Source organism: Amycolatopsis sp. NPDC003731, assembly GCF_053586895.1.
Genome location: NZ_JBSFNC010000002.1, coordinates 1 through 57671, shown reverse-complemented (window position 1 = coordinate 57671; position 57671 = coordinate 1). Strand labels below are relative to the sequence as shown.

Here is a 57671-nt window from a genome sequence, read left to right as displayed (position 1 = left end):
CGGGACCCCGCGTGCAGTTCGTCAGGTAGCCGTTTTCGAAGGCTCCCGGCTGGTGGAAGCCCGGGTTGACGTCGCGCAGGTGCGGGTGGCGGTCGTGGACGTAGGCCGCACGCTCGGACGGCGTCGTCCCGCCGGCGTGGATGGCGGGTTCGGCGGGCGGGTTGGTGGCGCGGGCCAGCCGCGAGTAGTCGTGCACCGACACCGGGGGCGGCGGCGGTGCCGCGGGAGCGTCCTGGACGTCGTGGACCGACTGGTGCTCCGGCTGCGGCGTGACGTGCTCCGGCTCGCCGAGGCCGCCGAGCCGTTCCATGATCGCGGCCTGCTTGCGGCGCTGGAACTCGGCCGCGTTGTGGTCGTTCTCGGCGCGGCGCTCGGCCATCTTCTCGCGCGCCGCCTCGGGTTCGAGGTAGCGCGGGTGGCCGGGCCCGATCTCCTCGGCCACGATGACCCACTTGCGGCGGCCGTCCGGCCCGATCTCCAGCCGCTTCTCGTGCACCAGGAGCTGCGTCCCGGGCGGCGACAGCGATTCGCGCTCGCCCGGGTTCTCGGCGAGCTTCGAGATGTCGCGCAGGTTGTCCGACCGGACGTGCAGCTCGATGTCGTCGCCGAACTTCGACGTCGAGAACTCGTCGGTCTTGATCGACGCGCTGGAGAACGCGGGCTCGACGATCACCGAGCCCGGCTCGTACGGCTTGGCGACCATGTCCGCGAGATGCGGATCGCCGCCGACGTCGTAGGCGCGGATGGTCTCGCCGGACTCGGGCGCGATCTGGTTGAGGCCGTCCATGATCGCGCGCGTGTTCTGCTGCGCGAGGTCGAAGCCGGGGTGGCCGGGCCCGCGGCGCAGGGCCTCGTTGACGTCGTAGGCGTACTCGCCGCGGGTGTAGCCGTGCAGCGCGACGGCACCCTCGTCGGTGACCGGCAGCCCGGCGGCGTCCCGGCGGGCCAGCGCGCGGTCGTGGACCTGCTGGTAGATGTCCTCGTCGCCGACCGCCCGGCGGATGCTGTCGTGGTCGGCCGGGGTGCCGCGGTGCTCGCGGTCGAAGAGGTAGCCCTCGTCGTGCACGACGCGTTCGGACGGCGGGTTGAGCCGGTCGCTGATCGGCGCGCTTTCGACGACGTGGTGCGGCGGAGCGTCCGCGCCGCCGAGCGGCAGGGTATGGATCCCGGTGGCGTCGTGCGGCAGTTCGGCGAGCCGCCCGGTGACGGGATCGGCGAAGAGCACCCCGTGCTCGGTGTGCACGCCGGCGATGAGCCGCGACTCCCCGTTCGGCAGCTCGAAGGCCACGGCAGTCCGCGCGCCGACGGGACGTTCGCCGAGGTCACGGGCGACGTCGTCGAAGCTGCCGCGGCTGTCCCACGGTCCGCCGAGCTGTTCGCCCAGGCCCTGCTGCCGAGCCGGCCCGGCCACGACGTCCTCGCCGTTCATCCGCCGGTCGAAAGCGGCCATCGATTCGGCGGCGTTGGTCCGGTAACCGTTCTCGAGGCCGTCCGGGCTGTAGTGGTTGCGGGTGTTGACCGCACCGAGCTCGGGAACGGCGTCCCGCACGAGGCGAGCGTGCTGCTGCGGTGTCTCGACGGACCCGGCGTGCAGCACGGGCTGACCGCCCGGAGTGAGCGGTTCGGCGAGCTGCGCCCACCCCCCTTCCGGCTTCCCGGTGGCCGGCGGCCGCCGTTCGGGCAGCGGCTCGGCACCCGGGGGGTCGAAGGCGTTGAGCTTGCTGGCCAGATCACCGCTCGGTTTGTATTCGGGGTGCTCGGCGTAGAACTGCTCGAGCTCTTCGTCGGCTTCGCGCTGCCGGCGTGCTTCGTCGGCGCGTTCCTCGGCCCGGCGCTGCTCGATGGCCTCGCGGGCATCGGCCTCACCGAGGTGTCCCGGCTCCCCGGGCGCGACCTCTTCGGCGTGCACGATGTAGTGCGGCTCGCCGGGCTGACGCGGGTTGGCGTTGGGGTGCCCGGGGCCTTCTTCGATGCCGGTGATCTTGAACTGCGTCCCGGCCTTGAAGAGGACTTCGTGCTCGTCCTTGATGCTGGCCAGGTCCTCGACGTCCCGCCCGGTCTTGGACTGGATCCGCATCTCGACTTCGCCGGGGAACTTGCTGCGCGGGTGCTGCGCGTCGACCTTCGAGGAGCTGAGGAACGACGGTTCGGTGATGTGCGCACCGTCGTGGAACCGGGCGAGGAAGGCTTGCAGCCGCGAGAGATCGCCCTTGAAGTCGACCCGCCGCGAAACGACCCCTTCGTGCGGCGGAAGCTCGTTCAGCCCGGAGACCAGCGCGGCGGCCTGCGGGGCGAGGTGCGGAAGCTCGGGCCCGCCCATCCGGAGGGCGTGGTTGAGCGGGCCGACCATCTCGTACCGGGTGTAGGCGTGCACGGCAACGGCCCCGGCATCGGACATGCCGGGATGGGCGAGGTCCCGCTTGGCGAGCGCCTCCCGCCGGACCTGTTCGTGCCGCCACTCGCCATCGACCCGGCTGTGGTGCGCGGAGTCCATGAAGGTGTCCTCGATCCGCCTGATTCCGGCGGGATCGTCGGTGTGGAATCGAGGATCGGTGAGATAGGGCTCGTCCAGGCCGTAGTCGTGAGCTGCGGACGGTTCTTGGCCGGAGGTCACCGGCTCGGCGCCCTCGGCGGTGGCTTGCTCGGTGGGCCGCTCGTGAGCTCCTGCGTCCTGTGGTTCGCCTGCGTGGTCCTGCCCGGGCGCGTGCGGTTCGTCGGAGGCCTGCTCTGCCGACCGCTCGTGCCCGGCGGCAGTGTCGTCGATCGGCCGTTCTTGGGCGGTCGTGCCGTGCTCGGCCGTGGACGAGCTTTCGTCGGCGGGTCGTTCGTCCCCGGCCGTCCGCTGTTCGGCGGCCGGTGCCCGTTCGTCGGCGCGCTCCTGCCCGGGTGCGTGCTGGTCCGTCCGCTCGTCGGCGGGCTGCTCGGCGGGGCGTTCCCGGGCAGGCTCGCGCTCGGCCGTGGGCGAGCTTCCGTCCGCGGGCCGACCGTCAGCGGGCGTCCGCTGGTCGCCAGGCGTGCCGGGCTGCGTCTGCTCGGCGGGCGCAGGCGTACGCGAATCCGGCCGTTCGGCGACCGGCCTCTCCCGCACCGGCGACTGCTCGCCCACCGGCTGCGGCGTGTGCTCGGCCGGCCGCGGCTGCTCCCCCGTCCGCGGCGGTTCGAACGGCCCCCGAGGCGGCGCCAGGTGCTCCGGCGGCGGCCCGAACCGAGGAGGCGGAACCTGAGGCGGCCCAGCAGGCCGAACCGGCCCCAGCCGAGGATCATGCGGCGGCCGTCCCGGCGGCGGCGGCATCGGCGGCCGCCCACCCGGGTGCGGCCCGGGCCCCTGCGGACCCCGAGGCTGATGCGGATACCCAGCCGGCCGCTGCCCACCCTGAGGCGGCACCCGCCGCGGATCCTGAGGAGGCACCCCACCCTGCGGCCCCTGCCCGCCCCCATGAATCGGACGCCCCCCAGCCGGCAAGGAAGGCGGCCCACCCTGAGAACCAGGCGAACCCGAATGCGGCGGCAAACCGCCCTGCCCCCCATGAAGCGGCGACCCACCGCCTTGACCCGCCGGCCCACCAAGCGGCGATTGCCCGCCGCGCTGACCCCCGTGCGGCGGCTGTGCACCGGGCTGACCCACCGGCCCGCCGAGCGTCGGCTGCCCACCAGGGTGCGCCCCATGAATTGGCTGCGCACCGGGCTGAGTCGCCCGCCCACCAAGCGGCTGCCCACCGGGCTGTGCCCCCTGAAGTGGCTGTGCACCGGGTTGAGTCGCCGGCCCGCCGGGCAACGGCTGCCCACCAGGCTGTGCCCCGTGCGGCGGCTGTGCACCGGGCTGACTCGCCGGCCCCCCGACCGGCGATTGCCCACCAGGCTGCCCACCGTGCGGCGGCTGACCGCCCGGCTGCCTCCCGTGCTGCGGCTGTCCACCGGGGTGAGCCGGCGGCGCGCCGTGCCGAGGTGCCTGCCCGTTGAACGGGGGTTGCCCACCCGGCTGCGTACCGTGGAGCGGCTGAGCGCCGGATGGCATCGGCGGCCCACCGTGCCGGAGCGGGGCACCCGCCTGTGCCCCGTGCCGCGGTTGAGCGGTCTGCCCGCCGTGCGGCGGTTGCCCGCCCGGCTGCGTACCGTGCTGGGGCTGGCCACCCGGTTGCGGGCCGTGCGGCGGCTGGCCGCCCGGCTGCCCACCGTGCTGCGGCTGGCCACCGAGTTGCGGCCGGCCGCCTTGCGGGGGCTGGCCCCCTGGGCGATACCCACTCGGCGGCTGGCCGCCCTGCAGCATCCGGCGGGGGTCCGGCGGCGGAACCCGTCGCGGTTGGTCGCCGGCCGGCGTCCCGGATGGCCGGGGACCAGGGCCGCCCACTCCGCCGCCGTTCGGCAACCCGCCCGGCGGTGGGGGCGTGAAACCGGCCGGTGGGGGTGCCTGCTGCGGCGACGGTCCGTTCGGGAACGACCCCCCATCCGCCGCGAACGGCTGGCTCGGGCCGCCGGTGAAGCCGGCCGCTCCGACGTTGTCCTGGGGACGTCCGCCGCTCTGGCGGCCCGGCTCCGGGGCGAAGCCCGGCTGGGCCATTCCGTAGCCGCCCTGGGGTGACGTGCCTGCCGGCGATGGGTGGCTCGGGGCCGGTGCCTCGCGGTGATCCGGCTGCTGGTCCACGCTCGGCCGGGACGCCTCCGGTGCGCGGTGCTCGGCGACCGGCGGCGACGCGGCCGGCTGACTCTCCGCGCGCTGCGGCGGGTCGGGCTCCCGCCGGACCTCCGGCTCGGCCGCCGTCCGCGCTTCCGGCGACGACGGCGGTGCCTCACGCCGAGGTTCGTCGACGCGTGGTTCCGATGCCGTCTCGTGGCGTGGTTGCTCGCGTTCCGCGGGGGATTCCGAGGAACTTTCGTGGCGAGGTTCTTCACCTCGCGACTCCGGCGCGGATGCCGCCTCGTGGCGTGGTTGCTCGCTGCGCGTCTCGGGTTCGGCAGAGGCTTCCCGACGCGTTTCCGGCGCCGAGGAAGCATCCTGCCGAGGCTCCTCACCTCGCGACTCCGGCTCGGAGGCGCTCTCACGACGCGACTCAGGCTCCGACGAAGACTCGCCCCGAGACTCAGACTCCGAACCCGACCGAGACTCAGGCTCCGAACCTGACCGAGACTCCGACCCACCGGCCCCACCCGAGTCCCCATCCGCGTCCGCCCGCGGAATGTTCGCCTCGTGAACCGAGTGCAGCTGCTCCTTCGCGCCCCCGACGGCGCCCCCGACAGCCCCGCTCGAAGCGCCCATCAGCAGCTGCTCGGGCGTCAACGACCCCAGATCCCCGGTCACCGCCGCCTGGCCGACGGTCTGCGCCACGCCCTCGACCGCGCCCCGCGCCCCGGCCCGCATGGCCGCGTCCGCGACCTGGCCGCCCGCGCTGTGCGAAAGCCCCTCCGTCGCCCCGCGGCCGATCGATCCCGATGCCGCTCCCACGACGCCGCCGACCGCTCCCGAGATCGCCGCGTCCGACGTCTTCGACCAGTCCCAGTCCTTGCGGTCACCCTTCGCCATCTGCAGGCCCTGGATGCCCGCGTCCATGCCGAGGTTGATCGCCTCGTTCTTGAGGATCTCCATCCCGATCTTCTTGAGACCCTGCTTGAGCAGCTTCTCCAGCAGCTCCTTCGCGACCTGCTTGAACCCCTGCTGCGCCAGCTTCTCGAGCAGCTGCCGGAACAGCATCTGCACGGTCATCCGGGTCGCGATCTGGGCCGGCGCGATCCCCGCCGTCGAGCCGCCGAACGTCACCGCCGCCGCCGCGATCATCGCCGCGATCTGGGCCGCCAGGACGATCAGGGAAATGATGATCATGTACTTCGTGTATTCGACGTCCAACGCCGTCTGGTCACACGAATCGCCCAGGGCCTTCGCCGCGTCGGCCAGCTGCTTGAAGTAGGCCTCGTCGCCCTCGACGAACTTCTTCCACTGCTCCGCGAACGCGTCGGCGCCGTCACCCGTCCAGTTGTCGCGGATGCCGGACGCCGCCTGGTTGCCCGTCTCGGACACCGGCCCGATCGCCGACGACGCCGTGTGCCAAGCGTCCCGCAGCGCGCGCAGCTTCGTCTCGTCGCCTTCGGGCCAGCTCTCCCCGACGACGATCGGCAGCAGCCACTTGACCGCGTCGGGCATCTCCATACCCACGCGTCATTGCCCCTTGCCGAGCTGGGACGTCACGTCTTCGTCGGCCCCCGAAAGGGCCTTCATCGACTTGGCGACGTTCTGCTGCATCCCCCGCAAGCCCGCGACGAGGTTGGTGAAGCCTTCGACGGCGCCCTGCGCGCCCGGCACGTAGTCCTTGGCGAACTCCTTGCCGGACTCGTCGCCGCCCCAGCATTCGCCCTGCGCGGCGAGCGCGGACTGCAGCGCCTTCGCCGCGTTGTCGAGCGCGTCGGCCGCCGTCACCAGGCCGTTCGACGCGCGGACGACCGCGTCCGGCTCCGCGGTGAACCCGGAACCCCCGTCCGGCATCAGTCGCCCCTCGTCATCCAGGACGACGGTGGCTCCTCGTCGTCGTCACGCGGGGGGCGGACGCGCTTGGGAGCGGGTTTCGCGGCCGGCATCGGCGGCGCCTGCTCGTTGCGCAGGATCGAGCCGCCGTCTTCGAACGACTCGGGCCGCGGGGCGGGCGGCGGTTCCTCGTCCAGGAAGTCCGGGATCGGCGGCACCAGCCCGGCCAGCGAAGGCGCACCCTCGACCAGGTCGGACAGGTCGGGCAGCCCCTCGGTGATCGGCGCCATCAGGTCCGCGATCTTCTGCTTGACCTGCAACGATCCCTGCCGCACCAGCGACTGGACGGTGTTCGCGAGCTGCGCGGGCGTCGTGCGCTCGAAGGTGTTCGGGGCGAATTCGAGTTTCGCGAGGCTGCCGCCGGCGTCGATGGTGGCGCGGACCAGCCCGTCGGGGGAACTCACCTGGGCGGTGGTTTCGGCGGCCGCGGCCTGGGCGTCGCGCAGCTGCGCGGTCTGCCGCTCGAAGTTCTCCAGGAGGGTGTCCATCCGGTCCTTCATCGCGGCATTGCGTGCTTCGAGCTGCGCACGGTCGTCGCCCGCGGTGGTCACAGGTGCCCCCGGTGTCCCTCGAACCTACTAATGACTTGCCGTCACCCTAATGCCAATGGAGCAGTCCTCGTGACCGGTTCGGGTGTTTGCGTCAGCGAATCGCACGCCGCCGGGCGAGCGTGTACCCCGCTCCGCCGACGAGGTAGCAGACCGTCGCGGCGATGAGCAGGCCCGGCGAACGGCCGTCGTCCGGCACCACCAGTGCGCCCAGGGAAACCGCCGCGACCTGGGTGATGTTGAACAGCGTGTCGTACAGCGCGAACACCCGGCCGCGGGCTTCGTCCGCGACGTCGAGCTGGATCGACGAATCGACGCAGAGCTTGAGCACCTGCCCCGCGCCGGTGATCACGAACGACGCGGCCAGCGCGAGCGGCAGCAGCATCGGCAGGCCCAGCGCGGACTGGGCGATCGCCGCCAGCAGCAGCGACCCGAGCACCGCGCGCAGCCGCCCGAACCGGCGGATGAGCCGCGCGGTCAGCAGCCCGGCCAGCAGCAGCCCGGCTCCGGCGAGCACCGCCATCTGCCCGAGCCCGGGCAGGCCGGCGCGGAAGACGCCGTGGTCGGTGAAGTAATTGCGCATCAGCAGCACGGTGACCAGCAGCGACACCCCGAACGACGCCCGGTGCGCGAACAGCGCGATGAACCCGGCGGTGACACTGGGCGCGCGCCACGCGTGCCGGGCACCGTCCGCCAGGCCGCGCGCGACGGCGAGCACCGGGTTCGTCGGCTCGTCGACCACCGTCGGGCCGAGCACGCCGCGGGCGAAGCCACGCGCGATCAGCGCCGAGACCAGCGTGCCGAGCACCGCGAACGCCGTGGTCTCCGCCGAGCCGACGTCGTTGCTGCCGAACAGCGCCCGCAAGCCGATCGCGCAGCCGCCGCCGATGACGGCGACCACCGAACCGAGGGTCGTCGCGAAGGCGTTCGCCGTCACGACACTCTCTTCTTCCACCACGTGCGGCAGGGAGGCCGAAAGCCCCGAACCGATGAAGCGGGAGATGCCTTCCGCGGCCAGGGCCAGCGAAAACAGGCCCAATCCGCCGAAGCCGAATCCGACGGCGGCGGACGCGCAGACGATCGCCAGCCCGCGCAGGAGGTTCGCGAAGATCAGGACTTTCCGCCGGTCCCAGCGGTCCAGCAGCGCGCCGGCGAACGGGCCGACGACCGAGTACGGCAGCAGCAGCGCGGCGAACCCGCCCGCGATGGCCAGCGGGTCGGCGGCACGCTCGGGGTTGAAGAGGACAGCGCCCGCGAGGCCGGCGCGGAAGACGCCGTCGCCCCAGCTCGCGGCGAAGCGGGTGAAGAGCAGACGCCGGAAGTCCGGGTCCTTGAGCAGCTCCCGAGGGCCTCTTCGCGCGGTCGCCGTCCGGGCGCTGATCGTCACGGAGTCAAGGTTAAGGCCCGGTCGTGGGACGCAGGTCAAGAGATCTGGGTGGCCGGCACACTGAGGTCGCCTCTCGGCGGCTATGCGCAGTGTGGCTCCAGCCGGACGGTATTCCACAAAGGCGGTTCTTCAGTGAGCCCGGGGGACACGGAGTGCGCCGGCCACATGTTTCAAACGGGGCTCGTGGGGCGATTGTTCCCGAGCCGAAGTAATTCGCCGGGCCAAGGGTGGGATCATGGGTCGCGTGCCAGCGGACGCCGAGGTTGAACCGGGAACGCTCCTGGTCGCCGCCCCCACCATGGTCGACCCCAACTTCCGCCGGACCGTGGTGTTCGTCATCGACCACCGCGAAGAGGGCACGCTCGGCGTGGTCCTGAACCGGCCGAGCGACGTCGCGGTGCACGACGTGCTGCCGAACTGGGGCGGGCACGTCGCCGAGCCGCAGGCCGTGTTCGTCGGCGGTCCGGTCGAGAAGAAAACGGCGTTGTGCCTGGCCGCGCTGCGCACCGGCGAGACAGCGGCGAGCGTGCCGGGCGTGATCGCGGTCCGCGGCCCGGTCGCGCTGGTCGACCTGGACACCGACCCCGAGGCGCTGGTGCCGAAGGTCCGCGGCGTGCGCGTCTTCGCCGGGTACGCGGGCTGGGACTCGGGGCAGCTGGCCGGCGAGATCGAGCGCGACGACTGGGTCATCGTGCCCGCGTTGCCGAGCGACATCCTGGCCTCGCCGGACGGCGACCTGTGGAGCCAGGTCCTGCGCCGTCAGGGCATCCCGCTCGCGCTGCTGGCCACCCACCCGGGCGACCTCCAGCGGAATTAGGCGTCGTCCTTCTTGAAGACCCCGCAGCCGCCGGCGCCGCACGCGCAGCCGCTGCAGCCGGCCGGCGCCGCCGGCGCCGGGGCGGGCACGGTCAGCGCGGCCCGGTTGCCGAGCACGCCACCGCCCATGACCAGCACGAGCATCGCGAGCACGCCCGCGAGCGCGGCGGAGACCAGGCCACCGGTCGTCGGCATGGCCAGCCCGGCCAGCCCGGTGAGCACGGCGATCGCGCCCCCGGCCATGGTCGGCAAGCCCGCGACGCGGTTGGCCAGCTTGAACGCCTCTTCGCTGCGCAGCGCCGCTTCCGTGCGCACCCCGGTGCCGCCCTCGCGCGTCAAGCGCTCGCGGAACCCGAGGAACCCACCAAAACCGACGAGCAGACCCAGCACGACCGGAACCAGCGCGATAGCGAACACGGGGTCAAGGATAAGCGTGACGTCCCGGCAACCTGCCGGATACCCTGATCGACTGTGCTACAGGCCATGTCACCGCGTGTACTGCCGACCGTCCTGACCGCTGCCCTGATCGGGGGAATCCTCGCCGCGACCCCGGCGAGCGCCACCCAGAGTCACCAGCGGCCGATCCGGCTGCTCGGCGAAAAGATCGTCCCCAACGCCCTGCGGTTCCAGGGCACCACGGTCGGCGGCCTGTCCAGCATCGACTACGACCCCCGGACCGGCGGCTACGCGCTGATCTGCGACGACCGGTCGGCGATCAACCCCGCCCGCTTCTACACGGCGACGTTCCCGGTCACCGCCCACGGCGTCGGCGACGTCACCCTCACCGGCACGAAGCCGCTGCTGCGCCCGGACGGCACGCCGTACCCGCCGCTCGCGCAGAACGACCCGGCGAAGCCGCAGAACGAGCAGACGATCGACCCCGAAGAGCTGCGCGTCGACCCGTGGACCGGCGACTACTACTGGTCGCAGGAGGGCGAGCGGACGGCGACGACGCTGATCGACCCGTCGATCCGCGAGGCGCGCCGGGACGGCGAATACGTCCGCGACCTGCCGATTCCCGCCAACGAGAAGATGACGCCGACGGCCGGGCCGCGGCAGAACCTCGTCCTCGAGGGCATCACCTTCACCGGCTTCGGCGCGCTCCTGGCCAGCGAGGTCGAGGGCCCGCTCCTGCAGGACGGTCCCGAGCCGACGACGACCACCGGCGCGCTGTCGCGGATCACCCTGCAGTCGCGGTTCGGCCCGGTGCTGGCGCAGTACGCGTACCCGCAGGAGCCGATTTTCGCGTCACCGGTGCCCGCCGGCGCGTTCGCCACCACCGGCGTCTCGTCCATGCTGGCCGTCGACCAGGCCGACCCGACGAAGTTCCTGATGATGGAGCGCTCGTTCGTCACCGGTGTCGGCAACAAAGTGCGCGTCTACGAGATCGACACGAGCGGGGCGACGAACGTCCTGGATGTGAAGTCGCTGGCCGACGCCAAGCACGTCAAGCCGGTCAAGAAGCGGTTCCTCTTCGACGCCGCCGGCCTCGGCCTGTCCACTGTGGACAACCTGGAGGGGATGACCTGGGGGCCGAAGCTGCCGAACGGCGAGCGCAGCTTGATCTTGGTCAGCGACAACAACTTCTCCGCGACCCAGGTCACCCAGTTCGTCGCACTGGCGGTCCCCTCGGAACGGCTTTGACCAGCAAGTTACGATGAAGGTATGAACACGGCTCGGCTGCTCCTTAGCCTGCCGCGCTGACCGGGCCCGGCCCGGCCGGCGCGGCGACCCCTCATGCCCTGGTGGCTGAGGGGTCGAGTTGTTTCTGGAGTAGCTCGATACGCGAAGGAAGACGGCGATGACCGAGACAACAGGGACCGACGTCCCGGCGCACCGGTATACGGCCGCGCTGGCGGGTCAGATCGAGCAGCGGTGGCAGGACCACTGGGCCGACCAGGGCACCTTCCACGCGCCCAACCCCGTCGGGCCGCTCGCCGTCGAGGGGCAGCCGGTGCCCAGCGACAAGCTGTTCGTCCAGGACATGTTCCCGTACCCGTCGGGCTCCGGCCTGCACGTCGGGCACCCGCTGGGCTTCATCAGCACCGACGTCTTCGCCCGGTACCACCGGATGATCGGGCGGAACGTGCTGCACACGATGGGCTTCGACGCGTTCGGCCTGCCGGCCGAGCAGTACGCGGTCCAGACCGGGCAGCACCCGCGCAAGACGACCGAGGAGAACATCCGGACCTACCTGCGCCAGATCCGGCGCCTGGGCCTGGGCCACGACGAACGCCGTCGCATCTCCACGATCGACCCCGAGTACTACCGCTGGACGCAGTGGATCTTCCTGCAGATCTTCAACTCCTGGTACGACCCGGAGGCGGGCAAGGCGCGCCCGGTCGCCGAGCTGGAGGCCGCCTTCGCCGACGGCACCCGGCCGACGCCGGACGGCCGTGACTGGGCGGCGCTGAGCGCGTCCGAGCGGAAGAAGGTGATCGACGACCACCGGCTGGTGTACATCTCCGAAGCGCCGGTCAACTGGTGCCCGGGCCTGGGCACGGTCCTGTCGAACGAAGAGGTCACCGCCGACGGCCGCAGCGAGCGCGGCAACTTCCCGGTCTTCCGCCGCAACCTGCGGCAGTGGATGATGCGGATCACCGCGTACGCCGACCGCCTGGTCGACGACCTGGACCTGCTGGACTGGCCGGAGAAGGTCAAGTCCATGCAGCGGAACTGGATCGGCCGCTCGCACGGCGCGCGCGTCACGTTCAAGACCGGCGAAGACGCGATCGAGGTCTTCACGACCCGGCCGGACACCCTGTTCGGCGCCACCTACATGGTGCTGGCGCCGGAGCACCCGCTGGTCGACAAGCTGACGGCCGCCGCTTGGCCGGAGGGCGTCGACGAGCGCTGGACCGGTGGCGCGGCGACGCCCGCCGAGGCCATCAAGGAGTACCGCGTCGCCGCGTCGCGGAAGTCCGAGCTGGACCGGCAGGAGAACAAGGAGAAGACCGGCGTCTTCACCGGCGCGTACGCGACGAACCCGGTCAACGACAAGCAGATCCCGATCTTCGTCGCCGACTACGTGCTGATGGGCTACGGCACCGGCGCGATCATGGCCGTCCCCGGCCAGGACGTCCGCGACTGGGAGTTCGCCGAGAAGTTCGGGCTGGACATCATCCGGACCGTGCAGCCGTCGGAAGGCTTCGACGGCAAGGCGTACACGGGCGACGGTCCGGCGATCAACTCCGGCTTCCTGGACGGCATGGACGTCGCCGAGGCCAAGAAGACGATCATCGACTGGCTGTCGGAGAAGGGCGCCGGCACCGGGACCGTGCAGTACAAGCTGCGCGACTGGCTGTTCTCGCGCCAGCGGTACTGGGGCGAGCCGTTCCCGGTCGTCTACGACTCCGATGGGGAAGTGCACGCCGTTCCCGAGTCGATGCTGCCGATCGAGCTGCCCGAGGTCGCCGACTACTCGCCGGTGACGTTCGACCCCGAGGACCGCGACTCGACGCCGTCGTCGCCGCTGGCGCGCGCGACGGACTGGGTCGAGGTCGAGCTGGACCTGGGCGACGGCGTCAAGAAGTACCGCCGCGACATCAACACGATGCCGAACTGGGCGGGTTCCTGCTGGTACCAGCTGCGCTACCTGGACCCGACGAACACCGAGACGTTCTGCGCGCCGGAAAACGAGCAGTACTGGATGGGCCCGCGGCCCGGCGAGTACGGCGCGGACGACACCGGCGGCGTCGACCTGTACGTCGGCGGCGTCGAGCACGCGGTGCTGCACCTGCTGTACTCGCGGTTCTGGCACAAGGTGCTGTTCGACCTGGGGCACGTGACGTCCAAGGAGCCGTACCGGAAGCTGTTCAACCAGGGCTACATCGAGGCGTACGCGTACACCGACTCGCGCGGTGTCTACGTCCCGGCCGAGCAGGTCGAGGAGCGCGACGGGAAGTACTTCTTCGAGAGCGAAGAGGTCACCCAGGAGTACGGCAAGATGGGCAAGAGCCTGAAGAACGTCGTCACGCCGGACGAGATGGCCGAGAACTACGGCGCCGACACCTTCCGGTTCTACGAGATGGCGATGGGCCCGCTGGCCATGTCCCGCCCCTGGGCGACGAAGGACGTCGTCGGCGCACACCGGTTCCTGCAGCGGCTGTGGCGCCTGGTCGTCGACGAGGCGACCGGCGAGCTGCGAGTGTCCACTGAGGACGCTTCGGAGGCCGACCGCAAGGTGCTGCACAAGACCATCGCCGGCGTCCGCGAGGACTACGCGGAGATGCGGTTCAACACGGCCGGCGCGAAGCTGATCGAGCTGAACAACCACGTCACGAAGGTGTACGGCGCGGCCGCGTCGACGCCGCGCGAGCTGGCCGAGCCGCTGGTGCTGATGCTGGCGCCGCTGGCCCCGCACCTGGCCGAGGAGCTGTGGCACCGGCTGGGCCACGCGGATTCGCTGGTGCAGGGCCCGTTCCCGGTGGTGGACGAGAAGTACCTGGTCGAGGACTCGGTCGAGTACCCGATCCAGGTCAACGGCAAGGTCCGCTCCCGGGTGACGGTGCCGGCTTCGGCGTCGCAGGACGAGGTCCAGGCGGCGGCGCTGGCGGACGAGAAGGTCGCGGCGATGGTCGGCGACGGCTCGCCGCGCAAGGTCATCGTGGTACCGGGCCGGCTGGTCAACATCGTCCTGTAGCGCGCTGTCCGAAAGCTGCCGGTGCTTTGCCCCGGTTCTCGATTTGATTGAGCTGTCAACGAAAACGGCTCGACCAAAGGAGAACCGGGGATGACCCTCGACGGCAAGGTGGCGCTGGTGACGGGCGGCAGCCGCGGCATCGGCGCGGCCACGGCACTGCGGCTCGCCGAGGACGGCGCGGACATCGCGCTGACGTACCAGCACAACGGCGCTCGGGCGGCCGAGGTGGTCGAGCAGATCAAGCACCTCGGCCGCCGCGCGCTGGCGATCCAGGCGGATTCGGCGGACGCGACCGCGGTGTCGGCCGCCGTTTCCGCTGCGGTGGCCGAGTTCGGCCGGCTCGACGTCCTGGTGAACAACGCGGGCGTCGGCTTCGTCGGCGCGTTCGGCGAAACCTCGCTGGACGACGTCGACCGCGTGCTGGCGGTGAACGTCCGCGGCGTGTTCGCGACCACCCAGGCCGCGGCCGGCGTCCTGGCCGACGGCGGCCGCGTGATCACGATCGGCAGTTGCGTCACGGACCGCGTACCCGGCCCGGGCATGGCGCTGTACGCGACGAGCAAGGCGGCGATGGTCGGCCTGACCAAGGCGCTGGCCCGCGAGCTGGGCCCGCGCGGCATCACGGTCAACCTGGTCCACCCGGGCCCGACGGACACGGACATGAACCCGGCCGACGGCCCGTACGCGGCGGACCAGCGGGCGCTGACGGCGTTCGACCGCTACGGCTCGCCGTCGGAGGTGGCTTCGGCGGTGTCCTACCTGGCTTCACCCGGCGCCGAGTACGTGACGGCGGCGGTGCTGTCGGTGGACGGCGGCCACGCGGCCTAACCGGAGTAGAGCCCGATTTCCCGCGCCAGGTCGGCGAGCATCGATTCGAACAGGACGTCCGGTTTGGACATCGGGATCGGGTAGTTGCCGAAGACCTCGAGCGTGACGTGCCCGTAGAGCCGGGCCCAGAACTGGATCATCAGGTACGTCACGCCGAGGTCGATCTTTTCGACGGGCACCCCCTGATCGGACTCGACGAGCACGGTGATCAGCGACTCCTGGAAGGTCTTCAGGTCGTCCCGCAGCTCATCGGGCACCCCGCTGGCCGACGGCAGCACGATGTCGTGCCGCGCCAGCACCCGCCCGGCGGCGGCGAGGAAGATCCGCCCGAACGGCTCGTCGACCCGGCTCAGCGCACTCCCCGACGTCGACCCGATCCCCCCGGTCGGCGACGCGAAGACGAGCGTGAATTCCTTCGTGTGGGTGAGCGCCCACCGCCGGAAGCCCTTGCAGATGGCGAACAGCTGCAGCACGCCGTCGTCCGGCAGCTCGGCGATCTCCTCGGCGAGGTCGTCGGCCAGGTCGGCGCAGACGTCCAGCCGCAGGTTCTCGACCAGGTCGTCCCGCGACTCGTAGTACCGGTAGAGCGCGGGCGCGGTGATCCCCAGCTCCCGCGCGATGGCGCGCAGCGTGACCGCCTCCGGCCCCTGCTCGACGAGCAGTTTCCGGGCGGTCCGCCGGATGTCCTGTTCGGTAGCCGCACGCGCGCGACCCCTCCGAGTGGGGTGGCTCATCCGAACAGTCTAGGTGCTTAGTACGACAGATTTTGCATTAACGCGTTCTCGGGGGTAACGAAAGGTGCAGCTCAGGCGCGCGCCTTGAGGTTGGTCAGCACCGTGTCGGCCACGCCCCGCCCGAGCTGGCAGGCGTCTTTCCCGGCCTGGACCGCCGAGTCGCCGATGCTCAGCGAAACCGAGTAGGTGAGGTCGTCCGCGACACCGACGACGATCACGCAGGCCCGGTTGTCGGTCGTTCCGGCGTCCACGTAACCGATCGCCGGATGACCCTGGATCGGCTCCAGGTCGTCCACCCAGCGTTTGGCCTTCGGCTTCACGTTCTTGTACGGAAGGCTCAGGCCTTGACCGGACTTGGTGTCGTAGCCGACCAGAATCCCGGCGGAGGAACCCGAGGCGCTGGACCAGTCGCAGGTGGGGCCCAGTTCGGTGTCGCTCGCTTTCGGGGTTTTCGTTTGCCCGAGGTAGCCCGTGAGTTGTTCGGCCGTCAGTGCCGAGTCGCAAGGATTGCCGTCCAGCACGGCCGCCGGGAGCGGGTTGGCGACCTTCGGTGCCCCGCTGTTCGGCAGCTCCGCGCTGCCGGTCGAGCCGTTGCTGGTCGGCGCGGGGCTCGCCGTGCCGTTCGTCGGGGTCTTTCCCGTGCACGACGTCAGCAAAGCCGCACCCACGACAACTGCGGTGGCGGTCAGGAGAACATGACGGCTCATTCGAGCGACCCCTTGATCGTCTTGGTCGAGTCTGCTGCTTGCTGATCCGCGGCCTCGGTGATCCCGAGGGCTTGCTGCAACCTCCGGATCAGCTCCGTGAGGTAGTTGAACTGGTAGTGCAGGTGGCCCTCGTAATAGGCGCCCGCTTCGTTGATCCCGTTCGGCCCGTTCACCGCCGCTTGGCTGACTGGTTCTTCCGCCGGCGGTGTCGCCGCCATCAAGTAGCGTGCCGATCGCAACTGCTCGGAGAGCGCGTCACGTTGAGTCTTGGCTTTTTCGAGCATCGCGCGCATCTCGGCCGAGCTCATCGCGAACCCCTGCCCACCGGCCGGCGCCGCGCTCGGCAGGTCCGTCGCCCAGAAGCCGATCCCGCTGAAGATCGAGCCCGTCATCGTCCTCCCCCTAACCCGTTCAGGGTCGCGTACAGCACCTCGGCCAGCGCATCCCGGGTCCCCGGCTGGAAGCTGACCATCCGCTCACGCCCCGGGTACACGTACGTCAGCACCCGGCCCGTGCCGGCCACGTCGACCGCGGTGATCGGTGCGCTGCGAGCACCGCTGCGCACGGCGTAGCACTGGTGCACCCCCGTGCGCCGCGCCGCCATCAGCCGGCGTGCCCACGGCAACGGGTCGCGCCCGCGGTCGGCGGTCGGGTCGTCGAGGTCGTACGACTCCTCCACCGCGCGGCCCGAGAACCGCGCCTCCGGGATCGACACCGCCGAGATCCGCGCCGGTGGTACCGGGGGCAGCACGTCGACCAGCGATTCCGCGAGCCGCGACGGCTCCACGACGTCGATCCGGACCGTCTCGTCCTTCCGGATCAGCCGCAGCGCGTCCGGCCCGGAGACGGAGACGAGCACCGTGCCCGATTCGTCCGCTTCGATGTCGCCCAGCCACGCCGTGAACTGGTGGACGCCCTTCGCCAGGACGCGCAGGACGTCCCGGAACTCCCGCGTCAGCGTGCCGCCGGCCGCGAGCCGGAGCGAGGTCAGGACGTCGAGGACCTGCTCGTCGAGCCGCTTGCGGGTCTCGTCGCCGAGCCAGAGGTTGTCGGCGCCGAGGACCGCGGGCGGCCGGCCGTGCCGTTCCCACTCCCACGCGGTGAGCAGGGCCGTCTTGGGCAGGAAGATCACAGCCCGATCACCGGGGGCACCGTCCGCTCGTCGGAGCCGCCGAAGATGCTCTCCGGATCCGCCTCCACCAGGTACGACGCGCGTTGGTGCTCTCCGTCCTCCTCACCCTTGCCGCCCTTGGCCCCGGGGCCCATGCCGCCCATTCCTGGCGCACCCGGCTTGCCCGCCGCGCCGCCGCGGACCGCGCCGGGACGTCCTTCGCCCGGGACGCCGGCCCCGGTCGCCGCGCCCGGACCACGGACACCCGTGCCGGTGCCGCCGCTCCCGCCCGACGACGAACCCGGCCCGAAACCGCCAGGGCCGAAACCGGGACCGAACCCATCACCGGGACCGGAGCCGGGGCCGAATCCCGTCCCCGGCGGCTGGTAACCCGGCGGGTACTGCGTCGCCGACGGCGGCACGTAACCCTGCGCGCGAACACTGTCGTCGACGACGGGCGTGTGCGACCCCGGCGGCAGGACCTGTCCCGGCGGAACGACCTGTCCCGGCGGGGTGACCTGCCCCGGTGGCGTCACCTGCCCCGGAGGCGGCGGCGCGACCGGCGGGTGCACCGCGGGCGGCGGCTGAACCTGCCCGCCGATCGACCGGTCGTCGTCGCCACCGGTTCGCGTCCGCTTGCGAGGCGGCGGCTCGACCGGGTCCTGCACCGTGAACTCGCCGCCGGTGTACTAGCGGAGCTGGCCGTAGTCGATCGTCCGGGCCGCGGTGTTCGAGCTGGACTGCTGCGAATACGCGGTGTACCGCTCGACGTTCTCCTGCGCCTTCCGGTTGTACTGGTTGATCTTGTCTTCGGTGTCGGTGTCCCACGGCGTCGCGACGTCCCAGGCGCTGCGCGTCGGCGGCTGGTCGGTGACGTCCGGGTGCAGCGAGTTCTTCATCTGGTGGAACTGGTCGATCTGCGCCTGGGCCAGCGTCGAGTTGCGGTCCAGCGTCGTGGACGCCGAGGTCGCCGACGCCGTCAACGGCCGGAGCCGCTCCCGTGCCGCGTCCGACGCCCCGCCCGTCCACGCGGATTCCAGACCGGAAGTCAGCTCGCGCGTGCCCTGCTCCAGCCGGCGCTGGTAGGCCGACTGGTCGACGCCCGCCTGGTGCACCTTCTGCAGCGACTCGGTGCCGGGACCGTTCATCACCGCCTGGACCAGCTGAGCGGGTGACAGCCCGGAGGCCTGCGGGTTCGCCGCCCCGGTGCCGGTCTGCGAGCCGACGTAGGCGCCCGCGACCGCGCCGGGCAGCCCACCCGCGAGCAGGCCGACACCCGCGCCGGTCAAGACGTTGCCGAGCCGCTCGCCACCCGACTGGACGGCGTGCGCGATCTCCGACCCGACGTGCTTGGCAGCGTCGAGCATGTCGCCGAACAACCCCACCGAACCGCGCTCCCCTCGCGTTCGATCTCCCCTCTTGCGTCACGCACGATACCCCACCGGTTACCGACGGTGTGGAGAATCGACCGGGTCAGGTGCCCGCACCTGCCACGCGCGCATAGAGGACCGGGAAAACCGGAACTCCCCCGAAACTGTCGGACCGGTGTGCCACACTCGGTGCTCGTACGGCTACTGACGTGAACAGGGGAGGTTCGCGTGTCGAATCCTGAGCAGCTGCTGGCCAGCTTCGACGCCAAGATCGCCGAGGCCAAGCAGCGGGGCGACCGCATGCAGGCCGAGATGGCGGCGGTCTCGGTGTCCGAACGCAGCCAGGACGGCCAGATCGCGGTCGAGGTCAACCACCTCGGCAACCTGGTCGGCCTGGAGATCGGGCACGCGGTGCGGGAGAAGGCGAACCTCGCCGACGAGATCCTGCGCACCGTCCGGCGCGCGCAGAGCAAGCTGGCGGGTGCCGTGCAGGCGGGGATGCCGTCGATCGCGGGCACCGAAACCATGGACGAGCTGGTCCGGCAGCTCCACCACGAATTCCCGGAGCCGGAGCCGCAGGGCTTCGTGGACGGTGGCTACGCGGCGCCCGCGAACGACGGAGCGCGCTTCATCGCCGAGGACGAGCCGCCGGCGCCGAAGCCGAAACCGGCGCCGCCACGTCCCGCGCCCGAGGCAGGCGCCGACGACGACTACTTCAGTGACGGCGACTACCTGCGCTGACCAGGACGACGAGGGAGGGAAGACCGTGACCGACCCGCAGGCGGACATCCGGATCGAGCCGGAGCAGTTGCTGTCCCACGCCAAGAAGCTCGAGCCGCTCGTCGACCGGTTCGCGAAGACGCTGGACGCGGCGGCCCAGGTCGTCGACCCGATGGCGTTCGGCCTCATCGGCCAGGCCTGCGGCCTCGGCGCGCTGTGCGGCGTCGCCCAGACCCTGGGGAGCGACTCCATCGGCCACGCGAAGAACGTGGCCCAGGAGCAGATCGACCGCGTACGCACCTGGTCCCAGCACGTCGACTGGCGCGAGCAGGACGTCAAGGCGAGTTTGGAAGGCATCCACCTTGACTGAGAACGCGTTGGTGACGGAGGCCAAGAAGAAGGTCGACGAAGGGTCGTCGGCGCTCGAAGGCGCCGGGATGGCGCAGGACTTCTGGGACGCGGCGACGAAGGCGGCCGACGGCGACTGGACCGAAGGCCTGCTCAACCTCGGCTTCGGCGCCATGGGCGTGCTGGACTTCCTCCGCGACCCGATCGCCGGCCTGGCGAGCATGGGGCTCGGCTGGCTGATCGAGCACGTCGAATTCCTGCGCGCCCCGCTCGACTGGGTCACCGGGAACCAGGAACAGCTCGACGTCATGCAGGAGACGTGGAGCGGCATCAGCGACGAGATCGACGCCATCGCCAAAGACCTCCTGGAGACCGTGAAGGCGGACAGCGCGGAGTGGCAGGGGCAAGGCGCAGACGCGTACCGCGCGTTCGTCGCCGAACTCGGCGACATGTACTCCGGAGTCGCGGGCGGCGCGAAGGCCGTCTCCGTCCTGATCGACGTCTGCAAGAGCATCCTCAACGTCGTGCGCAGCGTGCTCCGCGACCTGCTCACCGAATGCATCGGCAAGCTGATCAGCATCCTCATGCGGTACCCGGGCCCCGCGGCGCCGGCGGGCCTGGCCGGCGAAGGCACGGCCGAAATCGTCCAGTGCGGGTCGCGGATGTCGGAATGGCTGCAGAAGCTGGTGCGGGCCTTCCAGAAGGGCATCAGCCAGTTCAACCACCTCAGCGGGTTGTTCCGGACGGTCGGCCAGAAGCTGCTCGCCGCGCTGCAGGACGCGGCACGCGCGGCGCCGGGCGTCTTCAAGGACGGGCTCAAGGAACTGCCCAAGGCACTCGGCGAAGAAGCCGGGAAGGAAGCGGGCAAGAAGGCTGCGGGCGCCTACGACGAAGCCGATGAGGAGTACCGCGAGAACCACTACAACGAAAAGAAACCCGACCCGGTCTTCCAGCAGCAGGGTGGCCAGCGGATCTCCGGGTCGATCTAGCGCCGTGGTGTCGACGACTCCCGGCGAGCCGGAGACGGCCGTGGTGCAGGTCCGGCTGCCGATCCACCACCAGCCAACCGTGCTGCGGACGGCCGCCGGGTGCCTGGCGTTCCTCGGCCTCGCGCCCGCCGTCGCGGCCGGACTGCTGGTGTGGGCGCGCAGCCACGACCCGGTCGCGCGCTGGGTGGCGCCCGCGCTCGGCGTGCTCGCGGTGCTGTGCTTCTGCAGCGGGCCGATCATGCGGTGGTACATCCGCCGTCACGGTTCGCTGGTGACGGCGACGGTCGAATTCGGTCCCGACGGGTTCCGGCAGCCACTCGAAGACAAGACGACGCTGGTCCTCCCCTGGGACGACGTCCGCCGCTTCGACTTCCGCGGTGGGCAGCCCGGCGGCCGGGTCGCGCTCGCCGTTTCGCTGGTGGCCGAGGAGGCGATCAAGAACCTGAACCCGGATTGCCGCCACAAGTCCGAAGACGGCTTCATCCTGTCCTCGGCGATGGCCCCGGAGGAGGCCGAAAAGGCATCGGCGGCGATCGAGCGGTACCGCCCCGGCCTCGTCCGGTGGACGTCCAAGAACGTCCGGCGCGGCGGTTTCGGCGTGCCGAACCCGGTGAAACTGCTGGTCAGGCGCTGGAGAGCGGACCAAGTGCGGACGCTCGTCCGCGCCGAGCAGGCTTCCGGCGGCCGGTTACTCGTCCTGTGGGTAGCTTGGCTGGCCGTCATCGCCGACTTCGTGGCGCCGGCCTTCTTCGACATCCCACCCGGCCTTCCGCTGCCGGTCGCCGTGGCGATCTGGGTGCTGCTCTACCTGACGCGCTACCGGGGTCAAACCGGCAAGTTCGTCCTGGCCGCCGACGCGATCACCTGGCAGCCCGAGGAAGGCGAACCGATCAGGGTGCGACGCGCCGACCTCGCCCGGTTGACGGCCGAGCCCTCGGCGAAGCAGGCCACGCGCCAGTACGTCTCGGTGCACGCGATCCTCCGCCGCGGCGAGGAGCGGCAGCTGGCAGCGAAAATCTCCCCGGGCGCGGCCAAGAACGTCATCGCACGAGGGGGCGGGGCGCCGCCGACGCCGATCACTCGGGGGGCTACGTGATCGGCGCCGGCGACCTGATGCCCTGTCCGGCTCGCGCCGGCTGGAGCACCGTCATCACGTCTCGCGTGATGACGCACCTGGAGAGCGGGACCGGTCCGCGAAGTGACGTCCGGGGGACGAGCATCCCCCGATCAGGTGACGGGCATCCGCTGCTCGCATGATTGTCGCACTCAACGCCGGATAAGTTACAAAAACCTTCACTTTCCCCTGGCGTACCCTTCCCGACCTGGTCGGACGGCTTTCGTGGGACAGTGCGGTATGAACTCCGACGTACTCGTTGTGGGATCCGCCAACGCCGACCTCGTCGTCGCCGTGGACCGGCGGCCGGCGGGTGGCGAGACCGTGCTGGGCGGGGACACCGTCCTGTCCCCGGGGGGCAAGGGGGCCAACACGGCGGTCGCGGCGGGCCGGCTCGGCGCGGACGTCGCCCTGCTCGGCGCCGTCGGCGACGATCCCTACGGCCGGCTGCTGCTCGATTCGCTCCGCGCCGCCGGCGTCGACACCGGCTTGGTGCGCACCAGCGAGCGGCCGACCGGCATCGCCTACATCACCGTCACCCCGGATGGCGAAAACTCGATCCTCGTCTCCCCCGGCGCCAACTCCAGCCTGGAGCCCGCCGACGTCGACGCCGTCTTCGACGGGGTCGAAATCATGGTCGCCTCGCTGGAGGTGCCGCTCCCGACCGTCGAGCACGCCGTCGCACGAGCCGCCGAACGGGGCGTGCGCGTGCTGCTGAACCTCTCGCCCGCGGCCAAGCTCTCCCCGGAGACGCTGGCCAAGCTCGACGTCCTGCTGGTCAACGAGCACGAGGCCGCCTGGCTCACCGGGCCCGGCGCGGACTTCCGGCAGCTGCTCGACCTCGGCCCGCGAGCGGCCGTCGTCACGCTGGGCGCGGCCGGCGCCGTGGTCGTCGAAGCCGGTTCGGTGAGCCAGGTCGAGTCGCCGAAGGTCGAAGCCGTGGACACCACCGGAGCCGGGGACGCCTTCGCGGGCGCGCTCGCCGCGTCGCTCGCCGATGGCGCCGACCTGGTCTCCGCGGCGAAGCGAGCGGTCCGCGTCGCGGCGTTCAGCGTGACGCGGCCCGGGGCTCAGCCGTCCTACCCGACCGCCGCCGACCTGGGGGAATGATCACCCGGACGCCCGTGTTGCACGTCACATGGGCGACTCGTTCGGCTCGGCCTGGTGGCGCGGCTACGCGGCTCAGCTGCGGGCGATCGCGGACGCACGCCGTCCCGACCGGCTCGCGATCATGCCGCTCGACGAAACCCTCAAGGCGCTCGGCAAGCAGACCGAGCTCGACGAAGGCGTCTACGACGTGCCGGTGGAAGGGATCGTCGGCACGGTCGCCCGCGCCGGGGACTTCGACCGCGAGTTCCGGCCGCGCAACCGCGCGCTGCGCGACCGCTGGGAACACCTGACGCGGACGTCGGCGGACCTCCCGCCGGTGCGGCTCGTGCGGCTCTCCGACATGTTCTTCGTCGAGGACGGCCATCACCGCGTCGGCATCGCGCGCGCCCGCGGCGCCCGGACCATCCGCGCGCGGGTCCGCTGGATCAGCACGGTCGCCTGCGCGTTGCGCTGCCTGACGCTCGCCGACCTGCCGTCGAAGACCGCCGAGCGGATGTTCCTCGAGCGCGTCCCGCTGCCCGACGACGTCCGGCTCGGGCTGTGGCTCGACGACCCGGCCGACTGGTTCCGGCTCGCCGACTCGGCCGAGGCCTGGGGTTTCCGCCGTATGCTGGCCGGACGGCCCGTCCGCAGCCGCGGCGAATTGGCCGACTCCTGGTGGCACGAGGAGGTCCGGCCGGTGCTCGAACAGGTACGGCAGCGCGGTTTGTGCCCGCCACCACGAGATATCCAGGCCTACCTGAGCTATGGTCTAGACCATGCCTGAGTTTGCCGCCGCCGTGCCCGAGCCTGCTGCCGCCTCCGCGGGAACCCTGTCCGGGGTCGCCGTCAGCCCTGGCCGCGCCAGCGGTCCCGTCGTCCGGGTCGCGGAGCCGCTCGGCGAGCCCGCCGCCACGCCCGCCCCGGCCGATCCGGCCGCCGAAGCCGCGCGGATCGCCCCCGCGGCCGCGACCGTCGCCGGCCGGCTGGAGAAGCAGGCCGAGACCGCCACCGGCGAGGCGGCGACGATCCTGATCACCACCGCGGCGATGGCGGCCGACCCGGCACTGGCGTCCCAGGCCGAAACGCTGGTCAAGACGCAGGGGCTGCCCGCCGCGCGCGCCGTCTACCAGGCCGCCGAGGGCTTCGCCGAAGCGCTGGCCGCGGCCGGCGGCTACATGGCCGAGCGCGTCCGCGACGTCCGCGATGTCCGGGACCGGCTGATCGCCGAGCTGCTCGGCATCGCGCCGCCGGGGGTGCCCGAGCTGGCGTCGCCGAGCGTGCTGGTCGCCCGTGACCTCGCCCCGGCCGACACCGCCGGCCTCGACCCGGCGAAGGTGCTCGCCCTGGTCACCGAAGAAGGCGGCCCCACCAGCCACACCGCGATCCTGGCGCGAGCGCTGGGCATCCCGGCCGTCGTGGCGGTGCGCGGGCTGCTGGCCCTGGACGCGCAAGCGCTTGCGGTCGACGGCGACACGGGCACGGTCGAGGTCGCGGACCCGTCGGCCCCGGTCGTCACGGCCACGGTGGCCCACCTCGCCGAGTGGAACGGCACGGGAGCGACGGCCGACGGCCACCGCGTGAAGGTCTACGGCAACGTCGGCTCCCCGGCCGACGCCCAGGCCGCGGCGGACGCGGGTGCCGAAGGGGTGGGCCTGTTCCGCACCGAGTTCTGCTACCTGGACGCCGCGGACGAGCCATCGGTGGCCGACCAGCGCGCGGCGTACACGGCGGTGCTGTCGCCGTTCCGCGGCAAGCCGGTGATCGTGCGGACCCTGGACGCGGGCGCCGACAAGCCCCTGGCGTTCCTGTCCCCGGAGGCCGAGCCGAACCCGGCGCTGGGCGTGCGGGGCTTGCGCGTGGCATTCGACCGCCCCGAGGTACTGGACCGCCAGCTCGAGGCCATCGCCGGCGCGGCGGAGGACTCGGGCGCCGAGGTTTCGGTGATGGCCCCGATGGTGGCAACGGTCGAGGAAGCGGCCTGGTTCGCAGCGCGCGTACGCGCGGCCGGCATCGCTCGCGCGGGCGTGATGATCGAGATCCCGGCGGCGGCGCTGAGCGCCCGCGAAATCCTGGACGCGGTGGACTTCGTCTCGGTGGGAACGAACGACCTGGCCCAGTACACGTTCGCGGCGGACCGCCAGCTGGGCGCGGTGGCCAAGCTGAACGACCCGTGGCAGCCAGGCCTGTTGCGCCTCCTGAAGCTGATCGGCGACGCGGCCAAGCAAACGGGCAAACCGGCCGGCGTCTGCGGCGAAGCGGCGGCCGACCCGAGGCTCGCCCTGGTCCTGGCGGGCTTGGGCCTGACGAGCTTGTCGATGAACGCTCCGGCGGTCCGAGCGGTGGGAGCAAGCCTGGCGACGGCAACGCTCGCAGAGTGCGAGGCCCTGGCAGAGGCAACGCTGGCAACGTCCGACCCGACATCCGCCCGCGCGGCGGCTCGCCCCTGAGCACCTGATATCGGACGCCGACCTGGCCGCACGCATATTGCGGCCAGGTCGCCCCGGCGGTGGTCGCCTCTCTTGAGCCGCCGCCCGGCTCACCCGGCCGCGCCCACCCGGCCAGCCGCGCCCGCCCGCCCGGCTGCGCCGATCCGCCCGGTCTGCCGCGCCCACCCGGCCTGCCGCGCGGCCGGCCCGCCGCGCCGCCCGGCCCGGCCGGTCAGCCCGACCTGCCGCCCTGCCTGCGGCTCAACTCAACCTGGCTGGCCGTCCGCCGCGCCCCCGCGCCTGTGCCGATCGCTGCTTGGCCTGCGCCCGCAGCCTGCGCTCCGGCTCCCCTTGCCGCCCCGGATCCCGCCACCGGGCTCGCCCGGCCGTACCTGCGCGGCCCGCGCTGCTATCCAGCCCGGCCTGCTGCCCGCCCACCTCTGATCCGGTCTGCGGCCCGGCCCGCTCGTTTCGCCCCGCGAATCATCCCCACCCGCAGGGGCGCCCCCCACTTTCAGTCTATCGGTCATCACCGACAGTGCTGACCTGTGCCAATCTGGATCGGCGTGGTTGTCCACATTGATCGAGGGGTGTGGGCAACCACGCCTCAAAGGCCCGCACCCCCCAAGTGAAAAAATCCGGGCGAGTTGTCGATCCCGCCCGCACCCGCTCGACGAAGAGGTGAGAAGCGAAGCACCCCGAGTCGAGAGGACCTCACCATGACCGCCACCATCGCCGCCCCGGCCGGAGCCGGCGAGGCTGAAACCGGCGAGGCCCGAACGAGCGGGGCCCAAGCCAACGAAGCCCAAGCCAACGAAGCCCAAACCATCGAAGCGCAAGCCGCGAGGGCCGGGCGTCGGGAGTGGATCGGGCTGGCCGTGCTGGCTCTGCCCACCCTGCTCGTCTCGCTCGATGTCTTCGTCCTCGTCCTCGCCCTCCCGAAGATCGCCACCGCGCTGCACGCCGATGGGACGCAGCAGCTCTGGATCATGGACACCTACGGCTTCATGGTCGCCGGGTTCATGGTCACCATGGGGACGCTCGGCGACCGGATCGGGCGGCGGAAGCTGCTGCTCGCCGGGGCCGCCGCCTTCGGGCTGGCCTCCGTCGGGGCCGCCTTCGCCCCCAGTGCCGGGATGCTCATCGCCGCGCGGGCCGTGCTCGGGATCTCCGGGGCCACCCTTGCTCCCTCGACCCTCTCCCTGATCGGGACCCTCTTCAAGAACCCGCAGCAGCGCGCTCAGGCCATCGGGATCTGGGCCGGCTGCTTCACCGTCGGCGCCATCATCGGGCCGATGGTCGGCGGGCTCCTGCTCGAGCACTTCTGGTGGGGCTCGGTCTTCCTGCTCGGCGTCCCCGCCATGGTCCTGCTCCTCGTCATCGGCCCGAAGCTGCTGCCCGAATACCGCGACGCGCAGGCCGGCCGGCTCGACCTCCCCAGCGTCTTCCTCTCGCTCGCCGCCATCCTGCCCGCCGTCTACGGCGTGAAGGAGCTCGCTCGCGATGGCTTCCACCCGGTTCCGGCCGCCGCCCTCGTCGCCGGCCTGGTCGTTGGGTACGTCTTCTACAAGCGGCAACGTGCCCTGAAGGACCCGCTCGTCGACTTCAGCCTCTTCGCCGCGAAAGCCTTTCGGACCACGCTCGGCGGGATGCTCCTGTTCAGCATGCTCGGCGGCACGACCATGCTCTTCACCGCGCAATTCCTGCAGGTCGCGCAGCACCTCTCGCCGGTCGGGGCCGCGCTCGGGCTGCTGCCCGGGATGGCCGCCTCCACCGTCAGCTTCCTCTCCGCGCCGCACCTCGCTCGCCGGATCAAGACGCACGTGCTCATCGCCGGGGGCGTGGCCCTTGCCGCGGGCGGCATGGCGATCCTCGCTCTCGCCGATCCCGCGGCCGGGCCGGGGTGGCCCGCGCTCGGGTTCGCCGTGACGTCGCTGGGTGTCGGGCCGATGGTCGCCCTGGGTACCGACCTCGTCGTCGGCTCGGTTCCGGAACGCAAGGCCGGGGCCGCCGCGTCGCTGGCGCAGACCGTCAACGAGTTCGGCTACGCCATCGGCATCGCGACCGTCGGCACCCTCGGCAACGCCGTCGTCCGCGCGCACGGCTTCGCCGCCGGGCTGCACGTCGTCGCCGGTCTGGCCGCCGTGGCCTTCGCTTCCCTCGTCTGGTTCGTCGCGCGGAACCTGCGGACCGCCTGAACAAAACGAAGGCCTCCCCACCCGATGCCTGGGTGGGGAGGCCTTCTTGACGCCGGGGGCAGAGGGGCCCCGGCTAGCCGAAGATGCCGCGCCGCGGGTGGCGGACGACCAGGGAACCGCCGTGGACGCGGCCGCTCAGCACGTAGCGCGGGTTGCCCATGCGGCCGTTGCTGCGCGTCTTGTCCTCCATCGAGCCGAACTTGACGTCGCCGATCGCGTTGAGGTCCACCGCCGCGTGCTCCGGGATGATGATCTCGACCGAACCCCACTTGGCGTCCAGCTCGAGGTACACCACCGGCGACTGGACCTGGGCTTCGGTGAAGTCCAGCTTCGTCGAGCCGTACTTGTTCCGCACCACCAGCTGGGACGGCACCACCCACGGCCCGCCGCGGTGGAGTGACGAGTACTTCGCGTTCAGCTCGACGCGCTGCCCGCTCGGGAAGCCGCTGTAGCCGGCCGGAGCCGCGTACGCCGGCGCGGCGGCGAGGGCCGCGGCCGGGTGGTACAGACCCGCGAGGTCGGCCAGCACCGCGTTCAGCTCGCCGCGCGTCCGCGACGCCAGCGCGCGGTCGGTGCGCTCGGTGAACTCGTCGAGGTCGATCATCCCGCGGCCGATCGCCTTCTGCAGCACGCCGACGACGTGTTCGCGCTCGTCGTCCGACACCCGGAGATCGCGCTCGCTCAACGGCTTGGTTTCGGTCACCGGTTCCGCCGCCGCGGTCTCTTCCTCGCCCATGTCCACGATGGTAGAACTGGATTTCACCAGGGAGATCGGGGGAAAACCCTGAACGGACCCGTAGTCCGCGCCATGGCCGCCGTCGCGGCCGCCCTCCTGCTGACCGGGTGCACCAACACCGCACCCCCGCCGCCGCCACCCCCTCCGGGGCCGCTGGCGGAACTCTCCGGCATCCAGGCGACCGGCGGCATCGGTGTCACCGCGCTGCTGCCGACCGTCGCCCCCACCCTGTTCGACGCCGACCGCGGCCCCGTCGCCACCCCGCCCGGCTACCCCGGCGGTGACGTCCAGCTGGACGTCGTCCGGGCCGGGACGCACGTCGTCCTGACGGTCCGCCCGATGTACCCGAAAGAGCCCGAGCCCTTCGACATCCTCGAGTACACCGGGCCGTCGAGCCCGCCGCGGTCGCTCGGCAAGGCCTGGTCGGCTGGTCCGGACGCCGGCGGCGAAGGCGTGTGGCTGATCCGGCAGGACGCGCCGGACGACTGCCGCCTCCTGCACCTCTCGTTCGCCGCCGGCGAGCTCGGCCGCGGCCAGCCCGCCAGCTGCCGCACCCAGGTGCGGACCGAGACCCGGCACGGCCTGCTGATCACCATCAACGCCGACGCCGCCGAGTCGACGGACGCCCTGATCGAACCGGCGACCGGCCGCACGATCCGGCAGGCGCCGCGCATCCTCGGCGCCGCCGGCGACTGGCTGCTGCTCGACGGCCTGACCGACCTCACCCTGGTCGACCTGCGGGACAACAGCAGCAAGAAGCTCAGCCGGCCGTCGATCGGCCCGGCACCCGCCGTGGTGCCCTCGCGCGAAGGAGCGATCTGGGCCGTCGACTTCGCGAACCCGGCCTACCGCGGCACCAGCACGCAGACGCGGGACCTCTGGCTGCTGCGGCCGGACGGGCCGACCTGGGATCACGCCCCGGGAATGCCGTTCGTCACCGAGCACCTCAAACGCGGCGGCGGCTTCGGCTGGTCGGCGGCCGGGGACCTGGTGCTCGCCGACCGCGTCCTCGCCACCTGGCACCCCGGCGAACCGCAGTGGCGGCTGAGCCGGGCCGCCCTGCCCGCCGGCACCTGGTCGGGCCTGGCGGTCGTGCCCTGAGGGTCACTCCTCGTCGAGGCCGTGCTCGATCGCGTACCGGGCCAGCTCGACGCGGTTGTGCAGCTGCAGCTTCCGCAGCGTCGACTGCACGTGGTTCTCCACGGTCCGGTGCGACAGCACGAGCCGCTCGGCGATCTGCCGCGCGGTCAGCCCCTTCGCGACCAGGCGCAGGACGTCGGTTTCACGCTCGGTCAGCCGCGGTGGCTCGGCGCCCTCCGCCGGCGCGTCGGCCATCCGCCGGTACTCGCCGAGCACCAGCCCGGCCAGGCCCGCGGTGAACACCGGGTCGCCGGCCGCGGTCCGGTGGACGGCGTCGACCAGCTCGACCGCGGACGCCGACTTGACCAGGTACCCGGACGCGCCCGCCTTCACCGCCTCCAGGACGTCCTTGTGCTCGCCGCTCGCCGAGAGCACCAGCACCTTCGTCGACGGCAGCGCCGCGGTGATCTCGCGGGTCGCGTCCACACCGGAAGTGCTGCCCAGGTTCAGGTCCATCAGGACGACGTCCGGCTGTACGGTGCGGGCGATCCGCACCGCCGCGTCGGCGTCCGGCGCGGTCGCCCGGACGTCGAAGCCGTGCTCGGTGAGGTCACGGGCCACCCCGTCGCGCCAGATCGGGTGGTCGTCGACCACCATGACGGAGATCCGCGGTTCGTCGCTCATCTCGCACCCCTCGTGCTCGGCACCCTGACCTCCCACTCCGTGCCCCGGCCGGGCCCGGTGTCGAGGGTCGCGCTCCCCCCGAGATCGCGGACCCGCCCCCGGATGGATTCCACCACGCCGAGGTGCCCGTCCGCGGCGGCTTGCTCGAGAACGCCGTCCGGTATGCCCGGTCCGTCGTCCCGGATGCTCACCACGACCTCGTCGCCGAGGTCCTCCAGCAGCACCCAGGCGTGCGCGTCCGGGCCCGCGTGCTTCTCCACGTTCGACAGGGCTTCGCGGGTCACGGCGACCAGTTCGCCGGTGACGTGCGCGGGCAGCTCGACGTCGTCCGCCGGGGCCGAGACCTGCACCGACGACGTCGCGAGCACCTGCAACGCCGCGCGCAGGCTCATCGTGCCGCTGTCGGTCAGCTGCACCGGCTCGGTCGTCACCAGCGACCGCAGCGCGATCTCCTGCTCGCCGGCCAGCCGGGCCAGCTCCGCCGCTTCGCCGCCGACCTCGTTGCCGCGCTTGCGGACCCGCGCGAGCACCTGCAGCACGCTGTCGTGGATCGAACGCGCCAGCCGCTCCCGCTCGGCCGTCGCCGCTTCTTTCCGCAATGCCTGCTCCAGCCGCGCCGACGACCGGCGGGCCATCGTCGAAGCCATGCCGACCAGCAGGCCGGCGGCGGCGAGCAGGACGCCGTCGCGGGCGACGTCGAGGTCGAACTTCTCCCGCGCCAGCCCGGTCGCCACCCCGACCACCAGCCCGGCGAGCACCCCGCCGGACGCGCCGAACCGGGCGCCCGCGGCGACCGGCGGCACGGCCGCCCACACCGTGGTGATGAGCGGGACGTTGAGCGCGAACTGCGTGTCGCTGAGCACCCATGGCGAGCTCAGCAGCAGCCCGGTGGTGAACACGAGGTCGAAGACGACCAGCGACGGCGGCCGCGTCCGCTCGCGCAGGTAGAGGAAGCTGCTGACGACCGACCACACGGCCATCACGCCGAGGATCGTCCACGCGAGCCACTCGCGCCGGTACTGACCGCTCTGGACGATCACCGTGCCGCAGGCGAACGACCAGGTGAGGAAGCGGAAGGCCAGCACGCCCCGCCACATGGGCGTGACGGGGTCGGGCGTCCGCCGGACGGTCACTTCTCGTCTTCGTCTTCGCCGCGGGTCGGCACGGTGGCCCCCGGCGAGCCGGGCTCGGCGTCGTTCGGCTGGGCGGCCTGGTCCGCGAGGACGTTCACCTCGGCCGGGTCCGGGTTCTCCTCGTGCAGCAGGGACCGGACGCCCGCGTTGAGCACGGCCAGGATCGGGACCGCCATCAGCGCGCCCGCGATCCCGCCCACGACGAGGCCGACGGTGATGGCGAGGACGACGGAGAGCGGGTGCAGCTTCACCGCGCGCCCGAGCAGCAGCGGCTGCAGCACGTGGCTTTCCAGCTGCATCACGCCGATCACGATGGCCAGCACGATCACCGCGCCGATGAAGCCGTTGGTGACCAGCGCGATCAGCACCGCGACACCGCCGGTGATGACCGCGCCGATGATCGGGATGAACGCGCCGAGGAACACCAGCGTGGCCAGCGGGATCACCAGCGGCACGCCGACGATCCACAGGCCGATGCCGATGCCGACGGCGTCGACGACCGCCACGGCCGCCGTCGCCCGCACGTAGCTGACCAGCGACGCGAACCCGCGGCGCCCGGCGACGTCGACCCGGTTGCGGACCCGGCGGGGCGCGACGCGGACGAGGAACGTCCAGATCCCGTCGCCGCCGCTGAGGAAGAAGATGGTGATGAACAGCGTGAGCAGGAAGCCGGTGACGATTTCGCCGACCGTGCTCGCCGTGGTCAGCGCCGTGTCGGTGAGCCAGCTCTGGTTGTTCTGCAGGAAGCCGAAGACCTGGTTGATGAACTGCTGGATCTGCTCCTGCCGCAGGTGGATCGGGCCGTAGATCAGCCAGTCCTTGATCTGGGTGAGGCTTTCGTTGAGCTGCCGCTGCAACTGGGGCAGGCCGCTCGAGAACTGCGTGACGACGAACGTCAGCAGCCCGCCCAGCACGGCCAGCCCGGCGATCAGCACGATCGCCGTCGCGAGTCCCCGCGGGAACCGGACCGCCACGAGCTTCTGCACGGCCGGCGCGAGCAGCGCCGAGAGGAGCAGGGCGATGCCGAGCGGGATCACGACGACGGACAGGCGGCCGATCACCCAACCCACGACGTACAGGGCCGCCGCCACCACGATCAACCGCCACGCCAGTGCGGCACTTATCCGTAGGCCCCGGGGGATCAGCCCGGTGACGTCCTCGTGCTCCGGCAGAAACGGGTCTTCACGTCGCGCGTGGGTCACCGGCTCACCGTAGCGGTTGCTCCGCCCGATTCGGCCGCTTTCCCGCGGCCGCGTCCGACACGCGTGACGGCCAGGGATGATCACCGACCGTCAAATCGGGCTACACCGTGTGTCTTTCACACGATGGGGGCATCAAGTCGTGTCGAGGGTGCGCGGCGCGGCGCCGGTTTGATTAGGTCGCTTTCGCAACGGCCGGATCACGAACCCAGCACGAGGAGACCACTAGTGGCGACCACCGCGACGAACGAGGGGCAGGGCGCGAAGCGCGTCGGCCGTCTCGTGTCGCGTGCGCTGCTGGTCCTCGGTGGCGCGATGGCGGGCACCGCCGCCGCGTGGTTCGTCTCCGACGCCGCCGCTTCCGCCGACACCGTCCAGGTGGGCACCGCCTCCGTCACCCCGGTCACCGACGCCACCGCGGCCGGGATCGGCGACGTGAACCGCGGCGCCGGGCACTTCGCGGGCGAGGTCGCCGGCTCGGTCGCCGACGCCGCCTGCCACCAGGACGCGACGACCTGGAGCGAGCCGCAGGCCCCGCGGTGCGGCCGCACCGACGCCGGCACGCTGCAGCACGAGGTCTCCGAGCACGTCAGTACCTCGGTCACCGACCTCGCCGACGACGCGGTGCTGAGCCCGGCCCAGCGCACCCTCGGCGCGTTCGAGCACATCGCGCGCAAGCCGGAGGACACCCGCCAGGTCATCGAGGAGACCATCGCCCCCGCGCCGGCCACCGACTTCGGCCGCCACGTGTGGCAGCTGCTCGACCCGGCCGGTCACGGCGACCTGGTCCCGCTCCCCGTCCTCCCGGGCACCGCCCCGGTCGAGGAGGAGCCGGTGACCTCCGGTACCGGCGAGGTCGCGGGCACGCCCGCCGTCTCGACCGTCGAACTTCCCGCCGCGCTGCGAGCCGCGCTCGCGATGCCGGCGGGTGGCCGGCACGACGGCACCGGTGCCGCGGGGGACTCCCGCGACGGGCACCGTGAGCTGCCGTCGCCGCTGACTCCGGCGCAGCTTCCGATCGCGCCGGCCGTCCCCACCGCCCCGGGTGGCACCACGGCCCCCGGTGGACACCTCGACGGTTTCAACTTCGGCGTCCCCTTCTGGACGACCGAAGCCGTCGACTCCGCTGTCGCGGCGATGAGCCGCGCCGGCCTGCGCCACTCGCTGCGCACCCCGGGCGAACAGCCCGGCGTCACTCCTGACTGAACACCTCCCTTCACGGGTCGCTGAGGCGTCCACGTCCGTCCTTCGCTGACGGCTTGGCGTCCGCGCAATCCCCGTGACACGGCGGTGCGCTTTCTCGCGCCCGCACGAAGTTCCACCTCCCCCCTGGTGCGGCTCGGACCTTTCCGATTCGACGAGCGCACCCCCATGAACCCGCAAGGGAACCCGAAATAAAGGAGAAAAACCCCATGCAGACGTGGGCAAAGCGCGGACTCCAGACCGCATTTGTCACGGGTGGGTTGCTGATGCTGGGCACCGGCATCGCCTCGGCTGACGAGAACGTCAACCCTGACACCCCTGCCTCGCCGCTCGACCTGAACGTCACGGCTCCGATCCAGGAGTCCAACAACGCGGTCGGCACCCCCTTCGGCCAGCTGGACCTGCCCGCCGGGCAGACGGAGCTGAGCACCAAGCCGGTCACCCAGGCCGCGAACGAGGCTGCGAAGCAGTTCGACGACGCGAGCCCGATCAACGAGAGCACCCTCGGCGGCAAGTTCACGCCGAGCCACAACAACCTCAAGGGCAACAAGGTCACGGGTGACCTCGTCGTCCCGATCCAGATCGTCGACAACGCCATCGGCGTCATCGGCGACGCGCACGTCCAGGGCGGCGACCACTCGCAGACGTGGACGCACGACCAGGACGTCAAGACGACCGGCAAGGACTCCAGCCTCGCGGGCAACGTCGTCGTCCTCGACTGGGCGCTCCCCGTCCAGATCGCCGGCAACGGCGGCGGGGTCGCCGGCGGCACCGGCCGCGTGACCGGCGGATCAGCCAGCCAGAGCGCCACCGAGACCGGGGACGTCGACACCACCGGCGACGGCTCCGCGCTCTCCGGCAACGTGGTGGCGGGCCAGTTCGCCACCCCGGTGCAGGTCACCGGCAACGCCGCTTCCTACCTGCTCGGCAACGGGCAGAGCCACGGCTACTCGGCCGACACCGTCGCCACCTCCGGTGGTTCGCTGCTGAGCTCCGGCGACCAGGCCTCCGGGTCGGGCAACGTGATCGGCGCGCCGATCGCCCTGCCGGTCAAGTTCAACTGCAACTCCGGTGCGGTGTGGGGCTCGCTGTCGAACTCCGACGGCTGCAACACCTCCGCCGACGCCACGGCCGGGGCCACCCGCAAGGGCAGCCTGGGCATCCCGACCTACCTCGAGACCAGCGGCGACGACTCGTTCCTGTCCGGCAACGGCGGGGCGGCCTCGCTCTCCCCGATCGCGAACGTCGCGGGCGTCGCGGGCTCGTGGATCGGCAACGCCTCGGCGGGCATCCCCTGCGCCGGCAGTTCCTCCAGCACTGTCGACTCGGGTGGCTTCGTCAAGACCACCGGTGACGACTCCAGCGGGTCGGGCAACGTCCTCAACCCGTCGGTCGCGCTGCCGGTCGAGGCCTTCGGCATCGGTGGCACGTACATCGGCCAGGCGAACGCGGTCCACGACAACACGACCGACGCCAACGCCGGCAACGGCAGCTACACCAAGGGCAACGGCGCCTTCCTCGGCGGCAACATCGTCAACACCCAGGCCGCGGGCGCGCCCGAGGTCTTCGGCATCGGCGGCAGCCACATCGGCAACGCGACCGGCACGGCGACCGAGGACAAGACGGTCACCGCCGGGGCGTACGACGGCACCCAGGGCGCCAACTCGTCCGGCTCGGGCAACGTCGTCCAGGTCCCGGTGGGCCTGCCCGCCGAGGTCTTCGGCATCGGTGGCTCGTTCATCGGCCAGGGCTCCGGCGCGGCCGACGAGACCAAGGTCGTCTCCGGCGGCGGCGGTGGCAGCACCGTGGACGACGGCGGCTTCCTGAGCTCGAACCTGGGCACCGTCCCGCTGTCGACCCCGGTGCAGGCGGCCAATATCGGTGGCGCCTTGATCGGCCAGGGCCACGGCAAGGGCTCGACCGACACGACGTCCAACGCGGGCGGCGACGTCAAGGCCCACGGCCCGGCGGGTGCCGGCGCGGGCAACATCGTCGAAGCCCCGGTCGCGCTGCCCGTGCAGGCGATGGGCGTCGGTGGCGCCCTCGGCGGCATCGGCACCGGCGAGAACGACAACATCACCGACGCGACGGCGGGCGGCGACGCCGTGACCGACGGCCGCGACGGCGCGCTGACCGGCAACATCGTCAAGGCCCCGATCGCGGGCGCCGGCTCGGTCTTCGGCGACGGGATCGCCGCGGCCGCGCTGGGCACCGGCAAGGGCACCAACGACGTCGAGTCGGAGGCGGGCGGCGACGCCACCACCAGTGGCGACCGCGGCAGCGTGGCCGGCAACATCGTCGGCGTCGACCCCCTCGCGGTGGCGCAGGTCTTCGGGGACGCCGCCAGCGTGGCGGGCGTCGCCAAGGGCGCCGGCATCAACATGACCGAGGTCGAGAACGCGGGCGACGACACCACCTCCGGTGTCGAAGGCGCGATCTCGGGCAACATCCTCGACCTGCCGGTGACCGCGATCGCGCAGCTGTTCGGCGACGCGGTGACCGTGGGCGGCGTGGCGCACGCCATCGGCGACAACACGCTGACCACGGACAACGGTGGCAAGGCCGTCACCGCCGGCGACCAGTCCGCGCTGTCGGGCATCAACGCCTACCACGCGTTCGCGCTCCCGGTGCAGATCTTCGGCGTGCCGCTCGAGCTGCTCGGGGTCGCCACCGCGCACGCGACGGACATGACCAGCATCGACGACGAGGCCGCGGACCCCATCGCGTTCCCGGCCGAGGGTTCGGAGCTGGCGGCGGACGAGCTGCCGTCGCTGGCCGCGCTCCGCAGCGGCCTGCCCACCCAGGGCGGCCTGCCGTCGGTGGACGGCCTGTCCGGCAAGCTGCCGGTGGCCGGCCTGGTCGGCGGTCTGCCCTCGCTCGACGGGCTGACCGGCGCGCTGCAGACCAGCAACCTGTCCACCGAGGGCCTGCCCACCCAGGGCCTGCCCATGAGCGGGCTGCCGACGGTGACCGGCCTGGCCAGCAACCTGCCGACCGCCGGGCTGCCCACCCAGGGCCTGCCCGCGCTGCCGGTCGCGGCTCCGCTGGCCACCCAGCGCGCCGACGTGCCGTCGGTGACCAGCCCGCTGTCGGGTGTCTCGACCCTGCCGGCCCCGGCGCTGCCGAAGCCGGCCCTGCCGAAGCCGGCCCTGCCGAAGCCGACCGTCCCGGCGCTGCCGGTGAACGGCCTGGCGTCGCTGGGCACCCTGGGCGGCCACGGCACCGAGCGGGCCGACGTGCCGGCCGCGGGCCTGCCCATCGCCGCCCCGGCGCTGCCGGCCCTGGGTGGCGTTCCGGCGCTGCCGAAGCCGGCCCTGCCGGCGCTGCCCACCGCGCTGCCCGCGGTGAACGGCCTGTCGTCGCTGGGCTCGCTCGCGGGCCACGGCACCGAGCGTGCGGACGTGCCGGCCACCGGCCTGCCCGTCGCGGCGCCGGCGCTGCCGCTGGAGGTCCCGGCCGTCCTGCCGACGGCGCTGCCCGTCGCCCCGGCCGTGCCGGTGAACGCCAAGCTGCCGGTGCTGGACAGCACCCCGCAGGTGCCGGCGATGTCGGGCCTGGACTCCACCGGCTTCCTCGCGAAGCTGATGGGCCTGGTCAAGCGCAAGTAGTGCGGTGAAGCCGGCGGGTTCTCCCGAGAGCCCGCCGGCCCACGATCCCCGCGATCACGCCGCCCGGCGCTCCACCGCGCCGCGAGGGTGACCTCGCACGGAGCGCTCCGGCGACGGACCGCGGACGCGGGCCTCCCGCGAACACCGAATAGCTCTCCTTCCCTGGAGACGACGAGCCCCAGGAGCCACCCGGCTCCTGGGGCTCGCTTGCGTCTCCGGGCCGATCAGGAGAACTGGAGGGAACGCTTCGCCAGGCCGTGCCAGAAGCCGTCGATCACCGTGCGGCCGGAGCCCTCGTCCGTGGTGGCGCCGAGGGAGACGAACAGCGGCGCGAAGTGCTCGATCCGCGGGTGCGCGAGCGCCGCCGCCGGGGCCTTGTGCCGGAAGTCGAGCAGCGTGTCGACGTCCCCGCTGCGCAGGACCTCGTCGCCCCAGTGGTCGAACTCGGCCGACCACGCCGGCGGTGTCCCGTCGGTGGCGCGGGCCATGCCGCTCAGGTTGTGGGTGAAGAAGCCGCTGCCGATGATCAGCACGCCTTCGTCGCGCAGCGGCGCGAGCTTGCGGCCGAGGTCGAACAGCTCCTGCGGGTCGAGCGAGGGCATCGAAACCTGCAGCACCGGGATGTCGGCGGCCGGGAACATTTCGACCAGCGGAACGTAGGCGCCGTGGTCCAGGCCGCGCTCCGGGGCGTCGTGCACCGGCGTTTCGGTCGAGTGGAGCAGCTTCCGGACCTTGGCCGCGAGTTCCGGGGCGCCCGGAGCCGCGTACCGCACCTGGTAGTAGCGCTCGGGGAAGCCCCAGAAGTCGTACACGAGCGGCACGGTCGTCGTCGCGCCGATGGTCAGCGGCGCTTCCTCCCAGTGCGCCGACACGATCAGGATCGCGCGGGGCGTCGGCAGGTCGGCCGACCAGCCGGCGAGCTGGCGGGTCCACGTGGCGTCGTCGGCGAGCGGCGGCGCTCCGTGGCTGAGGTAGAGGACCGGGGTGCGGGTCATCGACGGCTCCAGTGATTGAAAGTTCAACTACTAGAGTACTTGACGTCGAGGAGTCCCGGGATATTCCTCAGGCGGCTTCGAGGTTGGCGGCGCACCGCTCCAGCGTCCGCAGCGTGATGCGGTAGTCGTCGTCGCTGATGCCCGCCATGGACGTCGCGCGGAACTCCTTGATGCGTGCTTCGACGCGGGCGTGCGCTTCGCGGCCGTCGGCGGTCAAGGTGCCGTCCTCGGCGACCCAGCCGCGGGTGCGCAGGTCGGCCACCTTCGGGGCCATCGAGCCCTCGCCGGTGACGAACGGCGCCATGGCCGCGTCGACCTGCTCCGGCGTGCGGGCGCCGAGGGCGATCGTGTTGAGTACCTGCCAGTGCCGGCGGGTCAGCGACTCCGCCTCGAGGACCTGGGTCATGGAGGATTCGAGGAGCTCGTGGAGGTGGCGCAGCCACCAGCCGAGGGGTTTCATGAGGACTCCGAGATGTCAATGAACAACTACATGTAAAAGTACATGCAGTTCGGAGGTGGAGCAACCATGACGGACGCCGTGGCCGACGTCGAGCGCGCGATGATCGCGATCCGCCGCAGCCAGCAACGGCGGGCGCTGAGCCGGATCGGCAAGGCGCGGGGCCGCGGCGCGCACGACCCGGTGTTCGAGCTGCTCGACGTCGTCGAAGAGCTCGCCGAGCGCGGAGAACCCGGCACGGTGACGGCCTTGAGCGCGGCGATGGGCGTCGACCAGCCACGCGCCAGCCGCCTCGTGGCGCGCGCGGTCGACCAGGGGTTGCTGCGCCGCGAAGCCGATCAGCGCGACGGACGGCGTGCGGTGCTCGTGCCGACCGAGGCCGGCCAGGCCCACCTCGAGGAGATGCACGCCTTTCGCCGCGGGGTGTTCGCCGAGGTCATGGCGGACTGGCCGGAGGAGGACCGCGAGACGTTCGGCCGGCTCCTCACGGCGTTCGTCCGCGGGTACAGCGCCCTCGGCTGAGCCCTAGTCGTGCGAGAGGTCGACGAAGCGGCTGTAGTGCAGCTGGTGCGCGACGGTGATCGTCGCCGTCGGGCCGGCGCGGTGCTTCGCGATGATCAGGTCGGCCTCGCCCGCTCGCGGGTCGTCGCGCTCCCAGGCGTCCGGGCGGTTGACCAGGATGACGAGGTCGGCGTCCTGCTCGAGGGAGCCGGACTCACGCAGGTCGGACAGCATCGGGCGCTTGTCCGTGCGCTGTTCCGGACCACGGTTCAGCTGGCTGATCGCGATCACCGGGACCTCGATCTCCTTCGCCAGCAGCTTCATCTGCCGGGAGAACTCCGAGACTTCCTGCTGCCGGGACTCGACGCGCTTGCCGGACGTCATGAGCTGGAGGTAGTCGAGGACGACGAGCTTGAGGTCGTGGCGCTGCTTGAGCCGCCGGGCCTTCGCGCGGATCTCCATCATCGTCATGTTCGGCGAGTCGTCGACGAACAGCGGTGCCTCGGAGACCTCGCTCATCCGGCGGGCCAGCCGCGTCCAGTCGTCGTCCGACATCTTGCCGCCGCGCATGTCGGCGAGGCGGATCTTGGCCTCGGCCGACAGCATGCGCATGACGATTTCGGTGCGGCTCATTTCCAGCGAGAAGATGACGCTGGTCAGGCCGTGCCGGATCGACGCCGAACGCGCGAAGTCCAGGCCGAGGGTCGACTTGCCGACACCGGGGCGGGCGGCGACGATGATCATCTGCCCGGGGTGCAGGCCGTTGGTCAGCTCGTCGAAGTCGGCGAACCCGGTCGGGATGCCCTGGGACTGGCCGCCGCGCGAGGCGATCGCGTCGATCTCGTCCATCGTCGGCTGCAGCAGCTCTTCCAGCGCGACGTAGTCCTCGCTGGTCCGCCGCTCGGTGACGTCGTAGATCGCGGCCTGCGCGCGGTCGACGACCTCGTCGATGTTCGCGCCGTCGCCCGCCGCCGCGCCGTAGCCGTACTGCACGATCCGGGTGCCCGCCTCGACGAGCCGGCGCAGCACCGCCTTCTCCGAGACGATTTCCGCGTAGTAGCCCGCGTTCGCCGCGGTCGGCACCGTCGCGATCAGCGTGTGCAGGTAGGGCGCGCCGCCGACGCGGCCCAGCTCCCCGCGCCGCTCCAGCTCGGCCGACACCGTGATCGGGTCGGCCGGCTCGCCGCGGCCGTAGAGGTCGAGGATGCAGTCGTAGATCGCCTGGTGCGCCGGCTTGTAGAAGTCGTCGGGGCCGAGCGCCTCGATGACGTCGGCGACCGCGTCCTTCGACAGCAGCATGCCGCCGAGCACGGACTGCTCGGCCGGGATGTCCTGCGGCGGCTGGCGGTCGAAACCACCCGTACCGGGGTCGCTCGGCCCCGGGTCTTCCTCCGCATACATCGGACTGCGGTCGTCGGTCAGAGCCACCGCCCCGGACACCTCCTCATCGTGTCGAACACCCGTTCGATTATGCCGGATCTTCGCTCTCGAAGCACGTGGCCGGTGCTCGTGCAGCCGGCCGCCCGGACCTCGTCCCCCGATGATCGGCGACAACGCCGGCCGGCTGCCGCAGACACGCGGAGCGCCACCGTGAGTACAGGCCCGAGCGGGCACGCTAGATCCCCCGGAAGGCCGATGGCAATTCAGGGTGGGGACCCATCTGTGGACAACCTGGGGATGAACGGGGGTAACCAATCACAGGTGCCGCGAGAGCTGTGGACAAGTTGGGGACAAGCGTGATCGGCTTTGGTGAATCCGCTGGTCAAGGGCTGTGTACAAGGTGTGGAGAACTCGCGGAAAACTCGTCCGGCGTGTCGCGGGAAGTCCGTTCTTCGGCGTGTCGTGGACCAGCTCGGACCCATTGGACCGCGCGGCCTGTGGATGAAAATCACGGAGGGTAGACGCGTAACCCGGTGGGCTGAACGGCCCGTCACTCAGGCCGCAGTGAGCCGGCCCTGTGCGCTGCGTAACCGGTCGGCGAGAACGCGCTGGTCGGCCGGGGTGAAGGCGATCCGGTTCTCGCCACGTCCCGGAATCTCCTCGGTCAGCCAGCGGCCTTCCGAGGTATCGATGTAGTTCACCGGGCGTTCGATCCGGTGCCGCGCGCCGGTGCGGCTGCGGGCCGCGACGTAGAGGCTGCCGCTTCCCATCCGGCGCAACGCGAGGATCCGGCGGAGCTCCTCGACCTCCTGCGAACCCTCGGCCGGGCGGTCGCTGCGGAGCACCGCGAACCCGCCGTCGTCGCCACGGGCGGTCCCCTCGAGCCGGCTCTTCGGCACCGCGAGCGGTGTCCCGCGGCCCGGCGCCAGCTTCGGGATCTGGCCGAGGAAGTCGTCGAGCAGCTCGCCGGGCCGCGACGACTCCAGCACGACGGCGTCCAGCTCCTCGTGCTTGGCCAGCACGAACGCCTCGCCGCCGGCGCTGCCCGCGAGCAGCCGGTAGCTCACCGGCTTGCCCTGGAACCCGCCGTCGATCCAGCCGTAGTACTCCAGCTGCGGCCGGGCGATCGCTTCGATCGTCGCGACGAACCCGGGGTGCATGCCGCGCGGGCCGAACAGCCCGGCCTTGGCGAGCTCGGCGTTGGTCTGCTCGTCCTCGGCGCGCTGGGCCTCGTCGCTGTACCAGGTCGGCGTCTCGGACAGCACCGTGTGCGGCTCGCCGCCCCGGCGCCGGATCAGGTTGATCAGGGTGCCGGTCGAAATGGTGACCTGCCTGTCCAGCACCGCTTCTGCCCCCAGTGGAATCGAACTCGATGAACCCGGTGATCACGGGAAACGCCGGGCGCGCCCATCTTGGCACGCGCCCGGCGGGCCCGCGTGCGCTACTCGCCGATGACCGGCGGTGCGGTGAGCTCGTCGGTCCCGAAGATGTCGTTCGGGTCGTCGCCGAGCAGGTACTTCGACGTGCGTTCCTCGTCGCCGCCGCCCTGGCCCTTGGCGCCGCCGGGGTGCATGCCGCCCATGCCACCCATCCCGGAGGCACCCGCGCGACCCGCCGCCGCGCCGCCCATCGCGCCGCCGGCACCCGCGCCGCCCCGGCCGGCGCCGGCCGCGTCCCCGCCGCCGGGCATGGCCCCGGTCGAGCCGCCGGGCCCGAAGCCCACACCGCCCGGCCCGAAGCCGGCCGACGGGTCGCCGATCCCGCCCGAGCCGCCGGGCCCGAAGCCGCCACCCGGGATGGAGAAGTCGCCCGCGCCGCCCGCGCCGCCGCCGGGACCGAACCCGCCGGCCCCGGGGATCTTCGGCGGGGTGAACCCCGACGAGTGGGTGCCGTCGCCGAAGTTCGGCGGGGTGTAGGTGCCCGCGCCGGGGATCTTGGACGGGTCGTAGGTCCCGCCCGGGATCTGCGAGGGGTCGAAGTTCGGCGGCTTCGCCGGGTCGAAGCCCGGCACCTTGCCCGGGTCGAAGCTGCCGCCCGGGGTGTTCGGCTGGCCGGGGAAGGACGGGACGCTGCCGGGGCCCGGCATGTTCACCCCGGGGACCGAGCCGGTGCCGTTGGGGTTCCCGGTGCCGTCGTTCCCGTTGCCGCGGCCGTCGTCGCCCGGCTTCTTCTTGCCGTTCTGGCCGCCGTCGACGTTGACGTTCTCCTGCTGGCCCTTCAGCGCGGAGTACGTCGGCATCTTCTGGCCGTTGTCGTTGCTCGCCTTGTAGTAGGTGTTGAAGGCGTCGACGTTGGCCTGGCCCTTGCTGTTGTAGTCGCGGATCGCCCGGTCGGTGTCGGTCGTCCACGGCGTCATCGCGTTGAGCAGGTTGTTCTTCGGCGGTTCCTTCGGCACCTGCTGCACCTGCGCGTGCACCGTGGTGAAGGCGTTGTGCTGCTCGCCGAGGTACTTGTCGGAGTCGGTGAGCTTGGTGCCGGAGTCCTCCATCCACACCCGCAGCGGGTGGGCGCCGGCCTGCTGCGCCGCTTCGGCACCGCCGCCGGTCCAGGCCGCGTCCATCTCCTTGGCGAGGGCGTCGATCGTCCCGAGGCGTTCGGCGTAGGCGCCCTTCAGCCGGCTCGCCGCGGACTGCCCGCTTTCGATCGAACCGGCACCCGGGCCGGTGGTGATCTTCTCCCAGATGTCGTAGCAGTCGATCTTGCGGTCGCCCTGCACCGACGTGTGGTCGTCCGAATGCGTCGTCGCCATGTTGTAGGCGGCGAAACCGCCCAGGAGCACCAGCTCCAGCATCTCAGCCTCCCAGGGTGCGGATCATCGACTCGCCGAACTTCATCGCCACGGAGCACGGGTCCGAGGCGCCGGCGCCGTTGTCGTACTGGACCAGGATGTTGACCACGAGCTGGTCGGTCACCGCGACGAACAGGCCGCACTTGCCGTTCTTGCGGTCGTCCACCGCGGCGGCGTAGACGCCCGGGTAGCCGTAGGCCTGGGTTTCGCCCCAGTAGGCGTCGTTCGCCTTGGTGTCGTAGACGTCCTGCAGGCCGTTCTTGTTCGCCGTCACCGTGGTCACGTCGATCTGGTTGCCCGGGTCGGCGGCTTCCTGGAACGTGCAGCTCGGGCCGTTGCCCGTGGACCGCGACCGGCCTTCACCGAGGCCGAGCGAGGAGCGCCCGGACGCGTTCATCGTCGCGCAGGCGTCCGAGGTGATCGACGCGGTGTTCAACGGGCTCGGCACCCGCGGCGCGGTGTCGGCGGTGGACCGGGTGGTCTCGCTGCCCGATTCGGCCGTCGACGGCGCCGGGTTGGCGGTGCCGCGGGTCTTGCCGCCGCAGCCGGCGAGCGCGAGCACGGCGCAGGCCAGCGCGGGAACGGCGAGGAGTCGTCGGTTCACGTGGCCTGGTTCCCCTGCTTCGAAAGGTCGGTGTAGGCGTCCGACTCCTTGGTGGTGATCTTCTGCTTCGCGGCGGTCAGCGCCTCGATGTAGTTCTTGACGTAGTCCTGCATCTTCTGGTTCTGCTCGAGGAACGCCTTGCCGGACGGGTTCGCGAGCTTCTCCCAGTCGCCGCTGGCGAACTCCTTGCCGGGCGCCTTCACGTTCGCCATCAGGTTGGCGTCGGCGTAGTCGCGCTTCAGGTCGGCCTGCAGGTCCTGCCACTTCTTGATGACGCCGTCGATCTTGTCGGCGTCGAACGTGAAGCCGCCGCCACCGGCCGGCGCGGACATGTTGACCTCGTTAGCCATGCGATCCCATCCCCTTCGCGTCCTCGCCCATTCTCCTCCGACGCCGCCGCGGTGTCCGAGGTTCCCCGGAAAGCGTGAAGGCGGGCCACCCGCCAGGGGTGACCCGCCTTCTCACGACGTTACTGCCTTACTGCGCGACGGCCTTGACCTCGAGCCGCACGTCGACCTTGACGTCCGGGTGCAGCCGGGCGCCGACCGAGTGCTTGCCCACGGTCTTGATGTGGTCGCGCAGCTCGATGACGCGCTTGTCGAGCAACGGGCCACCGGCCGCCTTGATCGCGTCGACGATCTCGCCGGCGGTGATCGAACCGAAGAGCTTCTTCGAGCCCGCGGCCGCCTTGCCGGTCAGCTGGATGGCGCCGAGGCCCTCCAGCGTCGCCTTGATCTCCTTGGCGTGGTCGAGGTCGCGGATGCGACGGCTCTCCTGCGCGCGCTGGATCGTGCGGACGTTCTTCTCCGCGCCCTTGGAGGCCACGATCGCGTAGCCCCGCGGGAGCAGGTAGTTGCGCGCGTAGCCGTCCTTGACCTCGACGATGTCGCCGGGGCCGCCCAGGTTGGCCACGTCCGTGGTGAGGATGATCTTCGCCATTTCGGTGCCCTCCCTTAGCGCGCGGTCGAGGTGTAGGGCAGCAGCGCCATCTCGCGGGAGTTCTTGACCGCGATGGCGATGTCACGCTGGTGCTGGCTGCAGTTGCCGGTGACGCGACGGGCACGGATCTTGCCGCGGTCGGAGATGTACTTCCGCAGCAGGTTGGTGTCCTTGTAGTCGATCAGTTCCGGGCGGCCCTTCTTCTCGGCCTTGCAGAACACGCAGACCTTCTTCTTGGGCTTGCGAATGGGTGGCTTGGCCACTGTCTACTCCTGGTAATTCAAATCTTTGTGGATGTGTACGAGATCAGAAGGGGGGCTCGTCCGAGAAGCCGCCGCCACCGCTGCTCGCGGCCGGTGCGGAACCCCACGGGTCGTCGGCCGGCATGCCGCCGCCACCGCCGCCGCGGTTCCCACCGCCGCCACCGCCGCCGCCGAAGTCACCGCCGCCACCGCGGCTGACCTTGTTGACCTTGGCCGTGGCGTAGCGCAGCGAGGGGCCGATCTCGTCGACCTCGAGCTCGACGACGGTCCGCTTCTCGCCTTCCTTCGTCTCGAACGACCGCTGCTTGAGGCGGCCCTGCACGACGACGCGGGCGCCGCGGGTCAGGGACTCGGCGACGTTCTCCGCCGCCTGCCGCCAGATGTTGCAGCGCAGGAAGAGGGCCTCGCCGTCCTTCCACTCGCCGGACTGCCGGTCGAGGGTGCGCGGGGTGGACGCGACGGTGAAGTTCGCGACCGCCGCACCGGACGGGGTGAAGCGCAGCTCCGGGTCGGACGTCAGGTTGCCGACCACCGTGATGACGGTGTCTCCAGCCATCGGGGTTCCCCTCGGGCTCAGGCCTTGGCGGCAGCGGGCTTGGCCGCGGCGCGCTTGACCTCGCGACGCATGACCTTGGTGCGGAGCACGGTCTCCTGCAGCGACAGCTGCCGGTCGAGCTCCTTGACCGCGTCGGCCGAGGAGTTCAGGTCCAGCAGGGCGTAGATGCCCTCGGCGTGCTTCTTGATCTCGTACGAGAGGCGACGACGGCCCCAGACGTCGACCTTCTCCACGGAACCGCCCGAAGTGCGGATCACGTTGAGGAAGTTGTCCAGCGTGGGGGCGACCGTGCGCTCGTCGAGCGTGGGGTCCAGGATGACCATTACCTCGTAATGGCGTGACACAACCACTCACCTCCTATGGGCTCGCGGCCACGGGCTGTCCGTGGCAGGAGGGTTTGTCCAGGTAAGGCTACCTGGGGGTACCGGCAGGACTGGACGGCGGGGTCAGCCGGCCCGGCGGAGCACCCAGGTGCGGACCAGTCCGGCGGTCACCCCGGCGAGCACGATCACCGCGATCAGCATGGGCAGCTGCACGTCGTTCGACGCGCTGTTCGAGGCCAGCGACTGCGCGTTGCCGGCGTCGCGGATGTCCGCGCCCTGACCGCTTTGGCCGCTCTGGTCGCCCTGGCCCGCCTGCGGGGCGGAGGCGTCACCGGGCAGGGTGCCGTTCGCGGGGTAGCGCACCCCGGGGGCGACGGCCGTGCCGGCGGTCGCCGTGGGGATGCCGCTGTAGTCGCGCATCGGGGCGCTGCCGCCCGTGCCGCCGGCGGTGCCCGGGTTCAGGTTCGAGAGGTTGCCGGACGCGCCGCCGGGAGCGGTGTCGGCGCGGCCCTGCGTGCCGCCGCTCTGCTGGGCCGGGGTGCTGGGGGCCACGTAGTTGCCGGCGAGCAGCGTGAGGCCGCAGCCCTTGGCGACCGTGCTCTCCACGCTGTTCAGGGTCTTGTTCCAGTCGAGCCCGAGGCCCCACGTGCCGGAATTGGCGAGGGCGGTCCGCACCGCCTTGCCGATCGCGGCCCCGGTCACCTCGCCGCCGGCGGCGTTCGGCACCTGGCCGACCGGGATCGAGTGGTTCTTGGCGATGGAGTCGCCCGCCCAGCTGCCGATCGCCAGGGTGCCGGCGTTGTTCGCGCCGTTGGTGACCAGCGTCTTGACCGAGGCGCCGTCGATCGCCACCTGGTCGCCCATCTGCCCGGTGACCGAGCCCGTGCAGCTGGTGCTGACCAGGGTCGTCGCGGCGGAAGCCGTGCCCGTGGAGAGGAATGCGCCGCCGACGATGAACGCGGCGATGGCGGTGACGGTCAAGCTCTTCCGCACGAGCAGTCCTCCAGGGAAATCACGGGGGCGTCGTTGCACACAACATCAGGATGAACGACCGAGATACGCGAAAGATACTCGGCAGTCGGCTCAATTCGCAGCGGCCATTCGGCGGAGCACCCAAGTGCGGACGAGGCCCGCGCTGACTCCGGAGAGTGCCAAAACCGCGATCAACAAGGGCAGATTCGACCCGTTCGTGAATCCGTCCGTTGCCGAGGGTAGCGCTTCCGCCTGGCCCGCGGTCTGGACGCCGGAATTGCCCTCCGCCGCGCCGTCCGGGCCGGTGAGGCCGTACTGCGGCGCGTAACCCGGGATCTGGCTGCCGTACCGGATCGCCGGGGACGGCGTGAACAGCCCGGCCGTCGCGAACGGGATGCCGCTGTAATCGCGCATGGGGGCGTAACCCGTGCCGAGGGTGAACGGGAAGCCGCCGAACACGGGGCTGCCGGCGAAGCCGGGCAGAAGGGGGCTGTTCGCGTCCGGGATCGGCGTGGTGCCCGCCGGGGTGCCGCTCTGCGGCGCGCCCCCGGTCCCGCCCTGGGCCGGCGGCTGCTGCGGGTTCCCACCCGTGCCGCCGGGCTGCTGCGGGGCGGGCTGGCCGCCGCCGGTGAGCGAGCGGAGGCCCTGCTGGGTGCCGCCGGTCACGCCCTGGACACCCTGGTTGATCGCGCTCGCCGCGGGGGCGCCGACCACCGGCACCGGGGAGACGACGGTGTTCACCACCTTCACGGTGACCTGGCACAGCGTGCCGAGGACCGCGTTGATCGTCCCGGTCAGCACCTTCGTGGTTTCGGTGACCACGCCGAGGTTGAGCGGCAGGCCGAGCAGCGGTGTGGTGGCCTTGATCGTGTCGCCGGGCTTGGCGCTGACCGTGTCACCGCACTTGGCCGTGACGGTGTCCGCCGAGGCGGTGCCGGGCATGCCGAGCACGGCCGAACCCGCGAGGACGACCGCCGCCGCGCCGACCGCTGTTGCCCTCCGTGTCCGATCCTGCATGCTCGCCGCCCCTGGTGTCGTCGCCTACTTCCCAGTACAACGACGCTAAGGCAGCTCGGTGACGCCCGCTCGCTCAGAAATGTCCGGCATTCGGGTGGATGCGGCTGTGACCGTGCGTCAGGCGGGGCTACGGCGGATCCAGGCGCGGACCAGCGCGGCCGCGACGATCGCCAGCGCCAGCACCGCGAGCAGCATCGGCAGCTTCGCCGGCGGCGTGATGCTGGGCAGGGCCTCCGCGGTGCCCGACTTCTGGGCGTCGACGGTCGGCGGCACCTGCTGGCCGGGGATGATCTGCGCGATCACCGGCGCCTGGACCAGGCTGCCCGGCAGCAGTGCGGCGTTGGTGTAGATGCCCGAGATCGCGTCACCCGGCAGGCCCGCGTTCCCCGGACCGGTCACGATCGGGCCGGTGCTGGAGCCGGGCGGGTTCGGCGCCGGGCTCGGCGGCGTCGGACCAGGCGGACCGGGCGGGGTGGGCGGCGCGGGCTGCGGCGGGTTCGGTCCCGGCGGCAGGGGCAGCGGCGGCAGCTGCGAGGCGACACCCTGCGTCAGGCCGCCGACCGTGTTGACCGTGCCCTGCGCGGCCGGGCAGACGCCCTTCGCCGCCGCGTCGCCGACCAGCGGTACCCGGCCGATGCCGAGCGCCTTCACCGTGTCGCCGAGGGGCAGCGTGAGCAGGGGGGCCGAGCCGTTCGTGTTCCGCGAGCTCGAGTCGAGGCCGACCGTGAGCTGGTTCGGGGCGTTCAACGGGGCGCCGGCGTCGAGCGTCAGGCCCGGCGAACCACCCTGCTGCAGCGTGGCTTCGCAGCTCCCGCCGAGGGTGGGGTTGGTCTCCGCGGCGGCCGGCGCCGCGAGCGCGGCCGAGGCCGCGAGCGCGGCCGAGGCCGCGAGCGTGAACCCCAGTGCGGTGATCCGGGCGACGTGCTTCCCCATCATGCCCTCCGGCAGTCGGACCAATCTGGATCACGGAACGCGCTCACGGTACTCCACGAGCGTCACCAACCGGGCCCACCGGCCGGAAACGGGATCCGGAGTACCGTGCTCGGCATGCTGATTGGCGCCCATGTCCGTGACGACGACCCGTTGACCGCGGTCGCCGAGCGCAAAGCCGACGTCGTCCAGTTCTTCCTCTCCGACCCGCAGGGCTGGAAGGCCCCGAAGCCGCACCCGCACGGCGAAGCCATCGCGGCCGACCCGGTCGAGGTGTTCATCCACTCGCCGTACCTGATCAACGTGGCTTCGCTGAACAACCGGATCCGGATTCCCTCCCGGAAGAACGTCACCCAGCACGCGGACGGCGCCGCGGCGATCGGCGCCAAGGGCCTGATCGTGCACGGCGGGCACGTCGGCGCGAACGACGACGTCGAGGCGGGCCTGGACAACTGGCGCAAGCTGTTCGAGCGCGAGCAGGAAAAGGGCGGCTTCAAGGTCCCGATCCTGATCGAGAACACCGCCGGCGGCGAGAACGCGATCACCCGCGACCTCGACGTCATCGCCCGGCTGTGGGACAAGGTCGGCGAGTTCGGCGCCGGGTTCTGCCTGGACACCTGCCACGCGTTCGCCGCGGGCTGGGACCTGGCCACCGCCGTCGAAAAGGTCAGGGCCATCACCGGCCGGATCGACCTGGTGCACCTCAACAACTCCCGCGACGAGTTCGGCTCGACCCGCGACCGGCACGCCAACGTCGTCGAGGGCGAGGGCACGATCGACCCCGAGGTGCTGGTCGCCGTCGCCCGGGAGGCGGGTGCCCCGGTCGTCGTCGAGACGCCGGCCGACGGTCAGGCCACCGACATCGCCTACCTGCGCGAGCAGCTCGGCTAGACGGCCACGGCCCGCCGGCGGCGCCGGGTGGCGTTCGGGATGATCACGTCCCGGGCGCCGTCGAGGAAGCCGCCGGCCGGGTCGTCGTCGCCGTCGGCCCGCACCAGGTCGGTCGCCGGGCGGTAGATCTCCCGGACCACGAGCACGCACAGCCCGGCCACGGCGAGGTCGCGGACCACGACCGTGCCCAGGAACCAGCCCTCGGGCAGGCCCTTGTGGTCGACGCCGAGGTAGTAGAACATCCGCGGCACCCAGACGACGGCGTCGATCAGCATCCAGCCGAGCAGCAGCCGCCAGCGCGGGATCGCCAGCACCGCCAGCGGGACGAGCCACAGCGAGTACTGCGGGCTCCACACCTTGTTCGTCAGCAGGAACGCGGCGACCACGAGGAACGCGAGCTGGCCGACGCGCGGCCGCCGGGGCGCGGCGAGCGCGAGGTAGGCGATCCCGGCGCAGCAGGCCAGGAACAGCACGGCGACGGTGATGTTGAGGTACGTCGGCGTCTGGTTCTTCTGCAGCACGCCGTCGAACCCGGCCCAGCCGGTGGTGTACGAGAAGACGTTGTACAGCGAGTCCGGGTCCATCGGCCGCAGGGCGCTCATCCGGAGGAACTCCCACCAGCCGCGGGTCGCGGTCAGGATGAACGGCACGTTCACCGCCAGCCACGTCAGGATCGCGGCGCCCGCGGTCTTCCAGAACGGGGTCAGCTTGCCCGCGCGCAGGCACAGGAAGAACAGCACGCCGAGCAGGAGGAGCGGGTAGAGCTTCGCCGTCGCGCCCAGCCCGAGCAGGACGCCGGCGAGCACCGGGCGCCGGCGCGCCCAGGCGAGCAGGCCGGTCGCGGTGAACGCGGTCGCGATGGCGTCGAAGTTGGTGAAGGCGTGCACCAGCACCAGCGGCGAGATCGCGACCAGGACCATGTCCCACGGACGGCGTTTCACCGTCCGGCCGGTCGCCCAGACGGTGACGAGCCAGGCGAGCCCGAGGAACAACGCGGTGATGTCGAAATAGATCGCCACCGGCAGCGCCCCGGGCAGCCAGCCGGACTCGGCGACGTTGTACCAGCCCGCCGCGAGCTTCGCGTTGACCCACTGGAAGAGCCCGGTGAGCACCGGGTACTCCATGTACCGGGTGTTGTCCTCGGCGGTCTGGGAGCTTTCCTGCCACGACGTGTAGTACGGGAAGGTGCCCGGCCGGTCGAGCCGCTCGGAGCCGTAGAGCGGCACGATGTCGGAGTAGCACATGGCGACGAACGGGCGGCCCGCCCGCCAGTCGAGCTGGGTGTTGCCGTTCGCGTCCTGGTACTGCTGGATGCAGGAGCCCTTGCCGAACCAGCACAGCATCAGCGCCAGCGTGGCCAGCAGCAGCCCGACGCGCTGGGGTGACCAGAACCAGTGCCTGCCGACCGCCGCGTGCTCACCGAGCGGGCCGCCGAGTGGTCTGGTGACCGCCGCCGCAAGGGGCTCGTTCCAGCTCGGGACGATCCGTTCCGCCCTGGTCAGCGTCACCGGACCGGGTTCCGGCTCCCGCGTGGTCTCCTCTGGCACGAGGCGGATCGTATCGGTGATCGACGTGCGCGGTGGTGAAGCCGGTGATCACGCCGGATTCGCGTAGTACGAGGCCAGCACCTCCGCGGCCGCCCCGCGGGTGACGATCTCCTCGCCGGAGCGGTCTTCGACGACCTCGATGCGCTGCCAGTGCGGCAGCGGCAGCAGTTCCCCCAGCCGGTCCGAAACGGCTTCGCGGTGGACGTCCGGCTCGTCCCGCACCGCCCGTCCGGCCAGCACGATCCGCTCCAGGTCGAGCACCTGCACCAGGTCGGCCAGCCCGACGCCGAGGAAGCCCGCGGCGGCCCGGGTGTCCGGTGCCTGCTTCGCCATGATCTCGACGCAGCCGCGGCGCCCGCAGGCGCAGCGCGGCCCGTCGAAGGCGATCGTGGTGTGCCCGAACTCACCCGCGTTGGTCCGCGGCCCGCGGTAGAGCCGCCCGTCGATCAGCAGGCCGACGCCGATGCCGGTGCCGACGAGCACCACCGCGGTCGCCGTCGGCTCGCCGTGCGGCCAGAGCTGCGCGAACGCGGCGGCGTTGGTGTTCTTGTCGAGCGTCACCGGCAGCCCGGTGCGCTGCTCGAGCAGGTCGCGCAGGGGCACGTCGTGCCAGCCGGGCATGTTGGTCGCGTCGCGGACCAGGCCGGCGCGGTGGTCCAGCGGGCCGACCGCGCCGAGGCCGAGGCCGAGCACGTCGAAGCCGTCGGCGAGTTCGAGCGTGGTGGCCCCGATGGCTTCGACGGCCTGCGCGGGGGTGAAGCCGGGCGGCAGCGGGCCGCCCGCCGTCTCCTCGACCTCGCCGACGAGGTTGGCGCGCAGCACGTGGTACTCGTCGCGGTCGAGGCGCGCGCCGAGCGCATGCCGGGCGCCCGCCCGGATGCGCAGCGTGGTGCGGGGTTTGCCGACGCCGGCCGACGGCTGCCGCTGCTCGTCCAGCAGGCCGGTGTCGAGGAGTTCGGGGACGATCTTGGAGACGGCCTGCTGGGTGAGCCCGGTGCGTTCGGCCAGCTCGACGCGGCTGAGACCGCCGGCGCGCAGGATGTGCGAGAGCAGCAGGGCGCGGTTGTGCGCGCGCACGTCGCGCAGGTTCACCCCGGTCTCCGCCATGGACAGGATCTTCCCACGTCTGGCCAGTTAGGCAACGCTGTTGTTTAATAGCGGCATGGCGGACGACTTGCGCGTGGGCATCCTCGGGTACGGCATCGGGGGCCGCGTCTTCCACGCGCCCCTGGTGGCCGCGACGCCCGGGCTCACCCCCGCGGTGATCACGACGTCGGGCAACGCCGCCCAGGCCCGCACCGACCACCCGGGCGCGGAGGTCGTGCCGGACGCCGACGCGTTGTTCGAGCGGGCCGGCGAGCTCGACCTCGTCGTGGTCAGCACCCCGAACCGCACGCACGTGCCGCTCGCGCTGCGGGCGGTCGAAGCCGGCCTGCCGGTGGTCGTCGACAAGCCGTTCGCGCCGACCGCGGCCGAAGCCCAGCAGGTCGTCGACGCGGCGAAGGCGGCCGGCGTCGGCCTGACCGTCTTCCAGAACCGGCGCCTCGACTCCGACTTCCTCACCGTGCGGAAGGTGCTCGGCTCCGGGCGCCTCGGCGAGGTGTTCCGCTTCGAGTCCCGCTACGACCGCTGGGTGCCGAAGCCCAAGGACAACTGGCGCGAGTTCGGCGACCCGGCCGAGGCCGGCGGCCTGCTCTACGACCTCGGCGCGCACATCGTCGACCAGGCGCTGCAGCTGTTCGGCCCGGTCACCCGCGTCTACGCGGAGGTCGACCGCCGCCGGGCCGGCGTCCAGGTCGACGACGACGTCTTCGTCGCGCTGCACCACGCGAACGGCGTCCGGTCGCACCTGTGGGCGACCGCCCTCGCGGCCACGCTGAACCCACGGTTCCGCGTCCTCGGCGACCGGGCGACGTTCACCAAGTACGGCCTCGACGTGCAGGAACCGCAGATCAAGGCGGGTCTGCGTCCCGGCGACGCGGGCTGGGGCACCGAGCCCGCGGCGGACGCCGGGAAGCTCGGCGTCGGCCCGGAGATCGAGACCGTGCCCACCGAGACCGGCCGCTACGAGCAGTTCTACGCCCAGGTGCGCGACGCGCTGCGCGGCGAAGGCGAGTTCCCGGTCGACCCGGCCTCGTCGGTCGAGGCCCTGCGCGTCATCGAGGCGGCCCACCGCTCCGGCGTCGAAGGCGTCGTGGTCGACCTCTGACCCCCTGACCGGCCGTGACCTCGGTGACCCCCAGCTCCGAGGTCACGGCCTCCTCCCCCGGTTTCACGGACCGGAGTTCGACTGGCCGGTGTCGTTCCCGTTGCCGCGTCCGGGACCCCGGCCGTCGCGCCGCACGCGGTTCTGCTGCTGCTGCTGTTGCTGCTGATCCGGGTTGCCGCCGCGGCCGATGGTGAAGCGCTGCTCCTGCTGTTGTTGCTGCTGCTGTTGGAACTGTTGCTGCTGCTGGAGCTGGAACTGCAGCTGGTCGTCCTGCGGCGAGGTGATCGCCTGGACGCGGTCGAAGCGCTCGCCCGGTTTGCCGGACAGGTAGAGCTGCATGAACCGCTGCCACACCGGTCCGGCCACCAGGGACGGGGTCAGCGGCTGGCCGGCCGGGCCGCGCAGGGCTTTGTCGCCGTCGCCGCCCACCCAGACAGCGGCGGCGACCGAGGGCGTGTACCCCACCATCCACGTCTGCGAGTTCGTGTTCGCCGCCGACGCGGGTTCGTCGTCGCCCGGCGTGTGCTGCTGGGTGCCGGTCTTGCCCGCGCACTCGTGGCCGGCCGGGCAGGTCAGCCGGGAGAACGGGATCACCGGCGCCAGCGCGGCGGTCACGTTCCCGGCGATCTGCCTGCTCTTGCCGCGGTCGTTGTCGGCGAACGCGTCCGTCGCGCGCGTGTCGGCCTCGTAGGCGGTTTCGCCCTCGGAGTTCGTCACCTTCTGCACGAAGTGGCGGCCGTGCTGGACGCCGCCGGCGGCGAAGGTCGCGTACGCCGAGGCCATGTCCGCCGGCGTGACCGCGGTCTGCCCGCCGCCGATGGAGATGTTGTTGTCGCCGGTGAACAGCACGCTGCGGCCGCCGGTGTCCTTCGTGCGGATGCCCGCTTCCTGCGCGGCTTCGGCGACCCCGCCCGGCTTGGTCACGTTGAGCACCATGTCGTAGAAGACGGTGTTGGTGGACCGCTGCATCGCCTCGGCCACCGTGCACTGCTCGGAACAGCTGCTGCTGGCGCCGGCGTTGCGCACCGGCAGCGGCACGTCGGGGAACGTCCGCGGCGAGCGGCCGTCGAAGACCGCGTTGAGCCCGCGGCCGCCCTTGAGGAACGCGGTGAGGTCGAACGGCTTCATCGACGACCCGGGGTTGTGCGCTTCGTCCGCCCAGTCGCGTCCGGCCTGGTCCTCGCCGTTCGGGCCCTTCACGATCGGCGCGCCGCCGTAGTAGGCGAGCACGCCGCCGGACTTGGGGTCGACGGCGACGAGCGCGTCGAGGATGCGGTCGTCGGTCTGTTCGGCCATGCCCTCGGCGACGGCCTTCTCGGCGGCTTCCTGTGCCTTCGAGTCGATCGTCGTGAACACCTGGAACCCGCCCGAGTAGTACTTCTCCTCGGGAATCCCGGCCGCGGCCAGCTCGGCCTTCACCTGCTTCTTGACGAACGGGTTCAGCGTGGTCCCCTGCCGCGATTCGACGAGCGGGACCGGTGCCGGGAACTTCGCCGCCTTCCGGTCGGCGGCGGAGAGGTACCCGTTGCGCAGCATGCGGTCCAGTGCCGTGCTCCACCGGTCGCGGGCGACCGTCCCGTTCTCCGACCGGCCCGGCTGCTGGATCAGGCCGGCGAGCAGCGCGGCCTCGGAGTAGTCCAGCTGGTTGGCGTCCTTGCCGAAGTACGCCTGCGCCGCCGACTGGATGCCGTACGCGCCGCGGCCGAAGTAGATGATGTTGAGGTAGGCGGTGATGATGTCCGCCTTCTCGTAGGTCTGGTTCATCTTGAACGACTTCGCGAGCTCGACCCACTTGCGCGTCAACGTCGGGGCGTCGTCGCCGGACGAGACCTTGATGTACTGCTGCGAAATCGTCGACCCGCCGCCGGACCCGCCGGTGACCTGGTTGTAGGCGGCCCGGGCGATGCCGGAGAGGTCGAAGCCGGAGTTGGTCTCGAAGGACGCGTCCTCGGTGGCGATCACCGCTTTCTTGACGACGTCCGGGATCTGGGCCGGGCTCAGGATCTGCCGGTTCCCGCCGGTGGGCACGTCCTTGCCCATCTCGGTGCCGTCGGCGTAGAGGTAGGTGACCGCCTGGCCCTGCGACTGCGCGACCGTGTCCGGCGACGGCACGTCGACGGCGAAGTACGTGATCACGAAGGCGACCGCGGGGACCAGGAAGAACAGGCCGGACAGCACGTACAGCACCCGGCGGACCGTCTTCCAGCGGCGGCGCCTGCGCGCGTCCGGCGCCGGCTCCGGGGTGACGTCGGCGGTGAACTCGTCCGGTTCGGCCGGCCGCGGCGGAAGGGGCCGGCGTGGCTGGTAACGACCACGCGGCACCGGCCTCCGGCCGGACCTCGAGCGATTTCGGTCGGTGTACACGGGGCCGTCCTCGGGTACGCAAGTGGGCTGCGGGCGCAGACCCCTCGACACTCCACACGGACCACGGGCGGCGGTGGTTCACCGGAACGGCGAAGGCCCCGCACTGTTCCCAGTGCGGGGCCTCCGATCAGCCTTCTCCGGCGCCCGGTGGCCGGGCGAGCCCGTCGCCGGGCTGTGGCGGGGTCGGTCCGCCCGTACCCGGCAGTGTCGGCCGGCTCACCCTCGTCCTCGAGGTCTCGGTCTCCGTCTCGGTCTCCGTGGGCGTCTCGGACGGCGTCGAGGTCGGGGTTTCCGTCGGCGTCGGCGTGTCCGAGGGCTTCGACTGCGTCGTGGTGACTTCGCTGACGTCCTTGCCGATCGGGTCGACCTTGTTGAACTTCTCCGGCGGGGCCCCGTCCAGGTAGTTCTTCATGAACTCCTGCCAGATGGGGCCGGAGATGGTGCTACCGAAGATCGGCTTGTTCTTGTTGTCGTGCAGCGGGATGTTGCCGTCGCCGCCGACCCAGACCGCGGCCGAGACCGACGGCGTGTAGCCGACCATCCAGGTCTGGGCGTTGCGGTCCTTGTACGAGGCGGGGTCGCCGTCGCGCGGGTCGTACTGCTGCGTACCGGTCTTGCCGGCGCACTGGTGACCGGCCGGGCACTGCAGGTTGGAGTGCTTGATGACCGGGCCGAGCGCCGTGGTCACGTTGCCGGCGATCTGCGCGGTCTTCTGCGCGTCACTGTCGAACGCGGGTTTGGCCTGGTACTTGCTCTCGTCGAACTCGACTTCGTCCTGGGCGTTGGTCAGCTTGGCGACGAAGTGGGCCGGACGCTGCATGCCATCGCCGGCGAAGGTGGCGTACCCCGCGGCCATGGCCTCCGGCGTGGCCACGGTGGCGCCACCGCCGAGTGCGATGTTGATGTCCTGGCTCATCTGCGGCGACGTCGGCACGCCCGCCTCGTTGGCGGCCTGGGCCACCTTCGCCGGTTTCGTGATGTTGTAGACCATGTCGTAGAACACGGTGTTCGCCGAGATCTCCATCGCCGTGGCGACGGTGCACTGCGGGCCGCAGCTGGAACTCTCGCCCGCGTTGCGGATTGTCTTCGGCGGGTTGCCGAACTTCCGGTTGTTGGACCCGTCGAAGGTGTCGCCGAGGCCCTTGCCCATCTTCAGGTACGCGGTGAGGTCGAACGCCTTGAACGACGAACCCGGGTTCCGCGCCTGGTTGGCCCGGTCCTGGCCGGTCTGGTCCTTCCCCTCCGCGTTCTTCACGATGTCCGGGCCGCCGTAGTAGGCGAGGATGCCGCCGGTCTTCGGGCTCACCGCGACCAGCGCGCTGAGGAGCCGGTCGTCGGTCTGGCCCTTCATCTTCTCCGCGACCGCGTCCTCGGCCGCCTTCTGGGCCTTGGGGTCGATCGTGGTGTAGACCTTGGCGCCGGTCGCGTGCAGCCTGGCGCTGTCGTAGCCCTCGTCCGCCAGCTCGTCGTCGATCCGCTGCTGGATGTGGAACGACATCGACTGGTTGGTGTCCTTGGCCGCCTTCGGGACCGGCGTCGGGAACTGCGCGCCCGCGCGTTCGTCGGCCCGCAGCCACTTGTTGGCCACCATCTGGTCCATCACGTAGTTCCAGCGGCGCTGGGCGTACTCCTGGTTCTCCGACTTGCTCGGGCCCTGGATGAGACCCGCGAGCAGCGCCGCCTCGGACGCGTTGAGGTCCTTGCCGGCTGCCCGTCGCGGTCCAGGCCACCGGGCACGGCCTGACGGCGGG

General features: G+C 71.7%; 51 protein-coding genes and 1 pseudogene (1 of these 52 running past the window's edge). 18 read left to right on the top strand and 34 right to left on the bottom strand.

From position 1 onward, the window contains the following. The 5 genes and pseudogenes from ACWDN5_RS01355 to ACWDN5_RS01335 form a co-directional block, all read right to left on the bottom strand. A protein-coding gene (locus ACWDN5_RS01355; RefSeq protein WP_449673877.1) for a toxin glutamine deamidase domain-containing protein crosses the window boundary here: on the bottom strand, positions 1–3088 show its 5' portion. The gene continues 1496 nt to the left of window position 1, outside the view; only the first 3088 of its 4584 coding nucleotides appear in the window; its start codon is at positions 3086–3088; the stop codon falls past the left edge of the window. 2667 nt (positions 3089–5755) lie between these two features. Then, positions 5756–6133, bottom strand: a pseudogene (locus ACWDN5_RS01350) (WXG100 family type VII secretion target); the annotation flags it as partial. Positions 6134–6148: 15 nt separating this feature from the next. Then, complete coding sequence (locus ACWDN5_RS01345; protein ID WP_449673818.1) at positions 6149–6472, bottom strand: WXG100 family type VII secretion target; 324 nt, start codon at positions 6470–6472, stop codon at positions 6149–6151. After that, positions 6472–7062, bottom strand: coding sequence for a YbaB/EbfC family nucleoid-associated protein (locus ACWDN5_RS01340; RefSeq protein ID WP_449673817.1), 591 nt, complete (start codon positions 7060–7062; stop codon positions 6472–6474). Before ACWDN5_RS01340 ends, ACWDN5_RS01345 begins: the two co-directional genes overlap by 1 nt. Positions 7063–7153: 91 nt before the next feature. After that, positions 7154–8446, bottom strand: coding sequence for an MFS transporter (locus tag ACWDN5_RS01335; protein WP_449673816.1), 1293 nt, complete (start codon positions 8444–8446; stop codon positions 7154–7156). Positions 8447–8681: 235 nt separating this feature from the next. Between ACWDN5_RS01335 and ACWDN5_RS01330 the strand changes: the two genes are divergently transcribed. Then, entirely contained in the window at positions 8682–9263 is a 582-nt protein-coding gene (locus ACWDN5_RS01330) for a YqgE/AlgH family protein (protein WP_176173866.1), read from the top strand. Here the strand turns inward: ACWDN5_RS01330 and ACWDN5_RS01325 are convergent. Continuing rightward, positions 9260–9679 carry an SdpI family protein gene (locus tag ACWDN5_RS01325; RefSeq protein ID WP_310968375.1) on the bottom strand — a complete coding sequence of 140 codons (420 nt, stop codon included), beginning with the start codon at positions 9677–9679 and terminating at the stop codon, positions 9260–9262. The genes ACWDN5_RS01330 and ACWDN5_RS01325 overlap by 4 nt on opposite strands. A gap of 66 nt (positions 9680–9745) precedes the next feature. On the opposite strand from ACWDN5_RS01325, the gene ACWDN5_RS01320 reads away from it, so the two are divergent. From ACWDN5_RS01320 to ACWDN5_RS01310, 3 genes are all read left to right on the top strand, one after another. Continuing rightward, complete coding sequence (locus ACWDN5_RS01320) at positions 9746–10906, top strand: esterase-like activity of phytase family protein (protein WP_449673815.1); 1161 nt, start codon at positions 9746–9748, stop codon at positions 10904–10906. 157 nt (positions 10907–11063) lie between these two features. Beyond that, entirely contained in the window at positions 11064–13904 is a 2841-nt protein-coding gene (gene leuS, locus ACWDN5_RS01315) for a leucine--tRNA ligase (protein ID WP_449673814.1), read from the top strand. A gap of 90 nt (positions 13905–13994) precedes the next feature. Beyond that, a complete protein-coding gene (locus ACWDN5_RS01310) occupies positions 13995–14732 on the top strand; it encodes a 3-oxoacyl-ACP reductase family protein (protein ID WP_449673813.1) in 738 nt (245 codons plus the stop codon). Here ACWDN5_RS01310 and ACWDN5_RS01305 read toward each other — a convergent pair. The 6 genes from ACWDN5_RS01305 to ACWDN5_RS01280 form a co-directional block, all read right to left on the bottom strand. Continuing rightward, complete coding sequence (locus ACWDN5_RS01305; RefSeq protein ID WP_086851640.1) at positions 14729–15466, bottom strand: TetR/AcrR family transcriptional regulator; 738 nt, start codon at positions 15464–15466, stop codon at positions 14729–14731. The genes ACWDN5_RS01310 and ACWDN5_RS01305 overlap by 4 nt on opposite strands. A 71-nt stretch (positions 15467–15537) precedes the next feature. Beyond that, positions 15538–16173 carry a DUF3558 domain-containing protein gene (locus ACWDN5_RS01300; RefSeq protein ID WP_449673812.1) on the bottom strand — a complete coding sequence of 212 codons (636 nt, stop codon included), beginning with the start codon at positions 16171–16173 and terminating at the stop codon, positions 15538–15540. Further along, positions 16170–16565 carry a hypothetical protein gene (locus ACWDN5_RS01295; protein ID WP_449673811.1) on the bottom strand — a complete coding sequence of 132 codons (396 nt, stop codon included), beginning with the start codon at positions 16563–16565 and terminating at the stop codon, positions 16170–16172. The genes ACWDN5_RS01300 and ACWDN5_RS01295 overlap by 4 nt, the downstream gene beginning before the upstream one ends. Further along, entirely contained in the window at positions 16562–17305 is a 744-nt protein-coding gene (locus ACWDN5_RS01290; RefSeq protein ID WP_449673810.1) for an ESX secretion-associated protein EspG, read from the bottom strand. The genes ACWDN5_RS01295 and ACWDN5_RS01290 overlap by 4 nt, the downstream gene beginning before the upstream one ends. After that, entirely contained in the window at positions 17302–17952 is a 651-nt protein-coding gene (locus ACWDN5_RS01285) for a hypothetical protein (RefSeq protein ID WP_449673809.1), read from the bottom strand. The genes ACWDN5_RS01290 and ACWDN5_RS01285 overlap by 4 nt, the downstream gene beginning before the upstream one ends. Positions 17953–17973: 21 nt before the next feature. After that, positions 17974–18669, bottom strand: a complete 696-nt coding sequence (locus tag ACWDN5_RS01280) for a hypothetical protein (protein ID WP_449673808.1) — start codon at positions 18667–18669, stop codon at positions 17974–17976. Between the two features lie 213 nt (positions 18670–18882). On the opposite strand from ACWDN5_RS01280, the gene ACWDN5_RS01275 reads away from it, so the two are divergent. From ACWDN5_RS01275 to ACWDN5_RS01240, 8 genes are all read left to right on the top strand, one after another. Beyond that, entirely contained in the window at positions 18883–19395 is a 513-nt protein-coding gene (locus ACWDN5_RS01275) for a YbaB/EbfC family nucleoid-associated protein (RefSeq protein ID WP_449673807.1), read from the top strand. A 25-nt stretch (positions 19396–19420) separates the two neighbouring features. Then, positions 19421–19744 carry a hypothetical protein gene (locus ACWDN5_RS01270; RefSeq protein ID WP_449673806.1) on the top strand — a complete coding sequence of 108 codons (324 nt, stop codon included), beginning with the start codon at positions 19421–19423 and terminating at the stop codon, positions 19742–19744. Continuing rightward, complete coding sequence (locus ACWDN5_RS01265; RefSeq protein WP_449673805.1) at positions 19737–20711, top strand: WXG100 family type VII secretion target; 975 nt, start codon at positions 19737–19739, stop codon at positions 20709–20711. The genes ACWDN5_RS01270 and ACWDN5_RS01265 overlap by 8 nt, the downstream gene beginning before the upstream one ends. Before the next feature lie 7 nt (positions 20712–20718). Further along, positions 20719–21807 carry a hypothetical protein gene (locus ACWDN5_RS01260; protein ID WP_449673804.1) on the top strand — a complete coding sequence of 363 codons (1089 nt, stop codon included), beginning with the start codon at positions 20719–20721 and terminating at the stop codon, positions 21805–21807. A gap of 258 nt (positions 21808–22065) precedes the next feature. Then, positions 22066–22935 (top strand): ribokinase, encoded by an 870-nt coding sequence (locus ACWDN5_RS01255; RefSeq protein WP_310968387.1) that lies wholly within the window; start codon positions 22066–22068, stop codon positions 22933–22935. A 28-nt stretch (positions 22936–22963) separates the two neighbouring features. Next, positions 22964–23701, top strand: coding sequence for a hypothetical protein (locus tag ACWDN5_RS01250; protein WP_449673803.1), 738 nt, complete (start codon positions 22964–22966; stop codon positions 23699–23701). Continuing rightward, complete coding sequence (gene ptsP / locus ACWDN5_RS01245; RefSeq protein ID WP_449673802.1) at positions 23694–25364, top strand: phosphoenolpyruvate--protein phosphotransferase; 1671 nt, start codon at positions 23694–23696, stop codon at positions 25362–25364. Before ACWDN5_RS01250 ends, ptsP begins: the two co-directional genes overlap by 8 nt. Positions 25365–26062: 698 nt before the next feature. Beyond that, positions 26063–27541: an MFS transporter gene (locus ACWDN5_RS01240; RefSeq protein ID WP_449673801.1), complete on the top strand. Its 1479-nt coding sequence runs from the start codon at positions 26063–26065 to the stop codon at positions 27539–27541. 73 nt (positions 27542–27614) lie between these two features. Here the strand turns inward: ACWDN5_RS01240 and ACWDN5_RS01235 are convergent, their stop codons facing one another. Continuing rightward, entirely contained in the window at positions 27615–28277 is a 663-nt protein-coding gene (locus tag ACWDN5_RS01235; RefSeq protein ID WP_310968391.1) for a DUF1707 SHOCT-like domain-containing protein, read from the bottom strand. 72 nt (positions 28278–28349) lie between these two features. Between ACWDN5_RS01235 and ACWDN5_RS01230 the strand changes: the two genes are divergently transcribed. Continuing rightward, entirely contained in the window at positions 28350–29378 is a 1029-nt protein-coding gene (locus ACWDN5_RS01230; RefSeq protein ID WP_449673800.1) for a hypothetical protein, read from the top strand. A 3-nt stretch (positions 29379–29381) separates the two neighbouring features. On the opposite strand, the gene ACWDN5_RS01225 is transcribed toward ACWDN5_RS01230, so the two are convergent. From ACWDN5_RS01225 to ACWDN5_RS01215, 3 genes are read right to left on the bottom strand one after another with little or no spacing between them, the layout of a single operon-like run. Beyond that, positions 29382–30041, bottom strand: a complete 660-nt coding sequence (locus tag ACWDN5_RS01225) for a response regulator (protein ID WP_176173886.1) — start codon at positions 30039–30041, stop codon at positions 29382–29384. Further along, positions 30038–31174, bottom strand: coding sequence for a MacS family sensor histidine kinase (gene macS / locus ACWDN5_RS01220; protein WP_449673799.1), 1137 nt, complete (start codon positions 31172–31174; stop codon positions 30038–30040). Before macS ends, ACWDN5_RS01225 begins: the two co-directional genes overlap by 4 nt. Continuing rightward, positions 31171–32376: an AI-2E family transporter gene (locus ACWDN5_RS01215; protein WP_310968394.1), complete on the bottom strand. Its 1206-nt coding sequence runs from the start codon at positions 32374–32376 to the stop codon at positions 31171–31173. The genes macS and ACWDN5_RS01215 overlap by 4 nt, the downstream gene beginning before the upstream one ends. A 225-nt stretch (positions 32377–32601) precedes the next feature. Here ACWDN5_RS01215 and ACWDN5_RS01210 point away from each other — a divergent pair, with 225 nt between their 5' ends. Continuing rightward, positions 32602–33579, top strand: coding sequence for a hypothetical protein (locus tag ACWDN5_RS01210; RefSeq protein ID WP_449673798.1), 978 nt, complete (start codon positions 32602–32604; stop codon positions 33577–33579). Between the two features lie 206 nt (positions 33580–33785). Then, positions 33786–37184, top strand: a complete 3399-nt coding sequence (locus ACWDN5_RS01205; protein ID WP_449673797.1) for a PE-PGRS family protein — start codon at positions 33786–33788, stop codon at positions 37182–37184. 224 nt (positions 37185–37408) lie between these two features. Here the strand turns inward: ACWDN5_RS01205 and ACWDN5_RS01200 are convergent, their stop codons facing one another. Both ACWDN5_RS01200 and ACWDN5_RS01195 read right to left on the bottom strand, forming a co-directional pair. Next, positions 37409–38179, bottom strand: coding sequence for a dioxygenase family protein (locus ACWDN5_RS01200; RefSeq protein WP_310968397.1), 771 nt, complete (start codon positions 38177–38179; stop codon positions 37409–37411). Between the two features lie 67 nt (positions 38180–38246). Next, positions 38247–38639, bottom strand: a complete 393-nt coding sequence (locus ACWDN5_RS01195) for a helix-turn-helix domain-containing protein (protein ID WP_449673796.1) — start codon at positions 38637–38639, stop codon at positions 38247–38249. Positions 38640–38705: 66 nt separating this feature from the next. On the opposite strand from ACWDN5_RS01195, the gene ACWDN5_RS01190 reads away from it, so the two are divergent. After that, complete coding sequence (locus tag ACWDN5_RS01190) at positions 38706–39158, top strand: MarR family winged helix-turn-helix transcriptional regulator (protein ID WP_449673795.1); 453 nt, start codon at positions 38706–38708, stop codon at positions 39156–39158. Positions 39159–39161: 3 nt separating this feature from the next. Here ACWDN5_RS01190 and dnaB read toward each other — a convergent pair whose 3' ends face one another. The 12 genes from dnaB to ACWDN5_RS01130 all read right to left on the bottom strand — a co-directional run bounded on the left by dnaB (position 39162) and on the right by ACWDN5_RS01130 (position 48915). Further along, entirely contained in the window at positions 39162–40565 is a 1404-nt protein-coding gene (gene dnaB / locus ACWDN5_RS01185; protein ID WP_310968400.1) for a replicative DNA helicase, read from the bottom strand. A gap of 506 nt (positions 40566–41071) precedes the next feature. Next, positions 41072–41860, bottom strand: a complete 789-nt coding sequence (locus tag ACWDN5_RS01180) for an ESX secretion-associated protein EspG (RefSeq protein WP_449673794.1) — start codon at positions 41858–41860, stop codon at positions 41072–41074. Between the two features lie 98 nt (positions 41861–41958). Then, positions 41959–43308, bottom strand: a complete 1350-nt coding sequence (locus tag ACWDN5_RS01175) for a hypothetical protein (protein ID WP_449673793.1) — start codon at positions 43306–43308, stop codon at positions 41959–41961. Between the two features lies 1 nt (position 43309). Continuing rightward, on the bottom strand, positions 43310–43909 hold the full coding sequence (locus tag ACWDN5_RS01170; protein WP_310968403.1) for a DUF3558 domain-containing protein: 600 nt from the start codon (positions 43907–43909) through the stop codon (positions 43310–43312). Continuing rightward, on the bottom strand, positions 43906–44259 hold the full coding sequence (locus ACWDN5_RS01165; RefSeq protein WP_310968404.1) for a hypothetical protein: 354 nt from the start codon (positions 44257–44259) through the stop codon (positions 43906–43908). Before ACWDN5_RS01165 ends, ACWDN5_RS01170 begins: the two co-directional genes overlap by 4 nt. 127 nt (positions 44260–44386) lie before the next feature. Beyond that, positions 44387–44848, bottom strand: coding sequence for a 50S ribosomal protein L9 (gene rplI, locus ACWDN5_RS01160; RefSeq protein ID WP_310968405.1), 462 nt, complete (start codon positions 44846–44848; stop codon positions 44387–44389). A gap of 14 nt (positions 44849–44862) precedes the next feature. Beyond that, on the bottom strand, positions 44863–45111 hold the full coding sequence (rpsR, locus tag ACWDN5_RS01155) for a 30S ribosomal protein S18 (protein ID WP_003098744.1): 249 nt from the start codon (positions 45109–45111) through the stop codon (positions 44863–44865). A gap of 43 nt (positions 45112–45154) precedes the next feature. Next, a complete protein-coding gene (locus ACWDN5_RS01150; RefSeq protein ID WP_043787121.1) occupies positions 45155–45667 on the bottom strand; it encodes a single-stranded DNA-binding protein in 513 nt (170 codons plus the stop codon). Between the two features lie 17 nt (positions 45668–45684). Then, a complete protein-coding gene (rpsF, locus tag ACWDN5_RS01145) occupies positions 45685–46011 on the bottom strand; it encodes a 30S ribosomal protein S6 (RefSeq protein WP_200876551.1) in 327 nt (108 codons plus the stop codon). Positions 46012–46113: 102 nt separating this feature from the next. Further along, positions 46114–46989 (bottom strand): hypothetical protein, encoded by an 876-nt coding sequence (locus ACWDN5_RS01140; RefSeq protein ID WP_449673876.1) that lies wholly within the window; start codon positions 46987–46989, stop codon positions 46114–46116. A gap of 84 nt (positions 46990–47073) precedes the next feature. After that, positions 47074–47979 carry a hypothetical protein gene (locus ACWDN5_RS01135; protein ID WP_449673792.1) on the bottom strand — a complete coding sequence of 302 codons (906 nt, stop codon included), beginning with the start codon at positions 47977–47979 and terminating at the stop codon, positions 47074–47076. Between the two features lie 117 nt (positions 47980–48096). Continuing rightward, the gene (locus tag ACWDN5_RS01130) at positions 48097–48915 is read right to left on the bottom strand and encodes a hypothetical protein (protein ID WP_449673875.1); all 819 of its coding nucleotides are present in this window, start codon (positions 48913–48915) and stop codon (positions 48097–48099) included. 111 nt (positions 48916–49026) lie between these two features. Here ACWDN5_RS01130 and ACWDN5_RS01125 point away from each other — a divergent pair, with 111 nt between their 5' ends. Next, a complete protein-coding gene (locus ACWDN5_RS01125; protein WP_449673791.1) occupies positions 49027–49800 on the top strand; it encodes a deoxyribonuclease IV in 774 nt (257 codons plus the stop codon). Here the strand turns inward: ACWDN5_RS01125 and ACWDN5_RS01120 are convergent. Beyond that, on the bottom strand, positions 49797–51347 hold the full coding sequence (locus ACWDN5_RS01120) for a glycosyltransferase family 87 protein (RefSeq protein ID WP_449673790.1): 1551 nt from the start codon (positions 51345–51347) through the stop codon (positions 49797–49799). The two genes, ACWDN5_RS01125 and ACWDN5_RS01120, sit on opposite strands and share 4 nt — an antisense overlap. Before the next feature lie 48 nt (positions 51348–51395). Beyond that, entirely contained in the window at positions 51396–52454 is a 1059-nt protein-coding gene (locus ACWDN5_RS01115) for an ROK family transcriptional regulator (RefSeq protein ID WP_449673789.1), read from the bottom strand. A gap of 55 nt (positions 52455–52509) precedes the next feature. Here ACWDN5_RS01115 and ACWDN5_RS01110 point away from each other — a divergent pair, with 55 nt between their 5' ends. Next, a complete protein-coding gene (locus ACWDN5_RS01110; RefSeq protein WP_449673788.1) occupies positions 52510–53556 on the top strand; it encodes a Gfo/Idh/MocA family oxidoreductase in 1047 nt (348 codons plus the stop codon). A 63-nt stretch (positions 53557–53619) separates the two neighbouring features. On the opposite strand, the gene ACWDN5_RS01105 is transcribed toward ACWDN5_RS01110, so the two are convergent. After that, positions 53620–55878 carry a transglycosylase domain-containing protein gene (locus ACWDN5_RS01105; protein WP_449673787.1) on the bottom strand — a complete coding sequence of 753 codons (2259 nt, stop codon included), beginning with the start codon at positions 55876–55878 and terminating at the stop codon, positions 53620–53622. A gap of 169 nt (positions 55879–56047) precedes the next feature. Beyond that, the coding region (locus ACWDN5_RS01100) for a transglycosylase domain-containing protein (protein WP_449673786.1) at positions 56048–57671 on the bottom strand (1624 nt) is incomplete at its 5' end.

Excerpts from the sequence above, each read along its gene's own strand:
- ACWDN5_RS01345 (WP_449673818.1), bottom strand. The coding sequence starts at position 6,472 with ATGCCGGACGGGGGTTCCGGGTTCACCGCGGAGCCGGACGCGGTCGTC.
- ACWDN5_RS01330 (WP_176173866.1), top strand. The coding sequence starts at position 8,682 with ATGGGTCGCGTGCCAGCGGACGCCGAGGTTGAACCGGGAACGCTCCTG.
- ACWDN5_RS01320 (WP_449673815.1), top strand. The coding sequence starts at position 9,746 with ATGTCACCGCGTGTACTGCCGACCGTCCTGACCGCTGCCCTGATCGGG.
- leuS (WP_449673814.1), top strand. The coding sequence starts at position 11,064 with ATGACCGAGACAACAGGGACCGACGTCCCGGCGCACCGGTATACGGCC.
- ACWDN5_RS01310 (WP_449673813.1), top strand. The coding sequence starts at position 13,995 with ATGACCCTCGACGGCAAGGTGGCGCTGGTGACGGGCGGCAGCCGCGGC.
- ACWDN5_RS01305 (WP_086851640.1), bottom strand. The coding sequence starts at position 15,466 with ATGAGCCACCCCACTCGGAGGGGTCGCGCGCGTGCGGCTACCGAACAG.
- ACWDN5_RS01300 (WP_449673812.1), bottom strand. The coding sequence starts at position 16,173 with ATGAGCCGTCATGTTCTCCTGACCGCCACCGCAGTTGTCGTGGGTGCG.
- ACWDN5_RS01295 (WP_449673811.1), bottom strand. The coding sequence starts at position 16,565 with ATGACGGGCTCGATCTTCAGCGGGATCGGCTTCTGGGCGACGGACCTG.
- ACWDN5_RS01255 (WP_310968387.1), top strand. The coding sequence starts at position 22,066 with ATGAACTCCGACGTACTCGTTGTGGGATCCGCCAACGCCGACCTCGTC.
- ACWDN5_RS01250 (WP_449673803.1), top strand. The coding sequence starts at position 22,964 with ATGGGCGACTCGTTCGGCTCGGCCTGGTGGCGCGGCTACGCGGCTCAG.
- ptsP (WP_449673802.1), top strand. The coding sequence starts at position 23,694 with ATGCCTGAGTTTGCCGCCGCCGTGCCCGAGCCTGCTGCCGCCTCCGCG.
- ACWDN5_RS01240 (WP_449673801.1), top strand. The coding sequence starts at position 26,063 with ATGACCGCCACCATCGCCGCCCCGGCCGGAGCCGGCGAGGCTGAAACC.
- ACWDN5_RS01235 (WP_310968391.1), bottom strand. The coding sequence starts at position 28,277 with ATGGGCGAGGAAGAGACCGCGGCGGCGGAACCGGTGACCGAAACCAAG.
- ACWDN5_RS01230 (WP_449673800.1), top strand. The coding sequence starts at position 28,350 with ATGGCCGCCGTCGCGGCCGCCCTCCTGCTGACCGGGTGCACCAACACC.
- ACWDN5_RS01225 (WP_176173886.1), bottom strand. The coding sequence starts at position 30,041 with ATGAGCGACGAACCGCGGATCTCCGTCATGGTGGTCGACGACCACCCG.
- ACWDN5_RS01205 (WP_449673797.1), top strand. The coding sequence starts at position 33,786 with ATGCAGACGTGGGCAAAGCGCGGACTCCAGACCGCATTTGTCACGGGT.
- ACWDN5_RS01200 (WP_310968397.1), bottom strand. The coding sequence starts at position 38,179 with ATGACCCGCACCCCGGTCCTCTACCTCAGCCACGGAGCGCCGCCGCTC.
- ACWDN5_RS01195 (WP_449673796.1), bottom strand. The coding sequence starts at position 38,639 with ATGAAACCCCTCGGCTGGTGGCTGCGCCACCTCCACGAGCTCCTCGAA.
- ACWDN5_RS01190 (WP_449673795.1), top strand. The coding sequence starts at position 38,706 with ATGACGGACGCCGTGGCCGACGTCGAGCGCGCGATGATCGCGATCCGC.
- ACWDN5_RS01175 (WP_449673793.1), bottom strand. The coding sequence starts at position 43,308 with ATGCTGGAGCTGGTGCTCCTGGGCGGTTTCGCCGCCTACAACATGGCG.
- ACWDN5_RS01165 (WP_310968404.1), bottom strand. The coding sequence starts at position 44,259 with ATGGCTAACGAGGTCAACATGTCCGCGCCGGCCGGTGGCGGCGGCTTC.
- rplI (WP_310968405.1), bottom strand. The coding sequence starts at position 44,848 with ATGGCGAAGATCATCCTCACCACGGACGTGGCCAACCTGGGCGGCCCC.
- ACWDN5_RS01150 (WP_043787121.1), bottom strand. The coding sequence starts at position 45,667 with ATGGCTGGAGACACCGTCATCACGGTGGTCGGCAACCTGACGTCCGAC.
- ACWDN5_RS01135 (WP_449673792.1), bottom strand. The coding sequence starts at position 47,979 with ATGCAGGATCGGACACGGAGGGCAACAGCGGTCGGCGCGGCGGCGGTC.
- ACWDN5_RS01130 (WP_449673875.1), bottom strand. The coding sequence starts at position 48,915 with ATGATGGGGAAGCACGTCGCCCGGATCACCGCACTGGGGTTCACGCTC.
- ACWDN5_RS01125 (WP_449673791.1), top strand. The coding sequence starts at position 49,027 with ATGCTGATTGGCGCCCATGTCCGTGACGACGACCCGTTGACCGCGGTC.
- ACWDN5_RS01115 (WP_449673789.1), bottom strand. The coding sequence starts at position 52,454 with ATGGCGGAGACCGGGGTGAACCTGCGCGACGTGCGCGCGCACAACCGC.
- ACWDN5_RS01110 (WP_449673788.1), top strand. The coding sequence starts at position 52,510 with ATGGCGGACGACTTGCGCGTGGGCATCCTCGGGTACGGCATCGGGGGC.